Below are 57,671 nucleotides of genomic sequence, written 5' to 3'. Positions count from 1 at the left end.
CGTGCGGCGGCTCGCGCCGGAGCGGGACCCGGCGAGCACCCCGGTGTGCCAGGTGATGATGAACGTCCTCGACGAGCAGGCGGCCGCGACCCTCGGCGACCTGGCCGTGACGGTGCTGCCGCAACCGGTCGCCACCGCGCTCTACGACCTGAACCTGGACCTCGCCGAAACCGGTGACGGTTACACGGGCAGGCTCGTGTTCCGCACCGGCCTGTTCGACCGGGACACGGTCGAACGCTGGGCCCGCTGGTACGGCTCCCTCGTGGACCGCCTCACCGCCGATCCCGGCGCCGCACTGTCCACACTGGACATCCTGAACGACGCGGAACGTGCCGCGCTGCTCACCTGGGGAACCGGGAAACCGTCGCCCGCCACCCGGACCGTGGTCACCGACGTGCTCGCCCAGCAGCACGGCGCGATGGCGACGTCATCGCCTACCGGCCGGCTGTCCTACGCGGACCTGGCAGCCTGGTCGGCACAGGGCGCCCGCGCTCTGCTCGCCGCGGGTGTCGCCACCGGCGAGGTGGTCGGCGTATGCCTGCCCCGCGACGAATACCTGCCCGCCGGGCTGCTCGCGGTGTGGCGGGCGGGTGGCGCGTATCTCCCGCTGGACCCCGGCCAGCCCGCGGACCGGATCGCGGCGCTCGCCGCCGACGCCGGGATCCGCGTCGTCGCCGCCCGCGGCCAAGCGCTGGACGCGGCCCGCGCCGCGCTGCCGAACCTGACCATCGTCGACCTCGACGTTCCCGTCACGAACACTCTCCCGCTGCGGGAGCCGGGCCAGGACGACCTCGCCTACGTCCTCTACACCTCCGGTTCGACGGGCAGGCCGAAGGGCGTCGCGGTCACGCACCGGAACCTCGCCGCGCTGGTCCACGCCTTCCGTGAGGTCACCGGCGTCCGGCCGTCCGACACGTGGCTCGCGGTCGCACCGCTCGCGTTCGACACGGCCACCGGCGAGATCTGGACGACGCTGACCGCGGGCGCGCACTGCGCGATCGCCGACCGGGACTGTGCCGTCGACGGGCACGCGCTGGTCCGGCGGCTCGTCTCGACCGGCGCGACCCGGTTCAACCCGACACCGACCACCTTGCGGATGCTCGTCGCCGCCGGACTTCCCGATCTGCCGGGACTGCACGTGCTCTCCGGCGGTGAAGCCCTCGACGTCGCACTGGCGCGGCAGGTCGCCGCGCGGGTCGCGAGCCTGCGCAACTGCTACGGCCCCACGGAGACCACCATCACCGCGACCACCCACCTGGTGACCGTCACCGATCTGGCGGCCGACCGGCCGATACCGATCGGCGGACCGCTCGGCGGCACCCTGCTCACGGTGGTCGACCCGTTCGGCCAGACCGCGCTTCCCGGCGCGGTCGGCGAGTTGTCCATCGGCGGCGCCGGTGTGACACCGGGCTACCGGGACCGCCCGGAGCGGACCGCGGCCGCCTTCGGCACCGATCCGTTGCACGGGGTCCGTTCCTACCGCACCGGCGACCTGGTCCGCTGGCGCGCCGACGGCGCGCTGGAGTTCCACGGCCGCGCCGACCACCAGGTGAAGATCCGCGGCAACCGGGTCGAACTCGGCGAGGTGGAGCACGTGCTGCGCACGGTCGACGGAGTGACCGGCGCGGTGGTCGTGGTGCGTACCGGGGAGGGCGAACCGCATCTCGTCGGCTACCTCACTCCGTCCACTGTGGACACGGACGCGGTGGCGGCCGTGCTGCGCGACCGGTTACCCGACTACGCGGTGCCTCACCGCTGGGTACCGCTCGACGTGTTCCCCGCCACCGCGACCGGAAAGGTGGACCGCGCCGCGCTGCCCGCTCCGGCGGCGGCGCAGCCGGACAGCGAGCCGGAATCCGCGGTCGAGGAACTCGTCGCGGTGATCTGGGCCGAGGCGCTCGGCCGGGAGCGGGTCGGCGCGCTGGACGATTTCTTCGGTCTCGGCGGACATTCGCTCGCCGCGACCAAGGTCGTCGGCCGTCTCGGCGAGGCACTCGGTTTCCCCGTCCCGGTGCGGTGCCTGTTCGACCGGCCGGTGCTGCGGGACTTCGCGGCGGAACTGGAACGGATCGCGATGACCGCCCTGGCGGACGAAGGCACCATCGACGTCCCGGCGAAGAGCACGGCATGACCGATTCACTGATCACTCCCGCGCAACGACGTATGCGCGAACTGCTCGCCAGCCGCGCCGCCGCCGCCTTGCGTGGCGGCGGGCCCGCCGCGGAGCCGGCCATCCCCCGGCTCCCTCGCGACGGGTCACCGGTGCCGCTGTCGTCCGCGCAGGCCAGATTGTGGTTCCTGGCCCGTTTCGAACCCGGCGGCCACGCCTACAATCTGCCGCTCGTACTCGAACTGACCGGACCGGCCGACGAGACCGCGCTCCTCGCCGCGGTCCGTGACGTCGCCGACCGCCACGACGTGCTCCGCGGCGTATACCGGGAAATCGACGGCGAGCCGATGCGATGCGCGGGCCCCGGCGTCCCGGTGTCCACTGTGGACATTACGGCGGACGAGCTCGACGCCGCCGTGGCCGCCGAGGCCATCCGTCCGTTCGCGCTCGGTGACCTGCCGCCGATGCGGGCGGTGTTGTTCCGCGTCACCGCCGACCGGCGTGTGCTGGCGTTGACGTTCCACCACATCGCGATGGACGCCCCGTCGGCGGCGGTCGTGCTCGACGACCTCGCCGTCTGCTACGCGGCCCGCCTCGGGGTCCGCGACGTACCGCCGCCACCGGCACTCCAATACGCGGATCTGGTGGCGTGGAACGGTTCCGGACCGGACACCGCCGAGGCCGACCTGGACTGGTGGCACGAGCGGCTCGCCGGGCTGCCCCCGGTGCTGGAGCTGCCGACCGACCGGCCCCGGCCGGCCGTGGCCGGGGACGAGGGCGCCGAGGTCGCCCTCGAGGTGCCCGCCGTGCTCACCGCGCGGCTGCGGGAGATCGCCCGCACCACCGGCGCCACGCCGTTCATGGTGTTCCTGGCGTGCTGGCAGACACTGCTCGGCAGGCTGGCCGGGACGACTGACGTGCCGGTCGGGGTGCCCGAGTCCGGGCGGCGTCACCCGGACGCCGAACGGGTAGTCGGCTGCTTCGTCGACACGCTGGTGCTCCGCACCGACCTCGCCGGGGCGACCACCGGCCGCGAGCTGCTCACCGCCGCCCGGGACACGGTGCTCGACGCGTTCGCGCATACGGGCGTGGCGTTCGAGCGGATCGTGGAGCGGGTCGCGCCCCGGCGCGGGCTCGACGCGTCGCCGATCTTCCAGGTCATGCTCAACGTGCTCGACGAACCGTCGCGGGCGCCCGAACTCCCCAGCCTGACTACCCGGGTCACCGAACCGCCGGTGCGCGGCGTCAAGTTCGACCTCAGCCTCGCGCTGTCCCGGTCCGGTGACGGCTATTCGGGCGGGCTCGCCTACCGCACCGACCTGTTCGACCGGGGTACCGCGGAACGGATCGCCCGCTGGTTCGTCACGCTCGTCGACGGGATCACCGCGGACCTCGACCGGCCGGTGGCCGAGGTCCCCGTCGAGGTCGTCACCTCCCCGGCGCTGGCGGGGCCGGCACCGGAGCGGACCGGACTCCGCCCCGTGCACACCCTGATCGAGGCCGCCGCCGACCGCTTCCCGGACCGGATCGCCGTCGTCGGCGCGACCGGCTCGCTCACCTACCGGCAGCTCGACGAGCGCGCCAACCGGATCGCGCACCGGCTGCGGGCGCTCGGCGTGCGCGCCGACGAGCCGGTCGGGCTGCTGCTCGAACAGGGCACGGACGTGGCGTGCGCGGTGCTGGGCATCATGAAGTCCGGCGGCGCGTACCTGCCGATGGACACCACCTATCCCCAGGCGCGGGTGGCGACCATCCTCGCCACCGCGGGAGCGCGGATCCTGCTCGCCGAACCCGGTCTCGCCGTCGCCGTTCCCGAGGTCACCGTGCTGACCGTCGACGACGCGGTCGCGGGTCAGCCCGGGACCCGGCCGGACATCCCGGTCGCGGGGCACGACCTGATCCACGTGATCTTCACGTCCGGTTCGACCGGTGCGCCGAAGGGGGTCGCGGTCGAGCACCGCAACGTCGCGCACTACCTGTCGGGCATGCTGCCCCGCCTCGGCGACGTGGCGGGCGCGTCGTTCGCGGTCGTCTCCACCCCGGCGGCCGACTTCGGCCTCACCTGCGTGTACGGCGCGCTGACCACCGGCGGCACCGTCCACCTGGTCGAGCGGGATACCGCGATGGACCCGGAATCCTTCGCCGGATACCTGGCGGAGCACCCGGTCGACGTGCTCAAATGCGTGCCCAGTCACCTGGAACTCCTTGCCCGGCACGGGGATCTGGCCGCCGTGCTGCCGGATCGGCTGCTGATCCTCGCCGGTGAGGCGTGCCCGTGGTCACTCGTCGAACGTGTCGAGGCGGCCCGCCCCGGCCTGCGGGTGCAGAGCCACTACGGGCACACCGAGAGCACGATGATCTCGATGACGTGCGACGTGGCGACCGTCCCGCCGCACGAGCGCACCGGATACGTCCCGCTCGGCACGCCGCTGCCCGGGGTCGTCGGTCATCTCGTCGACGCGCGCGGCGCGGTCGTGCCCGACGGTATGACCGGCGAACTGGTGATCGGCGGGCCGCAGATCACCCGCGGCTATCTCGGCGACGACACGCAGACCGCGGCCCGGTTCGTGCCCGACCCGCTGGGCACCGGCGTGCGCTGCTTCCGCAGCGGCGACCTGTTGCGGGTCCGTGCCGACGGCACCGTGCAGTTCCTCGGCCGTGCCGACGACCAGGTGAAGGTGCGCGGCCACCGGGTGGAACTGGGCGAGGTCACCGCCGCCCTCCGCGACATCGACGGTGTCGCCGAGGCCGTGGTGCTGCCGGTCGGCTCCGGCATCGACCGGCGCCTGGCCGGTTGGCTGGTCGGGCCCGGGCTCGATGTGACGGCCGTGCGCCGGACGCTTCGGGAACGCCTGCCGGACTACCTGGTGCCCGCCTCGCTCACGGTCCTGGATCGCTTACCGCTCAACGCGAACGGCAAGATCGACCGGGCGGCACTGCCCGACGCGGCCGAGCGCGCACCCGCCGCCCGGCGACCGGTGGCGACCCCGGCCGAACGGCTCGTGGCGCGGATCTGGCGCGACGTGCTCGGGATCGACGGCCTCTCCGCCGACGACGATTTCTTCGCCGCGGGAGGGCATTCCTTCGCCGCGGTGCGTGTCGCGGGGCGCCTCGGTGAGGCGCTGCGCCGCGACGTCGCCGTGCGCACGGTGTTCGAGCATCCGGTGCTGGCCGACCTCGCCGCCGTGCTGGCCGCCGATCCGGACGGCGTTTCCGGCGGCGCGCCCATCCCCGTGCGGCCGGACCCCGAAGCACCCGCTCCGCTGTCGTCCGCGCAAGCGCGGCTGTGGTTCCTCGAACTACTAGGCCCCGGCTCGGCCTATCACGCCGATCTCGTGCTGCGGCTGCGCGGGCCGCTGGACGCGGCGGCGATGGCGCTCGCGGTGCGGGACGTCGCCGCCCGGCACACCGTCCTGCGCACCGTCATCGAGGAGCGGGACGGCACCCCGGTGGCCGTGCCGGTGCCCGCCGACCGCGTTCCGGTGTCCATTGTGGACATCGCGGCCGACGAGGTGGACGCGGCGTACCGGGCGGAACTGGCCCGGCCGTTCGCGCTCGACCGGGAGCCGCCGCTGCGGGCCTCGCTGTTCCGGATCGACGGCGACGAGCACGTCCTCGCACTCACCGTGCACCACATCGCGACCGACAACTGGTCGCGCGGCGTCATCGGGACGGACCTCGCCGACGCGTACGCCGCCCGGCTCGCGGGATCGGCACCGGACGCGGCCCTGCCCGTCCAGTACGCGGATTACGCCGCCTGGCTGGCCGCCCGTGCGCGCGACGAGGACCTGGACTGGTGGTGCGACCGCCTTTCCGGGCTGCCGCCGCTGCTCACCTTGCCGACCGACCGGCCCCGTCCGGTGGTGGCCGAATGGTCCGGCGGGCACGTCCGGTTCGCGCTGCCCGCCGCGCTCACCGCACGCGTGCGGCAGGTCGCGGCCGAGACCGGCGTGACACCGTTCATGGTGTTGCTGGCCTGCTGGCAGGAACTGCTCGGCCGCCGTGCCGGGACCGACGACGTCGCGGTCGGCGTGCCGGAGTCCGGACGGCATCACCCGGACGTCGAGTCGACGGTGGGCTGTTTCGTCAACACGCTCGTACTGCGCACGGATCTCGGCGGCGACCCGACCGTGCGGGAGTTGCTCGGCCGGTCCCGCGAGACCGTGCTCGGCGCGTTCGCGCACGCCGAGACACCGCTCGAACGGATCATCGAGCGGCTGCGGCCGGAACGATCCGTGGGCGCGACGCCTATCTTCCAGGTGTTGCTGAACGTCCTCGACCAGCCCGCGACGCCGCCCGCCATCCCGGGTGTCGAGGTGACGGCCGTCCGCGACGCGGGCGAGCAGGTGAAGTTCGACCTCAGCCTGGTGCTGGTCAACGACGGCGACACCTATCTCGGCGGCCTCGCCTACCGGGCCGACCTGTTCGACGCCGGTACCGCCGAAGAGATCGTCGCCGATTTCCAGGCACTTCTGACCGGATTGCTGTCCAATGTGGACCAGCGGGTCGCCGCGGTCGGTCCGGCCCGCGCCGGGTCCCACCCGGTCACCGCGCCCAATCCCGTGCCGGTGACGGGTTCGCGTGCGCCGGAAACGCCGACGGAGCACCGCGTCGCACAGGTGTGGGCACAGGTGCTCGACGTGTCCGAGGTCCGCGCCGACGACGATTTCTTCGCGCTCGGCGGCCATTCGTTCACCGCGGTCCGCGCGGTCCGGCTGATCGACGAGCGGCTCCGGGTCATCGACCTGTTCCTGCATCCGACCGTCCGCGAACTGGCCGCCCATCTCGACGCCGGACGGGAGACCGACGACGGGCGCCTGCTGCACCGGCTCTCCCCCACCCGCACGGGCACACCGGACGTGACGCTCGTCTGCGTGCCCTACGGCGGCGGCTCGGCCGCGGTGTTCCAGCCTTTGGCCACCGAACTCGCCGCCGCCGCACCGGAGATCGACCTGCTCGCCGTCGAACTGCCCGGCCACGACGTGGCGCGGCCCGACGAGGCGTTCCGCACCGTCGACGAGGTCGTGGACCTGCTGGCCGAGGAGATCGGCCGGACCGTCACGGGTCCGGTCGCGGTGTACGGGCACTGCGTCGGCTCGGCGGTGGCCACCGCGCTCGCCGCGCGGCTCGAAGCCGACGGCCGCGCCGTCGCCGGGGTGATCGTCGCCGGCAGTTTCCCCGCCGCACGCCTGCCGGGGAGGCTTTCGGCCTGGCTCCAACGCCGGTTCCCGCGCGAACGCTGGGTGGCGGACCGGCTCTACCGGGACACCCTGCGGGCCACCGGCGGTTTGCCGGACGACATGGACGAGGCCGCGAGCGCGGCGATGCTGCACGCCCTGCGGCACGACGCCGGGCAGGCGCAGGCCTGGTTCGGCCGCGCGCTCGACCCGGACGCCGGGCAACGGACCCGGCTCGCGGCGCCGATCCTGTGCGTGGCCGGGTCGAGCGACCCGGCGACCGAGCTGTACCAGGAGCGGTACCGGGAGTGGGGCGTGTTCGCCGGCCGCGTCGAACTGGCCGTGCTGCCCAAGGCCGGGCACTACTTCCTGCGCCACCAGGCCGCCGAGGTCGCCGCACTGCTGCGGGACCGGCTGTCCCGCTGGGCCGCCGGTGACCTGCCGCCCGCAGTCGACGACGTCCCGGTCGCCGCGGCCGCGACCCGGCGCGGGCTGCGCGCGTTCTACACCGTGGCGGGTGGCCAAGCCGTTTCGATGATCGGCAACGAACTGAGCGCGTTCGCCCTCGGCGTGTGGGCGTACCAGCTCAGCGGGCGCGTCATCGACCTCGCGCTGGTCGTGTTGCTCGCCCGCGTGCCGAGCATGCTGCTGACGCCGGTCGGCGGCGCGCTCGCCGACCGGGTGGACCGCAGGCGGATCATGCTGTGCTGCGACCTGACGAGCGGCGCGGCGATGGCCGTGCTCGCCGTGCTGGTCGCCTTGGGACGGCTGGATCTCTCGGCGGTGTGCCTGATAGTCGGGGTCATGTCGGTGGCGTCGGCGTTCCACCGGCCCGCCTACCTGGCGGCGATCGCCCAGCTGGTGCCGAAACCGTATCTGCCGCAGGCCAACGCGCTCGCCGACATGGGCGCCGGGCTCGGCACCGTACTCGGGCCCGTGCTCGGCGGTGTCCTCATGGGACTGTCCGGGCTGACCGGGGTCGTCGTGGTCGACGTCGCCACGTTCGCGATCGGCGTGACCACCCTGGTGCTGGTGCGGTTCCCGGATCGGATGTCCTTCACCCGGGTCGAACCGTTCACTCGGGCGGTCGCCGGCGGCTGGAAGTTCGTGCTGCGCCGCAGACCGCTACTGGTGATGATCGGTTATTTCGCGGTGGTCAACTACTTCACCGCCGTGATGTGGGTGGGGCTCACCCCGCTGGTCCTGTCGATCGGCTCGACGGGCGAACTGGGTGTGGTCAGTGCCGTCGGAGGGATCGGCGCGGCGGTCGGCGCGCTCGTCGTGATCACCTGGGGCGGCACCACGCGCCGGGCCACCGGCATGATCGCGTTCGTCATCGGCTCCGGGCTCGGGGTGGCGCTGATGGGTGCGTGGCCTTCGGTGCTCGTGGTCGCGATCGGCCTGTTCGTGCGGCTGGCGTGCATGAGCATCGGCAACGCGCACTGGCTGTCGATCATCCAGACGAAGGTCGGCCAGCATCTGCAGGGCCGGGTGCTCGCGATCAACGTCATGCTGGCCACCGCCATGCAACCGCTCGGGTTCCTGACCGCGGGACCGCTCGCCGATCTGCTCGGCGGTTTCGCCGCGCTGATGGTGGTCTCCGGTGCCGTACTGGTGGTGTGGGGCGTGCTCGGCCTGCGGTACCGGCCGCTGCACGACATCGAAGAACTGCTGCCGGACGCGGCACCGCCCGCGGAGATCGACGCCGACCTCGACCGCGTGCAGGCACTCGCCGACCGGGATCTGGTGCGGTGACCCGGTTTTCGAACAACCTCGATCAAGGTCGTCGCTCAAGATCATTGTCCGGTTCCCGCACCGCCGTTAACGTCTGACGTAGCCGAATCACCGGCTGATGGAAAATATCCGATCGAGCGCGAATTCGAGAAAGAGACGCATTTTGAAGAAATGGACGACACGGGTCACGACCGGCCTCGTGGTCGCGGGAATGGCGCTCGCCATGCAGAGCGCGCCGGCCATGGCCGAGGAGGCCGATGACAGTGGGGTCGGGGTCGAGGTCGAACTGACCGAAGAGGTCCCGGCGGGCGACGTCACCGCCGCCTGCGGCGGGTGGCGTGGCGATTTCGCGGGCTACGGCAAGTGGCGGGTGTCCAAATCGGACTGCGCTTGGATCTCCTTGGACTCGAAGAAGAATCCGCAGCACCGCCGCTACAAGTGGCAGATCCCGCCGGGCAGCAACACCCGGGTCTGCGTCCAGGCGCAGGGCCACTACTACAGCACTTCCAAGAAGAAGATGGTCGCGAAGTGGACCACGGCGGGATGCGGCACGAGCGGCACCGTTCTCGTGCGCTGGTCGGGTATCCCGAAGAAGAGCGGCGGCTACTACGGCCACTCCGGCTACCCCAAGGTGCGGGCCAAGGTCCAGCCGGGCTTCGGCGGTGCCGCGTACAGCTGGCTGTGAGCCGGCTCGCGCCGGAGGCGTGGTGAAGGCTCCCTTTGCCGCATCAGACGCGGCGAAGGGAGCCTTCGGCCCACTCGTAACCATCAAACGGCTAGCGCAGGCCGATCTCGGTGAGCAGCGCCTGCGCCATCCGCCTGTGTTCGTCGGCCGTGCCGATGTCACCGGTGACGGCCGCGCCGCGCTCGATCCCCTGGTGCGCCTGCGCCTGCTCATAGCGGTCGCCCAGTTTCTCGGCGACCGCGAGCGCTTCGCGGTGCCTGGCGATCGAGCCCGCGGCGTCCCCCTTGCCACCGAGCGCGATGCCGATTCCGTTGAGCGCCTTGACTTCGAACTCGCCCAAGCTGTTCTGGCGCGCCAGATCCAGTGCCTCGCTCAGCTGCGTCAAGGCGTCGTCGTGCTCGCCCAGCCGCGCGAGCAGCACGCCGATGTGGAGCAACGCCTCGGTCTCCGGGAACCGGTAGCCGAACTCGCGTGCGGTGACGAGCGCCCGCCGGTAGTGGCCGAGCGCCTCGGCGGAGTGCCCCTGCTGCTCGCGCACCGTGCCGAGGTTGCCGTAGGTCAGGCATTCCCCGACCCGGTCCCCGACCTCCAGCATGATCGCCAGTGCCTCGTCGAGGTACGCCGCGGCCTTGTCCCAGTCACCGACGCGCATCGCGCTGTTCCCCAGGTTTCCCAGCGCGCGACCCTCGCTGGTGCGGTTGCCGGTCGCCCGGTGCACGAGCAGCGCCTGCCGGTAGCAGTCCTCGGCCGCCGCGAAATCACTGAGCCGGTCGAACGCGTTGCCGAGGTTGTTCAGTGCCCGCGCCCAGCTGGCCCGGTCCCCTCCCGCCTCGTACCGCTTGAGCGCCTGCTTGAGCTGATCGATGCTCTCCTGGTAGCGGTTGGAACGCAGGTAGACCGCACCTAGGCTCATATGCGCGCTCGCCTGGACCAGCGGATCGGCGGCGCGGATCGCGATACCGTGCACGATCTCCGCGTCGGCGAAGCGCAGCGCGTTGTACAGGTACCGGTTGAGGATCGGCGACATCAGGGCCGCGTCCTCGTGTCGGCCCTGTTCCTCGGCCAGCGCGGTGATGCCCACCAGGTTGTGCCGTTCGGCATCCAGCCACGCCGTCGCCGCCGCGAGGTCGGCGAAGTCCGGCGCCGGAACGTCCGAAGTGGACACTTCGGGTCTGCGGTCGCGTTCATGCGGGGCGTACAGGTCCATGGCGCGGCAGGCGGTGTGCCGGTAGTAGTCGAACAAGCGCCCGAGTGCGGCCTGCCGCGCGGAAGCGGCGTCCACGTCCCGCGCCAGCCCCGCCGCGTAGAGACGGACCACGTCGTGCAGGCCGAACCGACCGTGGCCGCGCCGCTGCACCAGGCTGCCGGCGACGAGTTCGCCCAGAAGTTCCTCCGCCGTGCGCAGGCCGGCCCCGGCGAGCGCGGCCGCCGCGCGCGTGTCGACGTCGCGGCCGGGATGGATCGCGAGGAGCCGCAGCAGCAGCGCGGCCTCGGCGGGCAGGTCCGCATAGGACAGACCGATGGCGTTCTCCAGCTCGTCCTCGACCCGCAGGCTGTCCCGGCGTTCCGCGAGCCGGGCGGCGTGGTCTCGCAACGTCCAGTCGCGCCGGTTCCGGATGCGGCCGGCCACCACCGTCAACGCGAGCGGCAGATGACCGACCAGTTCGGTGATCCGCGCGGCGGCCTCGGTGTCCTCGGCGACCTCGGCCGCGCCGATCAGCCTGCGCAACACGTCGAGCGACTCGGTCCCCGGAAGCGCCTCCAGGTGCACGGACCGCGCACCGGCCAAACCGGTCAAGCGCCGTCTGCTGGTGATCAGCACGACGCCGCCCGGCCGGTCCGGCAGCAGTGGGCGCACCTGGTCGGCGTCCGCCGCGTTGTCCAGCACCACGACCGGGTGCCGGTCCGCGAGCAGCCGCCGGTAGGTCGCCTGCCTGCCCGCCGGGCCGAGACGGTGGATCTCCCCGCCCGGCACCCCGAGCCGCCGCAGGAACTCGTCCAGCACCGCGAGCGGGTCGGCGGGCGCGCGGTCGGCGTCGTAGCCACGCAGATCCGCCCACAACCGGGCCGTGACGCCGTCACGGTCCGCCAGCCGGTGCGCGGCACGGACGGCGAGGCTGGTCTTGCCGACACCGGCCATACCGTCGATCACCACCGGCGACCACCGCTCGCCGTCCCCGGGACCGGTGATCTCGGCCAGCTCGGCGTGCCTGCCGACGAACTCCGTGCCGTCGGCGGGCAGCTCCTCCGAGACGGTCACCCACGACGAGTCGGCGGTGAGCCCAGCGATCACCTGGCACACCTGCCGCCACCGGGCCACCACCGCTTCGTCGGCGGTGAGCGCACGCACGATGTCCGCGACCAGGTCCGCGTCGACCCGCCGCCGACCCGGCCGCAGGCAGCGGTAGACCGTGTTGAACACCGGCAGATCGGGGTTCCCCACCGCCCGCCGTCCACGCACGACACGCCGGTGCAGCTCCCGATAGGACACGCCGTGGCGGCTCCTCAGCGTGTTCAGCCGGGCCGCCAGCTCGTCGAACGAACCGGCGCCCAGCGGCTCCGGCGGCGCTCCGCCTTCGTCCGTCCGGTCGGGATTCACGATCGGGAAGGGTAGTCCGGATGGCCGATCCGCACTGTCCAAACGGGAGAGTTCACCGGCCGCCGAGTTCGCCGATCCGGCCCATCGGCCGTTGCTCTCGACTAAGGTCGACCGGCATTCGGTTCACGTGTCCAGGGGGTTCCCGTGACGGAGGAGCAGCCGCCGAGCCCGGTCGGAGCCCGGTCGTACGACGAGCTCTCCCAGCGGCTGAGGCAGGCGCTGGCCTGGGCGGGGTTGACCCACCGGGAGCTGCACCGGCGGGTGCGGCGCCTGCGCACGGCCCGCGGGACGGCCGACCTGCCCGCCTACAACACCGTGTACCGCTGCCTGCTGCCCGGACGCAAACGGCTGGACGTCGAACTGGTCGTCGACATCGCGGCCGTACTGCTCGGCATGGACGTCGCCGCGGAATGGCGGCAGGCGCACCGGGTGATCACCGGGGACGCCACCGAGGCGGCCGTGATCAGCGTGGCCGATCACCTTCCCTCCGGGGTCGGCGGATTCGTCGGCAGGCAGGCGCAACTGCGCCGGGTGCTGGCGGCAGAGCCGGACGACGCCGGGGTGTGGGCGATCTCCGGAATGGCCGGGGTCGGCAAGACCCGGTTCGCCGGCGAGGCCGCGCGGCTGCTGGCCGAACGGGGCCGGTTCGCCGACGTGCGGCTGGTGGTGAACCTGCGCGGCTTCGACGCGGACCGGCCCGCCGCCGACCCGGCCGCGGTGCTCGAAGGCTTCCTGCGCCGGCTCGGGGCGTCCGGCAGCGAGATCGGCTGTCTCAGCCTCGCCGACCGGAGCGCGCTGTTCCGCCGTCTGCTGGAGGGACGGCGCGCGCTGATCCTGCTGGACAACGCCGCGTCGGTCGACCAGGTGCTGCCGCTGCTGCCCGGCCTCCCGACCTGCCTGGTGCTGGTCACCAGCAGACGCCGCCTGGTCGAGCTGACCGCGGCCCGGCACGTGGCGCTCGACGTGTTCACGCCGGAGGAGTCGGTCGAGTTGCTCCGCGACGGAATCGGCGACGAACGCGTCGACGCGGAGCGGGGCGAAGCGGCCGACATCATCGAGCTGGTCGGCCGGTTGCCGCTGGCCCTCGCGCTGGTGACCCGGCGGCTGGCCGCCTCGGACGAGTGGACGATGGCCGACCACCGCGACCGCCTCGCCGATCTGCGGACCATGCTGCGGCTGGACGACGGGGTCGAGGTCGCGTTGCGCACGTCGTACGACGAACTGGCCGAGCCGGACCGGGTGCTGCTCGGCCTGCTCGCGATGTACCCGGGACGCGATTTCGACGACCACGCGGCGGCGGCGCTGGCCGGCGTCGAGATCGGCGTCGTCCGCGATCGGCTCGACGGTCTGGTCTCGGCCAACATGGTCACCGCCCGCGGGTCCCGGTTCGAACTGCACGACCTGGTGCGGGTCTTCGCCGAGAAACGCGTCCGCGAAAGCGTCCAGGCCCGGGTGCGCCGGGCCGCGGTCGGCAGACTGCTCGACTTCCAGCTGGCCACCGCCCGCGCCGCGCTCGTCACCTGTTACTCGCACGAGACGGACCGGTGGCGGGACCTGCCCACCCCCGCGGCGCAGGCCCTCGTGTTCGACGGAGCGGACGAGGCGATGGCATGGCTGGACACCGAACGGGTCAACCTGGTCGTCTCGTCCGGCTGGGCGCTGAGCGAGGGCCGCGACGAGCACGTGACCCGGCTCGCGTGCGTGATGACGAGCTATTTCGAGGCCCGCGTGCGCGTGAGTGACGCACTCGCCCTGTTCGGCAACGCCGCCCGGGTCGCCTCCGGTGTCACCCGAGGGCACGTGCTCAACGGGCTGGCCATGACCCATTGGCAGCGGGGGGACGCCGCCGGATCGCTCGCCGTCCTGCAGGACGCGATCTCCGAATTCGACGCCGCCGGTGAATCCGATTACGTCTTCAATCTGTCGGGGAACGTGGGCCTGTTGCTGGCCGGTCTCGGTGATTACCGGGCCGCGCTCCCCTGTTTCCGGCGGGCACTGGAATTCGCCGTCGCGAAGAACAACGAATCGTTCCGGGCCCGGCAGTTGTGCAACATCGGTGTCGCCGAGATGCACCTGGGAGATCATTCCGCCGCCGTCGACCACCTGTCCCAGGCCCTCGACGCGACCAGGGCGAGCGGTGACCGCCTCTGTGAATGCCGGACGCTCGACGGCCTCGGTACCACGTTCTGGCGCATGGGAAAGGACACCGAGGCCTGGGCCTGTTACGAGCAGGCGCTCGCCGTGGCGAGGCAGACGCACAACCGGGCCGACGAGGGCAAGGTGCTCAACCATCTCGGTGTCCTGCTCGTCGCCGCCGGGCGATTCGACGAGGCGTTGGCGCATCACCGGCAGGCCATCGATCTGGCGAGGGAGATCGGCAGCCGGGAAGGCGTGCTGACCGCGAGCACCGACATGGCGGCCACCCTGCTCACCGCCGGGCGATCGGCCGAAGCCGTCCGCTGCCTGCGGAAGGCGATCGAGTCCGCGACCGCGGCGGACAGCCGTTACGAACTGGCGAGAGCCCAAAGCGGACTCGCCGACGCGCTGTTCGCCGACGGTGATCCGGTCGCCGCGCGGCGGCACCGGCGGACCGCGCACGCCGCGTACACCGAGATGGGGGTGCCGGAGGCGAGACCGATCAGTTTTCCGCACCGCGACCGTCTGTACGGGTGAGATCGACTCACCGGAGGCTGACGTGCGGAAACTGAGCTTTGGCATGAACGTGACCCTGGACGGCTACATCGCCGCGCCCGGCGGCGACCTCGGCTGGAGCGGGGGCGACGGACCGGACTCGTCGCCGGGCGACGAGCTGTTCCAGTGGTGGTCCGACCGGGTCGCGGCGACGGGCCTGGCGCTGTACGGGCGCAAGCTGTGGGAGGAGATGAGTTCCCACTGGCCGACCGCCGACCGGCAGCCCGGCGCGACACCGGCCGTGATCGAGTATGCCCAGCGCTGGCGGGACATGCCGAAGGTGGTGTTCTCCTCGAAGACCGCCGCCGTCGGCTGGAACGCCCGCCTGGTCACCGGCGACGCGGTCACCGAGATCACCCGGCTCAAGGCAGAGGACGCCGGCCCGATGGACATCGCCGGCGCGACACTCGCCGGGTCGGCCATGCGGGCCGGGCTGATCGACGAATACGTGCTGGTCACCGTGCCGGTCCTGGTGGGCGGCGGCACGCCGTTCTTCACCGCGCTGGACAGCTGGGTGAACCTGACCCTGGTGGAGACGCGGACGTTTCCCGGCGGCGTGCTGCTGACCCGGTACGAGACGAGGCGCTGAGGGAGACCTGGGCCAGGCCCGATGTGTTGCGGATGTCAAGGGGTGTGGGTGAGGTCTGTGATGAGTGCTCGGTGGATTTCGCGGGCTATGTAGCGTTTGAGGCAGCGGATGATGTGTCGTTTGGGTAGGCCGTGGGTGGTGCGTCGTTCGACCTAGGCGCGGGTGCGCGGTGTGAGTGTCCTTATGGGTATCGACCCCCGCCGGGCAGATCTTTCCTAAGACAACCCCCACCAGAGCGCCAGCGGCTTTCCGGGCCAGACCCCACCAAACCTCCATCCACACACATCATCACTGTGGCTTTCGCAACGCGCGAGTACCCGCGGGGCACCACGGCAGCCGCCCGCGACCAGGGGCGCGACTAGAGTGCGCGGTGATGAGACGCAAGCTCCGCCCGCCGCTCCCGCCCCGCCACGGGCTCGATCCCGCGAGGCTCAAGATGCCCGCCGAGGGGCCGTGGACGACGTTGCGCGAGCACCTCGTCGAGCGGCTCCCCCGCGTCGCGCCCGAACGGATCGAGGAGATGCTCCGCGAAGAGCGCATCGTCGGGCTGGACGGGCCGCTGGGCGTCGATTCGCCGTTCGTGCCGGACTCGTTCATCTGGTTCCATCGCGACCTGCCCGACGAGGTCGACGTGCCGTTCGAGGTTTTGGTCGTGCACCGGGACGAGCATTTCCTCATCGCCGACAAACCGCATTTCCTCGCGACGATCCCACGCGGACGGCACATCCTGCAGACCGCGCTGGTCCGGCTGCGCCGCGAGCTCGACCTCCCGCGGCTCACCCCCGCGCACCGGCTCGACCGGGTCACCGCGGGCCTCATCCTGTTCGTGATGACCCCCGAGGTCCGCGGCAAATACCAGACGATGTTCCGAGATCGCTTGGTACACAAGGAATACGAGGCGGTCGCGCGCCACGATCCGGCGGTCGCGATGCCGCGCGAGATCCGCAGCCGCATTGTCAAGGAGCGCGGGGTCATCGCCGCGCAAGAGGTCGAAGGGCCGCCCAACGCCGAGACCCGCGTCGAGCTGATCGAGCATCGCGACGGCCTCGGCCGCTACCGCCTGATCCCCGCGACCGGCCGCACCCATCAGCTCAGGCTGCACATGAGCGGCCTCGGGTTGCCGATCCTCGGCGACGACTTCTACCCGAAGCTGACCGAAACCCCGCTCGACGACTTCACCGAACCCTTGCAACTGCTGGCGAAAGTCCTCGAGTTCACCGATCCGGTCACCGGGGAACGCCGCCGGTTCGAGAGCAGGCGGACGCTTCAGGCATGGACGGACCTCGACGCGTGGCGCCGCGGCCCGAGCCTCGTGAGTGGCAAGGACGGTTAGAACCGTCTTCGCCACTCACGAGGCGGCGGCTCACTTCCGCCAGAACTTGATCCCGCTCCAGGTCACCTTGACCGGCCCGGCGCCACTGGCCGTCCGGTAGGCGCCGAACTTGTCGTAGTAGCTCCCGCCGCTGCTGCTCACGGTCTGCTTCAGCGAACCGTTGATGTACACCTTGTGCGTGCTCCCGACCTGGTGCACGGTGTTGACCCGCACCGACGTCCCGACGGTCGCGCCGCTCCCCAGGGTGTCCCCGCCGTGCACGGCGTAGAGCCGCCCGCCGCGTTCGACCGCGAGCATGAAGTACGGACCGGCGGTCGGCGCGTCGCGGAAGGTCTGCTTCAGGCTGATCCGGCTGCCCGCCATGCTGGTGATCCGGAACGAACCCTCGAACTGCCGGGTCCCGCCGGTGTAGGTCACGTAGCGTCGTTCCGCCCGTTGGTCCCCGCTTCCGGTGGAGCAGGTCAGCTCGAAGTTCAGCCCGTCGACCTGGCCGCATCCGCGTTCCTGCACGTTGAACGACGGACTCTCCGCCGTCCACGGGCCCGTTCCGACCTGGGCGTTCGCCGGTATCGCCGACGCGATCAGGCCGAGGACGGCCGTCGCGACCACCCCGGCGGTCCGAAGTCGTCTCCGCATCCTGCCTCCTGCACACTCAGGGCGGCGGTGATGGTCCAGACCAGGACCAGGCTGCGACTGTACGAGCACGAACCGTCGTCGGACAAGACGTTGACGCCCCGGCGTCCCGCTGATTGGGTAACGACGATGATCCTCTCCTTGACGGTCCTCGAAGGACTGGCGGCCGGGACGATCGACCTCGCCTTCCGGCGCTGGTCGAAACAGAACGTCCACCCCGGTGACGTCCTGCGCCTGGAGGCCGGGGTGATCGAGGTCGTCTCGGTCGAGATCGTCGACCCGGACGGCATCACCGAGGCCGAGGCCCGCCGATCGGGCGCGGAGTCCGCGAACGCCGTCCGCGCGACACTCCGTGGCCCTGCGGACGCCCCTGTGTACCGGATCCGGCTGCGCTACCTCGGCCCCGATCCCCGGCACGCGCTCAGCGCGGACGCCGGACTGTCCGAAAAGGACGTCGAAGCCATCGGCAAGCGCTTGTCCAAGATGGACAGACACCGCCCGTGGACGCACGAGACCTTGCGGCTTATCGCCGAGCACCCCGGCCGCCGCGCGCAGGAGCTCGCCGACCTCCTCGGCCGCGAGAAGGAACCGTTGAAGGTCGACATCCGCAAGCTGAAGAACCTCGGCCTGACGCTCAGCCTCGAGGTCGGCTACCGGATCTCCCCGCGCGGCGAGGCCTACCTGCGCCTCAGCGAGGATCCCGGTAGAAGGCGCTGAGTTCCGGCACGAGCCGCTCGGGTGCGACGCTGTGGAACTCCCCGTCCAGCTCGACCTGCCGCGCTCCCGGGACCGTCTTCGCCGCGGCGAGAGCGGCGGCCTTCAACCAGTCGGTGCTGCCGTTGCTGTTCACCACGAGCACGGGTGTCGCGATCGACGCCAGTTCGCCCGGCACCTTGGAATCCCTCATCACGAAGGCGTCGTAAACGAGCGTGGGCGCGAACGATCGCAACTCCGCCCACATCGGCGTCGCCTTGGCCGCGGCGACGGCCTCCGCCGGCGTGCCGACCGCGGACATCGTGAACAGCGCGACGGCGTCGTCCCAGCGGTCCGCCGCGACCAGCTCGCGCATCTCGCCGGCGTACCCCTCGGGGACTTCTTCCGTCTCGCCGCGATAAGGCGGCTCGAAGACGGACAGCCGCTCCATCGGCACGCCCGCCGCGGCCGCCAGGAGCGCCAGCGCGCCGCCGGAGGAGATGCCGTGCACGATCACCGGCTCACCGAGCGCGGCGACGACCGCGGCCAGGTCCTCGATCTCACGCTCGGCCGAGTACGGCGCGGTGTCGCCGCTGTCGCCCCGGCCCCGGCGGTCGTAGGTCACCACGGAGAACTCGGCCGTCAGCTCCGCGACCAGCGGTTCGTCACCGTGCCGATCGTTGCCCGCGCCCGCGACGACGACCAGCGCCGGGCCCTCGCCGCGCCGTTCGAACGCGATCGGCGTCCCGTCCGCGGACGTCACTGTGTGGATCATGCCGACCATCGTGCCCGACCGCACCGACAGAAGCAGGTCATTTACCCACTCGAACACCCGTTCGACAAATGATCGGAACCGGGGTAGGTTCGGATGTCATGACTCCCGCCCTTCAAGCCTCGCTGTTCGACGAGTGCGCGGCGCTCGGGCTCGGCTCGCTCGACGGGCTCCGGCGCACCGAGCTGACCCGCGGCGCCTGGATCGACGTGCTGCCCGGCTGGCTCACCGGCGCCGACGAGCTGTTCACCCGGCTCGCCGAAGACGTGCCGTGGCACGCCGAACGACGGCAGATGTACGACCGTGTCGTCGCCGTTCCCCGGCTGCTGAGCTACTACCGCGAGGGCATTCCGCTCCCCCACCCGATCCTCACGGAGGCACGGGAGGCGCTTTCGGCGCACTACGCGGAAGAGCTCGGCGAGCCGTTCGTGACCTCCGGTCTGTGCTTCTACCGGGACGGTCGCGACAGTGTCGCCTGGCACGGCGACGACACCGGCCGCTCCCGCACCGAGGACACCATGGTCGCGATCGTCTCGGTCGGCGCCGCCCGGCAGCTGGCGCTGCGCCCGCGTGGCGGAGGCGAGACGGTCCGCCACGCCCTCGGCCACGGCGACCTGATCGTCATGGGCGGCAGCTGCCAGCGCACCTGGGAACACGCCGTCCCCAAGACCGCCAAACCGGTCGGGCCGAGGATCAGCATCCAGTTCCGCCCGAGAGGAGTCGCCTGAGGATCAGTCCAGCAGCACGGGCAGCGCGTCGACACCGTAGACGATGGAGACCTTCCGGAAGCCGACCTCTTCCGGCTCGACCGCCAGCCGCATCTCCGGGAACCGGCGGATCAGCGCGGGATACGCGGTGCGCAGTTCCATCCTGGCCAGCTCGGCACCGATGCAGCGGTGGATGCCCCAGCCGAAGGCGAGATGCGACGTCGGCTCGCGGGTCGCGTCGAACTTCTCCATGTCCTCGCCGAGGACGCCGTCGCGGTTCGCGACGCTGAGCGACACCAGCACGATGTCGCCCTTCGCGATCCGGACGCCGGCGATCTCCATGTCCTCCTTGGCGAACCGCGGGAAGGCCATCTGCACCACGGTCAGGTACCGCAGGAGTTCTTCGACGAACTTGTGGACGGCCTCGTCGTCGCCCCGGACGGTCTCGAACAGCTCGCGATCCTTGAGCAGCACGAGCGCGCCGAGCGCGAGCATGCTCGCCGTGGTCTCCAGTCCGCCGGTGAGCACGCCGTCGGCGAGGCCCGCCAGTTCGCGGTCGTCGATCTCGTCGCCGTGCTCCTTGATGAGCATGCCGAGCAAGCCGTCGCCCGGCTTCTCACGCTGCTTCTTGACGATCTCGTCCAGATAGGACAGTGACTCGGTCATCGCGCCGAGTGACGCCCCCGCGCCGCCGAAGAGGTCGAACCGCGCGGTGCTCAGCCGCTGGAAGTCGTCGCGATCCTCGTACGGGACGCCCAGCAGCTCACAGATCGTCAGCGACGGGATCGGCAGCGCGAAGGCTTCCCACAGATCGACGGGGCCGTCCGCCTTCTCCATCGCGTCGAGCTGCTCGGCGACGATCTCGTCGATCCGCGGCGTCAGGCGCGAGAGCCGCCGCATGGTGAACTCCGGCGTGAGCAGCCGCCGCAGCCGGGTGTGCACCGGCGGATCGGCGAAGCCGAGCCCACCCGGGTTCTGGTCTTCGGTCACGCCGGCGTTCCCGACCAGGTTCGTGAAGTCGCTGCTGAACTCGCCGACCTTGCCCAGCACGGCCTTGGCCTCGTCGTAGCCGGTGACCAGCCAGCCGTTCATCCCGAACGGCAGGTCGAGCTTGCTGATCGGCTCCGCGGCGCGGATCCGGCCCAGCTCGGCCACCGGGTCGAGACCGTCGCGCTTGAGCGGCAGCAGCGCGTTGTCCGGGATGATCGACATCTTGGACAGGTCGAAACCGTTCTTCTGCTGACGCGCGAGGTAACGGCGGCCGATCCAAGCCAGCACGCGCGAGCGAATGCTCCCCATACTCTGCACCCTACTCCAGCCCGCGATCACCTGACCTGGCACAACAGGCCGCCTTCGCCCTTCGGGGCAGGAATTTCGACGGCTGTTCACCCGCCGTCCCACTCGATTACTCACGTCCAGAAAGTCGCTTTTTTCCCCGCCGAAGGTTCCCGGAGACCGGGAGACGTCGGTCACCCTCGGTCACCGCGGACCACGGGTAACGCCTGACAGCGGGCGCGCGTCGTGAGATTGTCGGACCCTACTGGGAGGATTCGGACATGTCAGCCGCGCTCATCGGACGTGACCATCCCGCGGGGGTGCTCCGCGCGGAGATCGCCCGCGCCGCCGAAAGCCACGGCGGGCTGGTGCTGGTCACCGGGGAAGCCGGAATCGGCAAGACCACGCTCGTCACGGGCGCCGCCGAAGAAGCGAAACGGCTCGGCGCCCTCGTGCTCAACGGGTCCTGCTGGGACTCCGCGAGCGCTCCGGGCTACTGGCCGTGGACGCAGGTGGTCCGCGGGCTGCGGCGCGCGGTCGGCGAGCGCTGCTGGGCCGCGATGGCCGACAGCGCGCTGGACGTCCTGCTCGGCGAGGCGCGCGGCGACGGCGCGGCGGACGGGTTCCGCTTGTACGACGCGGTGACGAGCGTGCTGGTGGCCGCTTCCCAGGACCAGCCGGTCGTCGTGGTGCTCGACGATCTGCACTGGGCCGATGCCGCGTCGCTGCGGCTGCTGGAGTTCGCCGCCCAGCACACCTGGTTCGAACGGCTGCTGCTGATCGGCACGTACCGGGATGTCGAGGTCGAAGCGACCGATCATCCGCTTCGCTCGCTCATGCTGCCGTTGCTCGCGAAGGCCACTTCGGTCACTCTCACCGGCCTCGAACCGGACGAGGTCGGCACGCTCATGGCCAGGACGGCGGGTGCGGAGCCCGACGACGCGCTGGTCGCCGAGGTCCATCGCCGCACCGGCGGGAATCCGTTCTTCGTCGAGCAGACGGCGCGGCTGTGGCACAGCGGCGGTTCCGCCGAGACCATCGCGCCCGGCGTGGCCGACGCCCTGCAGAGGCGGCTTTCCCTGCTCCCCCAGCCGGTCCTCGACCTGCTGACCACCGCGTCCGTACTCGGCAGGGAGTTCCACCGCCGTCTGCTCGCGGGGGTGGCGTCGGCGCCCGTGCCGCAGGTGGACCGGCTGCTCGACCAGGCCGTCGCGGCGCGGCTGGTCGTGGTGCACGGGCAGGGCCGGTTCGCCTTCGCCCACGACCTCGTCCGCGAGACGCTGTACGCGAGCCTGTCCGAACCGGAGCGCCGCAAGCACCACGCCGCGGTCGTCGCGGCCGCCCGCGAGACGCCGTCGTCGCCGGACCGGCTCTTCCCCGCGGACATGGCCCGGCACGCGCTGCTCGCGGGCCGGGAACTCGATCCGGACGAGGCCGTCGACCTGCTGCTCGCCGCCGCGATCGACGCCACCGGCCGGATGGCGATCGAGGAGACGACCGCGCACTACCGGCGGGCGATGGAGATCGTCGAAGACCGGCGGCGGCAGGCGGTCATCGCGCTCGAACTGGGCGCGCACCTGACCCGCCACCAGGAAACGGAGGAGGGCAGGCAGGTCCTCGACGACGTCGCGGCGCTCATCCGTGAACTCGACGACGACGATCTCCTCGCCCGGCTCGCGTTGACCCTGATCCGCGCCGACCACAAAGGCCTGCGGGTCGACGAGACGGTCAAGGTGCTCACCGAAGCGCACGGACGGCTGTGCGGCCGCGAGCCCGGCCGGGACGTCACCGTCGAAGAGATGACGCAGGAACTGACCGCGCACATCATGATCACCGCCCGCGACGATCAGGACGATTCCGCCCTGTTGTTCGGTTTGTGGGCCCGGCACGACGCGATCTGGGGGCCCGGCAGCGCCGCGGAACGCGAGCGGCTCACCGACGAACTGGTCCTCGTCGGCCGCCGCACCTCGAACCCGGAATTGGAGCACTACGCGGCGTCGTTCAAGTGGGTGGCGCTGCTCGAACAGGGCGATCCCCGGTATTTCGAGCAATACCAGGAGTTCCTCGCTCTGGCGGCCACCGGGAGGGCGCCGAGTTCGCAGCTGGCGTCCCGGATCGACCAGAGCATCATCGCCACGCTCCAGGGCCGGTTCTCCGAAGCCGAGGCGTTGATCCAGCAGGTGGTGTCGTGCCACGCAGGAGACGAGCATCCCCATTTCGGTGACCTGAACCAGTTACAGCAGTGGGCCCGGTGGTGCCTGGAGGGACGGTTCGACGAGCTCGCCGGGTTGCACCGCGAAATCTCCCGCGGCGGGTACGCCTACGGCCGGATGCTGGAGGCGATCACCGCGGCCCAGCGCGAGGACGTCGGGGAAGCCGTCCGGCTCACCGATCTCGCCGCCGACGTGAAGCCGTATCCGCGTGACCTGGAAGCGTTGTGGTTGCGCTGTCAGGCGCATACGGCGGCGGTCTCACGCGATCCCGAACGCTGTGAAGCGGCCCGCGCGCTCCTCGCGCCGTACAGCGGGGAGTGGCTGGTTTCCCTCTACGGCTGCGAGATCTCCGGCCCGGTCGACCTCTGGCTCGGCAGGCTCGATCTCGCGCAGGAACGGTGGAACGAGGCGGTGGACCGGCTGCACGGTGCCGTGCTCTCCGCGGATCGCCTCCGGGCGACGGTCTGGGCGACCGAAGCCAAGTCCTGGCTGGGGATCGCCCTCCTCGGCCGCAACCTCGACGGTGACGCGACGGCCGCGGCGACCCTGCTGTCCGAAGTGGACAGAGAAGCCACCGCGCTCGGTATGCGACAGGTCGTGGCCAGGGTGACGCGGGCACGCGAGGGCGCGCGGACCCCGGCGGCGCCGATGGCCGAGTTCCGCCGCGACGAAGCCGTGTGGACCTTGCACTTCGACGGCGTCACGGCCCACCTTCCCGACTCGAAAGGCCTGCGGGATCTGCATTTCCTGCTCGGCAGGCCGGGTTCGGAGGTGACGGCCGTCCGCTTGCTCGATCCGGAGGGAGGCGAGGTGGTCGTCGCCGCGAAGAGTCTCGGCGGGGACGCCGTTCTCGACGACGAGGCGAAGGCCCGGTACCGCGCGCGGCTGGACGAACTCGACGAACTGATCGACACCGCGACCGGGCTGGGCCAGGACGCGCGCGCCGCGGCGCTGGACCGGGAACGGGACGCCCTGCTCGCCGAACTGAGGTCCGCGGCAGGGCTCGGCGGCCGCACCCGGCGGCTCGGCGACGAGGCCGAACGCGCCCGCAAGACGGTGACCGCCCGCATCCGGGACACGCTGCGCAAACTCGACGAGCAGCATCCGGCGCTGGCCGCGCATCTGCGCGCGTCGGTCACCACCGGTTCGTCGTGCCGTTACGCACCCGAGGAAAAAGTCCCCTGGCGGCTGTGAGCCGCCAGGGGACCTACCCCCGGTTTCACTTGCGGTTGTAGAGCCGCATCGTCAAGGTGCCGAAGATCGCGAGGATGACCGCGCCGGCGATCAGCACCCAGCTGATCTCGCCGCCGTTCCAGTTGCCGTCCATCATCGAGCGGACCGCCGCGACCACGTGAGTCACCGGGTTCACGTCGACGAAGGCCTGCAACCAGCCCGGCATCGTCTCCGGATTGACGTAGATGTTGCTGAGGAAGGTCAGCGGGAACAGCACCATCATGCTGACGCCCATCACCGACTTCTCGCTGCGCAGCAGCAGCCCGAACATCGTCCAGATCCACGAGAACGCGAACGAGAACGCCAGCAGCAGGAGGATCGCCGCGGCCACGCCCCCGACTCCCCCGGCGGGGCGGAAGCCCATGATCAGCCCGACGCCGAGGATCACCAGCGAGGCGATGAGGTAGCGCAGCATGTCGCCGAGCAGGTAGCCGACCATCGCCGACGGCCGCCAGATCGGCAGCGTGCGGAACCGGTCGAAGACACCCTTTTCGATGTCGGTGTTGACCGAGATCCCGGTGTACATGGTGATCATCAGGATGCTGCTCGCCATGATGCCCGGCAGCAGATACTGCAGGTACTGCGTCGGCGAATCGGACAGCGCGCCGCCGAACAGGTAGGTGAACATCAGCGTCATCATGATCGGGAACGCCGTGACGTCGAACAGCTGCTCGGGCACGTGCTTGATCTTCAGCATCGCGCGCCACCCGAAGGTGACCGATGTCGACAGCGCGCTGGGGCGCTGCGGGCGGTTCTTCGAGAGCAGGACGGCGGCGAGGTCCTCCGCCTTCGGTGCCGCGAGAACGGGTTCGTTGTCTTTGACTGCCGTGGTGCTCAAGCTGTCCCCTCCTTTGTCTTGCGCGCGTCCGCGATCGGGTCGCCAGGGCGCACGGATGAAATGAGTGTTCTGTCCGAGTGGCCAGGCGCCCTGCCGCCCCGATAGCGGGGCATGGCCGGCGCGCGCTCTTCGGTCACCGAAGATTCGAATAGCGGCTTGAACTCCGTGCTCAAGCTGCACTCTCCTCGGAAACGCTGGTGCGGTCGGTGAGGGCCAGGAAGACCTCGTCGAGGCTCGGCTGGCCGAGGGAGAAGGTGTCGACGACGATGCCGGCGCGGGCGAGTTCGGCCAGTGCGCGCGCGGCGTGCTCGGCGGCACCCTGTTCGGTGCTTTCGCCGGTGAGCCGCGCGGTGAGCGCGACCGGGTCCGGCTCCAGGAGCACCTGCGCCTCCAGGTGGCTGACGAGCAGCGCCTCGGCCGCGGGCCGCTGGTCGGCGTCGCGCAGGCGGACGTGGACGGCACCCGCCCCGACCGACGCCTTCAGCTGGCCCTTGGTGCCTTCGGCGATCACCTTGCCGCGGTCGATGACCGCGATCCGCGAAGCCAGCTGGTCGGCCTCGTCGAGGTACTGCGTGGTCAGCAGGACGGTGGTGCCGTGCTTCACGATCGCGCGCACGATGTCCCAGACCTGGTTGCGGCTGCGGGGATCGAGACCGGTCGTCGGTTCGTCGAGGAAGAGGACGTCCGGGGTGTTGAGGATGCTCGCGGCGATGTCGATCCGCCGCCGCATCCCGCCGGAGTAGTTCTTCACCTGCCGTCCCGCGGCCTCGGTGAGGCCGAACGCCGCCAGCAGCTCCGCCGCCCGTGCGCGGGCGGCCGGTTTGCGGTGCCCGGTCAGCCTGCCGATCAGCACCAGGTTCTCGGTGCCGGTCAGGTCTTCGTCGACCGAGGCGTACTGCCCGGTCAGGCTCACCATGGACCGGACCGCGTCGGCGTCGCGGACGACGTCTTTGCCGAAGATGCGCGCTTCACCGCCGTCGGGGCGGAGCAGGGTCGCGAGCATCTTCACCGCGGTGGTCTTGCCGGCGCCGTTCGGCCCGAGGACGCCGTACACGGTGCCGGCGGGGACCTTCAGGTCGATCCCGTCGACCGCCCGGTTCTCGCCGAACACCTTGACCAGCCCCGAGGCTTCGATGGCCAGTTCACTCATTTTCCGTTTCCTTTCAGAAGCTTTCAGCAGACGTAGGGACGGGCGGCGCGCGCGTCGCGCAGGGCGAGGCCCCACCAGGCGAGTGCGTCGAGCAAGGTGGTCACGGCCTGCACCTGCCCGTCGGAGTCGAGGGTGCCGTCGAGGAGGTTGAAGGCCACGGTGTCGCGCATGGTCACCGTGTGCAGCTCGGTGAAGATCGTGCGCAGTTGCTCCACGGCGTAGAGCCCCTGGGAGCGATAGCCGTAGGAGACGAAGCCGACCGGTTTCGCGCGCCACTCGTCGTAGGCGCAGTCGATCGCCTGTTTGAGCGACGCCGGGAAACTTCGGTTGTACTCGGGGGTGACGACGACGAACGCCTCCGCCTCGTCGACCAGCCGCGCGAACCGCTTCATGTCGGGCGTCGGATGCTCCGGCAGCCCGGCGGGCAGGTCGAAGTCGACCAGGTCGAGCACGTCGGTGACGAGGTCTTCCCGGTGTTCCGCCCGGCCGGTGAACCATTTGCCGACGGAGTCCCCCACCCGCCCTTCGCGGGTACTGCCGACGATCACCGCGACCCGCAGCGGACTGACGTCCATGACCGACCTCCTCTCGCCTCACCCCTCAGGCGCGAGAAAGCCGCCGGACCTTCGCTAGATCGGATCTAGCGGGGGTCCGGCGGCTTCGGTCGGTGATCTCGCTACGCGTCCAGCGCGATCGCGATCGCGCCCAGCAGGGACGCGTCCTGGTCGAATTTCGCCGACACCAGTTCCGGCGGGAACGGCACGGCCCCCGCCAGCCGCTCGCGCAGCGCGGGCAGCAGGATGTCGGCCGAGCGCACCAGTCCCCCGCCGACGGCGATGCGCTGCGGATCGAGCGCGATGGCGAGGTTCGCGACGTGCATCGACAGTTCGTCGAGCGCCGCGCCGACGAGTTCCTTCGCCTGCGCGTTCTCCCTGGCCAGGCCGAACAGCTCGCCCGCGGTTACCGGGCGGCCGAGCAGCACACTCGCCCGGCCGCCCAGCCCACGCCCACCGACGGCTTCCTCCAGCGGCGCCGCTCCGCTGGCGAACCCGTCGGTGTCCTGCGGCGAGAGGAGGTTGTACCCGATCTCTCCCGCAGCGCCGTTGGCGCCGGTCAGCAGCCGGCCGCCGACCAGGACCGCCGCGGCGATCCCGGTCCCCAGCGAGAGGAACACCGCCGGATCGGTGTCCGCCAGCGCCCCCCATCGCCATTCCGCGAGCGCCGCCGCCTTGGCGTCGGTGCCCACTTCGATCGGAACGCCGTCGAACTCGGCCGCGACGAGTTCGCGCAGCCGCAGTTCCTCCCAGCCCGGCACGTTCGGCGCGAGCAGGATCCGGTCTTCCAGCACGATGCCCGGGCTGACGACGCCGATCGCGACGAGCCGGTCGGCGGCGCCTTCGTCGGCGAGCAGTTTCCGCGCCGCGGCGAGCGCCCGGCTCACCACCTGCTCCGCGCCCGCTTGCGCGTCGGTGTCGAGCCTGCGGGTGACCAGCAGGCTCCCGGCTCTGTCCGCCAGCCCGATGGCGACCTTCGTCCCGCCGAAGTCGATCCCCAGGATCAGTTCTTCCCCCGTCACTTCCCGTTCCCCTCTGTCGCCCCCGCGAACGATTCCTGAATCCCCTTGGGCCCGAACGGCCACACGCGTTCCGCCTTCGCGTAGGCGAGGAACGCGGCCACGCCCAGCACGATCCAGCCCACCGAAAGCCCGATCGAGAGCCAGGTCGCGGAGAAGTAGATGTAGACCCAGCCGAGCAGCGCGATGATCGTCGGGATCGGGTAGAGCCATTGGCGGTAGGGCCGCTCCAGCTCCGGCCGTCGCCGCCGCAGCACGACGATCGCCGCGACCTGCGCGAGCGACTGGATGAGCACCAGCACCGTCACCGCCGCGTTGATCACCGCGGTCAGGGTGAACAGCGAGCCGATCGCGGCGATGGCGCCCATCGTCAGCACACCGGCGGTCGGCAGGTTCAGTTTCGGGTGCAGTCTGGCGAAAACCGGCAGGAACACCTTGTCGCGTGCGGCCTCGAACGGGACCCGCGATCCGCCGAGCAGGCCCGCGAACACCGAACCGATCGCGGCGATCACGATGAACACGGTGATGACCTTGGCCGCGCCCGTGCCCCACGCCTGTTCGAGCACGGTGGAGGCGACCGATGTGGCGTTCTTCAGCTCTTCCAGCGGGATCGAGCCGAGGACACCGAGCTGTAACAGGAAGTACAGGCTCATGATGCCGAGGATCGACAGGATGATCGAGCGCGGCAGCGTCCGGCCCGGATCACGCACCTCGCCGCCGAGGTAGGCGCTGGTGTTGTAGCCGAGGTAGTCGTAGATGGCGATGATCAGGCCCGCGCCGAGCCCGGCCCAGAACGCGCCGCCGTCGAGCGAGAACGCGCCCGGCGTGAAGGCGAACGCTTGCGCGCCGTCGAAATGCGTGAAGGCCGCGACGATCACCGAGAGCGCGGCGAACAGCATGATCCCGAACAGGACGGTGGTCAGCTTCCCGATCTCGCCGATCTTGCGGAACAACGCCAGCACGATCAGGGCGATGATGCCGAGACCGATCACCTTGCCGAGCGTCGTCGTCCCACCGTCGTCGGCGACCCCGGGCACCAGGTAGCCGAGGTACTGGACCAGGCCGATGATGCCGGTGGACATGATCAGCGGGATGAACAGCACCGCACTCCAGGCGAAGAGGAACGGCATGAGCCTGCCGGTGCGGGCACCGAACGCCTCGCGCAGGTAGACGTAGGTTCCCCCGGCGCCGGGGAGGGCGGCGCCGAGTTCGGCCCAGATGAGGCCGTCGGCCAGCGCGATGACCGCGCCGATGAGCCAGCCGAACATGGCCTGCGGGCCGCCGAGGGTCACCACCATCGCGGGGATGGTTACGAACGGGCCGATCCCGCACATCTGGGTCATGTTGATGGCGGTCGCCTGGAGCGGCCCGATCTTCCGCTCGAGCCCCGGCCGCGGGGATGAACTCAAAACGCGCCTCCCTGTTAGTTAGTAAAGTTTCTTAACATAATTTCGGGCGTGTCGGAAGGCCACGCGGCGAAGTTGTCGCGCACCGGTCCACCCGGAATTGCCCGAAGGGGCGGAATCCCGGGGAATACGCCCGAACGGACCAAGCCGGGACGTATCAGGGGCCGCTCGTTCCGCGTCCTTACCCAGAAGGGCGTCTTCCCCAAGGACGGTGAGGTCCATGAAACGGCTGTTCAGCGCGGCGATGGCGATCGCCGCTCTCGGGTTCGCGACGGCCTGCGGCGGGACGTCCACGCCCCGCGACACGGCACCGGGCGATCTGACGACCGACAGCGGGATCACCACAGAGACGGCCCCGACGGCGTCTTCCGACACGACCCCGACGAAGGACTCCCCTCCGCCCGGACGCGTGCCCGGCAGCCCGATCAGATACAACAGCGACCTGCTCGGCACCGACCCCGAGACCGCCAAAGGCGCGATCGAGCAGAACCTCGAGCGTCTCTGCAAGAGCACCCGGCGGTGCGGGGTAACGGTCGAGGTCGTGGGCGAGGGTGCCTGCATCCGCAGCATCGGGCCGAATCCGGTGTATCCCGGCAAGACGATCAAGATCCACGCCAGGACCTGCGAAACCGAAACCACGGAGGAAAGCTCGGCGCCGCCGAAGTCGGAAAGCACGCCGCCGAGCGAAACCACGGGCGGATGAGCACCCGGCGGCCACTACGCCGGGGTCTGCGCGCCCCCACTCCACCGGAGCCCGAACCCGAAGCGGGCCCGTCGCACGCGCTCAGGCTGGCCGGAGCCGTGCTGGCCAACACGACCCTGCTCACCGCGTTGCTCTACTACTTCGGGCTCGTCTACACGCAGACGTACTTCATCTACTTCCGCGTGCACTACACCCTGCTCGGGCAGACCCCGGACGAGATCTTCGGGCGGGGCGTCGACGGGGTGCTCCCGCCCTTGACCGCCGTCGCCGGCGCCGCGTTGCTCTTCCTCGTCCTGACGCGGTTCCTGAAGATCCGCCTCGGCGAGGGCCCGTGGGCCCGGCTGCTGCGGATCTGCTCCCCCGTCGCGGGCGTTCTCGGCCTCGCGCTGCTCGCCCTCACGACCGCGATCGCCCTCGACCCGGAACCTTTCCGCGAACGGCCCGGCGCGCCGGGGGCCGGCTTCGCGATCGGGGTCTTGATGGTGCTCTTCTCCTGGCGTCACTGGACCTCGCGCAGAACGGGGAGCACCCGGTCGAGCGTCGCCGAACTGGTGACCGGCTACGCCCTGGTGAGCATCGGCCTCTTCTGGGCGGTCGGCGAATATTCGGCGGCCGTCGGCACGAGCCGTGCCTACGAGGCCTCCGTGGTGATCGCGACCAGACCGGCCGCGACCCTGTACAGCGCGGAAAGCCTCAACCTCACCGCGAGCGGGGTCCAGCAGGTGAAGTGCGCCGATCCGGGATCGGCCTACAAATACCGGTACACCGGGCTGAAGCTGCTGCTGCAGTCCAGCGGCCAGTACGTCTTCCTCCCGGCGAACTGGCGGGCCTCGACCGGCGTCGCGTTCGTGATCCCGAAAACCGACAAGCTCCGCCTCGAATTCGGCCCGCCCCGCTCGGGACCGCCCCCCGGCTGCTGACGTGCGTCAGCCCAGGTGGCGCACCAGCCACTCGGCGACCGTGTCGTCCACCAGTTTCGCGATCGGCAGCTGCGGCGCGGGCTCGATGCCCGGATCTTCGGCCAGCGGATGGGCGAGACCGGGCACCTTGACCAGGCGGACGTCGTCGGCCACGGAGTACCGGGCACGCACCGCGTCGACGAGTTCGTCGGCGTCCGCGCGGAACGTCGGGAAATCCTCTTCTCCGCTGACGACCAGCAGCGGAACCTGCGTATCCCTGGCCGAGATTTCACCCGATCGTGCGACGAAGTCGAGCTGATCCGCCGCTTGGTTCGCTTCGTCCGTCCACGAATAGGGCTTCTCCAGCATGGTTTCCACCACGCCGACCAGCGACCGCGCCCGGACGGCGGGGTTGACCAGCGCGGCGGCCCGCACCGGGATCTCCCGCGTGGCAAGGATCGTGAGCGCCACCGCCCCGCCGAGGGAACCGCCGACGACGGCCATCCGCGCGGTGTCGAACCCGAAGCGTTCCCGCAGCTCAGCCAGTGCGGCGGGGAATTCCAGCGCCGCCTGGCGGACGAACGGGTCGGCATAGGCGAGCACCGAGTCCCGGACGGCCCGCTCCACCACCGCGTCCATGCTGCCGTCGACCATTCTCGCGCCGCACAACGGCATTCCGAGATATACCCGCCACGCCGGCACCCCCGCCAGCGGCAAGGCGGCCGCGAACGCCGCGTCGGAGCGGGGCGCGTCGATCATGTGCCAGGCGACGACCACCGGCGCGGGTCCGCTGACCTCGGCAGATGGCGGCAAGACGGTGAACGGCACTCCCGCTGCCGTGCCCGTGACCGGTTCTCCCACCGCGATCCTTCCTCGTGTGCTGTCGATCTCCACGATATCCAGGACGCGCCGGAGGCGGACCTCGTTCCGCCACAAGCGAAACAGTATGCCTGCGACGTCACCCCGACGCGCCGCGGAGGTGGTTGCGACCCGGCGGCGGTGGCCGAATAGTGTTGCGGCCCGGCCCTTTGGAGGTGAACCGCCCGTGCCCGACGTCGACTATTACGAGGTGCTCGGCGTGGGCAAGGCCGCCTCGGTCAACGAGATCAAGACCGCGTACCGGCGGCTGGCGAAGTCGCATCACCCGGACACCGGCGGGTCCGCCCTCACGTTCCAGCTGGTCCGCGAGGCCTACGACACGCTCAGCGATCCGATGCGGCGCGCGGGCTACGACGCGGGCGGGCGCTCGGTGCGCGCCCCGATCCGGCCGCGGCCGCGGCGCCGCTTCGGCGAAGAACCGGGCTACGAGCCAGAGCCGGTCGTCATCGATCCGGACGACCTCGAATGGTGGGAGTTCGCCGCGCAGGACGAGCGCGTGCGCCACGGCCGCCGTCGGGGCCCCGGGCACACCCCCGTGGTGGCGGCGGTCGGCGGGATGGTGCTGGTCCTGCTACCGGTGCTGACCGGCGTCGGGTTCTCGGCCCCCACGCTGATCGTCTGGCTGCTCCTGACCGCCGGAACCGCCCTGCTGGTGCAACGGCTCGCGCGCGGCTATCTGGCCGCTTCCCGCGCCAAGAACCGGTTCGCCGCCGAATTCGGCGGGAAACGCGTGTTCGGCACCCCCGGCGTCGAGACCGACGAACTCGCCGAGCGCCTCACCGCCGACATGCTCGAGCGCTACCTGACCCGGCTGCCCGGCGCGCGGATCTTCCACGGGCTTTCGTGGCCGGACTCGGTGTTCGCCGACGTCGACCACGCGGTGCTGTGCGGGAAGCGGCTCGTGCTCATCGAATCGAAGCTGTGGCTGCCGGGTCACTACGAGACCGATGACGACGACCGCCTGCTGCGCAACGGCCGGGCCTTCCGCGGTGGCGGGAGCAGGCTGACCGAAAGCCTCGCCGAGTTCCGGCGGGTCCTGCCCGGCGTCACGCTGCGCGGGGCGATGGTCGTGTACCCGAGCCGGACCGGTGAGATCACCACGGATCTCGACGATCCCTCGCCCGCGCCGCCGATGACGCCGGAGCAGTTCCTGCACGAGATCGGCGGCTGGCTGGCTGCGGAGCCGTCCACTGTGGACGCCGCGACCATGCGGGTGGTGCGGGACCGGGTGGTCGGCACCGTCTGATGTTCCAGGCGGCTCAGGATGTCGGCCGGATGGGCGCGGCCGGCGGAGCGACGTTGCGAAAGCCACTTTCGCAACGTTGAAGGTTGCGGAAGTGGCTTTCGCGACACCCCATAACGGAGCGGTGTCGCGAACGCGGCTCCGGATCCTCTCTCATGCAATGAACGGTCCTTTCCTTGCGAATTTCGCAAGGAAAGGACCGTTCCTAGCACGCCGGTGCCGGCACCGAACGTACGTGAAGCGAGGAAACTACCGGACCGAGCGCTCCTTCTTGGCCCGCGCCGACCGGGTGCAGACCTCACCGACGTCGACCGTCTGGCCGCGGTCGATGTACACGTCCGTCAGCCCGACGAGCTTGCCCTTCGGCGACGTACAGGTCAGCTGGTACGCCTCCTTCGGACCGTAGGTCGGCGGGATCGGCGACTGGAACGACACACCGCCGGTCCAATCGTCCACAGTGGACGGGTTCGCCTGCGAGTAGTTGACCAGCACGGCCCGGTATTCCCCGGCGGGCGGGTCGTACAGGATCGCGTGCTCTTCCGTGGTCGAACCGTTCGCCGACGACGACACCATGTTGCCCGCGGCGTCGAAGACGTACAGGTCCCAGTCAGTGTCCTGGCTGGCCCACTTGACGTCGACACTGAACTTCCCGTTGTCGACCTTGGGGAGCCCGTCCACGCGGAAGGTGAAGCTCTCCGAGGTCGGGTCCGTCGGGTAGTTCTGGTTGATCGCCGGGACCCCGGCCGGGTTCACGGCCTGGATCGCGGGCTGCGCCGGGCCCTGCGGCTCGCGGCCGTAGCGGCCCGCGACGTAGGGGCGGGTCGACGGGTTGATCGACCACGCGAACCGGCCACCGGTCGACGACAGCGACGAGTTCAGTTCGTCGGTCACGTAGATCGGCGGCTTCGTCGAGCCGTCCGGCTGCACCACCGGGGAGGTCGGCGTCTGGAAGGTCTTGTGCAGCTTCAGCTGGTAGCCCTTCGGCGCCGTGCCGATCAGCGTCGAGTGCGCCGCCGGGTCGGCGGTGTTGGCCAGCATGTCGATGAACGCGGCCCGGTTTCCGCCCTTGCCCGCGCCCGCGGCGGGGGCGACACCGGTGTACTCGGCGACGACGCCCTCGGCGAACGGCGGGTGGAACTCGTTCGGGCCGACCTCGAAGGTGAAGCCCCAGCCGCCGGTGGCCCAGTACGACCAGTCCTCGGTCGAGCCGGTCGTATCGTAGAGCGCCCACGACGGCTGGCTGGTGTATCCGTTGCGCGAGGCCATCTTGTCGCCGAGCGCCTTGTACGCCGGCTCGTCGAGCGGCGGGCGGACGGCGGCGACACCCGGGACACGCAGCACCAGGTTCGAGAAGGTGTGCAGCGTGATCAGGTTGGTCACCTGGCGGTTCGACACGATCGAGCGGACGTTCTGCGTCTCGGGCTCGGAGAACGGGCCCGCGCCGCGGAACGTGTCGCTGCGCCACACGGTCGACGCGCCGGCGCCGCCCCAGAAGCCCGCGTAGTTGCGGTTCGGGTCGGTGCCGCGTTCACGGCCGCCGGGGTTGGCCTTGCAGACGCCCGTCGCGAACTCCTTGGGCGAGTCGTTGACGTTGCAGTTCTTGCGCTTCATCTCGTAGTCGAACCGCGAGAAGTCGCCCCTGGGCTCGGCTTCACGGGAGATTTCGAAGCCGTCGGGGTTGACGATCGGCACGATGATGTTGCGCGTCCGGCCGACCAGGCCGCGGATCGCGGCGTTGTTGCCGGTGTAGCCCTTGACCAGTTCGTGGGCCCATTCCATGGCGTGCTCGCCCGCCGGCCACTCACGGGCGTGGTGCACGCCCATGGTGAAGTTGACGGGTTTGCCGTCGGCGATGTTCTTGACGTCGGTCGCGATCTCGAGGCCGAGGACGTCGCGGCCTTCCCAGGTCGGCTGCGGCAGCGTGAACGCCGTGACCAGGCCGGGGTTCTTGCGGGCCAGTTCCTTGACCTCGAACTGGTAGTCGTAGAGGTGCCGGTAGCTCGTGCGCCCGGACGGCAGGGTGGAGCCCGGCGTCTTCGCGGCGTACTCGCGGTCGGTCTTGGCGTTCTGGATCGACCGCGCCGAAAGGTCGCCGTCGACCACCTTCGCCTTGAAGCCGTTGTCCGCCAGCGTCTTGCGGTCGGCGTCGTTGGCGAGGACGACCTGCACACCGGTGGCGTCGGCCTTCTCCGTGACGTCCAGCCCGAGCCGGAGGAGCTTGTCCTTGTCCTGCTTGCCGGGTGTCTCGACCCGGACCAGTTCGGCGCGCTGCGGCGCGGGCGCGGCGCCGGTCGGGGTCCCCTGCGGCGTGAGCGAGAGGAAGTCGACCCCCAGTACCGCGTCGCGCGTCCGGCCGTCGTACCGGCAGGTCTGCACGACCAGTTTCTGGTCCTTCTTCACGAAGCCTTCGGCGAGCTCGTGGCTGCGCAACGCGGCGGACGCGGCGACCACGGCGCCGGTGGTCTTGTCGAAGACCGCGAGGTCCCAGTCGCCCTCGGTGCCAGCGCGCGGCGCCAGGCGCGCCTGCAGCAGACCGTCTACTGTGGACGTGAACTCACGCCGATCGGTGCCGGACGTACCCGGCTTCTGCAGCGCGGCGAAACAGGAACGCGGCACGGCCTTGTCGGCTCGCACCACGTTGTCCGCGGCCCCCGCCGTCGTGGCCGACGGAAGTGCCACGAAGGCCCCGGCGAGTACCAGGGTCGCCGCGGTCCATCCCGCTCTTCGCCGGTTTGGTGAATACCCCACAGACTGACCTCCTTGGACAGTCCGGTGACCGGGTGAGGTCACCGGTAGCGAGACCCTAGACCCGCGACCCCGCCGGAGGGACCCGCCACAAGTCGCCTACACCTCTTTCGGCCCAACGATCTCACCGTCCGTGCCGGAACGATCACCGCCACGCGCGCCGTACAATCGGACTTTCCTGTCGATTCCGACAGGTCGGGCTAAGAAAACCTTCAGGATGGGCGGTTACCTTTCAACCATGACGACGCCCCAGGTCACCGCCAGGTCACCGCTGGCCCTGCTGGCCGCCGTGGTCTCCGTCGCCGGCGGAGCGCTGCTGATCCTGTTGCTGCAGGTCCTCCCCGCCACCAGCGACATCAGCCCGGTCCGCCGCACCATCAGCGAGTACGCGCTCAGCGAGAACAAGTGGATCTTCGACGTCGCGGTGCTGCTGGTCGCGTTCGGCTCGGCGATCGGCTTCGGCGCGCTGATCCGCCGCAAACACCTTCCCGCCCTGTCCGCGGCATCGGTCTTCTGCGCGCTCTGGACGGTGAGCCTGGTGGTGATCGTGGCGTTCCCCAAGAACAACTGGGCGATCGGGCCGAGCACCGGCGGCACGGTGCACCGGATCGCGAGCGTCGTCGCCTTCGTCTGCCTCCCGCTGGCCGTGTGGTTCGCGGCGAAAGCCGTCTTCCCCTCCTCCCCCGCGCGCCGCGCCGTGACCCGGGTGCTCGCGGTCGCGGCCCTGGCCTGGTTCGGCGTGATCCTCGGGGCGATCGTGGTCTCGATGAACGGCGGCGAGCCCTGGTGGCGGGCGATCCCGCTCGGGCTGGTCGAACGCGCGATGGCGCTGACCGGGCTGATCGCGCTGGCGTCACTGCTCATCCCCGCGCGCGTGGTCACCGCACCGGTGACCGAGCAGGCCGAAGCCCTGGAGATCGCGTCCTGACCGCCGAACGCCTCGCCCGCGCGTGGGACGAAGCCGCCGAAGGTTACGAGGCGTACTACGTCCCCCGCTTCGCGCCTTGGGTCTCCGAAGCGGTGCGGGCCCTCCCCTCGGACCTGCCCGACGGCCCCGTCTTCGTTCCTTGTTGCGGCACCTTCCCGGAGCTCGACTTGCTCACCGGGCACCTGCCCGGCCGCGAGGTCGTCGGCATCGATCTGTCCGCGGGGATGGCCGCGAGGGCCAGGAATCGCGCCTCGGGCAACGCGCTCGTCCGCGTCGTCGAGGGCGACGCCTCGGAACTCGACGCGGGCTCGGCCGCCGCGATCGTCTCGGTCTTCGGCCTCCAGCAACTGCCCGAACCCGACACCGCACTCCGGTCCTGGGCCGAAGCGTTACGCCCTGGCGGAGTGCTTTCGGTCGTCTACTGGCCGCACAGCACCGAAGCGGGCGGGGCCTTCACGGTGCTGTCCGACGTGCTCCGGGAGCACGTCCCGGCAGGCGACCGCTCGTGGGAAGAACGGCTCGTCCCCGCACTGGCGGGCGCCACGATCGAACGGGACGAGCCCTTGTCGTTCCCGATGGTCCACCCCGACGCGGACACGTTCTTCACCGCGCACACCCGTTCGGGGCCGATGCGGCCGCTGGCGGACGCGCGCGGTGAAGAGTTCATCGCCGTGCTGCGCGAGGAATTCCTTCGAAGGGCGCCGGAAGGGCAATGGCGGCACCGTCCGTCTGCCCGGCATATCGTGGCGCGGGCGTGAGCTCGGCGACGTCGTCGTCGGCGTCCTTGCGCAACCTCGCGGTGCACACCGAAAGATGCACCACGTTGGCACGCTTGTGGTGGCGGTACACGTGGACGTCGGTGGCGAAGCACGCCGCGGCCAGCAGCGCCCGCCGCTGCTCGATGCGCTCGTAGCCCACCCCCGCCGGGCAGAACACGGTCACCTCGATCTCGTCGCCGCGCGGCTTGGTCCACAGGATCACCGGCAGCTTGCCGTCGAGGGTGCACACCCGGGCGCGGGCGAATCCGGTCCGCAGCCGGTGCTGCACGACGACCGAGCGCAGCCGGTCGCGGAGGAATCGCCGCGCCGATTTCCAGTAGAACAGCCAATTCGCGACGCCGAACAGCACGACCGCGCCCCAGATCGGGCCGGCCGCCTGGAAAAGCGAGAACAGCGCGTACGGGAGGACGAGAAGTACGCCGATCTCGTAGCGCCAGTGGTAGAGGGCGGTGATCGGGTTGGGCCTCCTGACCACCGTGATCTCCCTGGCCAGCTCGGCGATCGCCTGGGGTTCCTGCCAACGGCTCATGACCTTCCTCCTGTCCGTCCGGCGGTTTTCTCGGCGACCGCGGCCGCCGCGGGAATGGAGCGGACGACACCGGCACCGGCGCAGTCCGGGCAAACGGCGTCCTCGTAGGGCCACCACCCCGTGCCTCCGCACGGTTCGCACGCGTGCACGGTGTCCCAGCGGGGATCGCGGTAGACGCGGCGCCTGCTGTCCGGCACCCGGGTCACCTGCCAGCCACGAGCGGCGGCTCTCGCGTCCTCGCCGGACGCGAAAAGCCATTCGTGGAAGCGTTCGAGAAGTCGATCGAACCAAGATCGGGGCGCTGCCGTGTGGTTCTCGTGGTGGGACATGAGGTTCACCCCCGATGCGGCGAAGCACTGATTCGGGTCGGCACACACGACGCCTACTCCGGCATTCGTGTGACCCTCAGGCGACGCGAACCGAAACGGATGCACAGCGTCATATTCAGATGGCTGACAGCATCCGCTCTCCGGTCGTGCCCTGTTCGGCCCCTGCTTCACGGCCGGGTGGATCGCGTACCCTCGGACCAGGTAGAACAGGCCCGGACGCGGCCACCTGCTTCTCGTGACAAGACATTGACCAACGCGCCAGCGCGGTCCGATTCGCTTGCTGTACTCTCCCCGTTGTGTGCACGTTCAGTCACCGCCCTACTTTGCCTACTAGAGGTAGGTAAGCCTGTGTCTAGTGCCTACATGAAGCCTACATCGGCCGGACGGCGGCCGGTAAGCCCCGATGCGGAAACCGTTACCGCGTCGGGTGTCGGCCGTGAGCTGCGGCGGCTGCGCAAGGCCGCGGGCGAGACCCAGGCGGAAACGGCCCGGATCATCGGGGTGACCAGGGCGAACCTGACCCAGTGGGAGACCGGCAAATATCTGCCGTCGACACACAACGCCCGCCAGCTCGACGACCACTTCCGCGCCGCGAACGCGCTGTTCACCCTGGTCGAGACGGCCCGTTCGCCGCAGGAGCACGCCCCGACCGTCATCAGCGACGCCGGCGTCGTCGACACTTCGCGGTCACTGCTGCAGGTGTTCCACACCGTCGGCGCCAAACTCGCCGAGCGCCTGATCCGCGACGAGCACGGGAAACCGCTGGGATGGCGGCACAACCTGCAGAAGAGCACCGGGGCGAAGGCACTCAGCACCGCCTACGGGATCAACACCATGCTGGTGGTAGGCGATCCCTACATCGACCTACATACGCTCGCCGAAGATCTCTACCGGCTCCAGTCGGCGCACGGCTGGCGGGGCCGCGCGGGCGGCAGGCGACCGGAGACCACCGCGTCGGTGGTGGACGCGCTTTTCCGCACCAGCACCATGTCCGCCGACGACGGACTGAAGCAACTCGAAGGGTCGCTCCTGATCGGGGAGGAGATCGACCCCTACAGCCGGACCCGTCCGTACCTGTTGTCCGCCGTGCTGCACACGGCGGTCCGGCTGCGGCCGGACGCCCCGCTGACCGACCGGCTGATCGACGCCCTCCTGGCGGCCCGGCTCGACTTCGACGGCTCACTCCTGTGGCCGGAGAAGAACGAGGCCGGGCTCGTCGCCCCGGAGGCGTCGGTCGTGCACACCGCGCGGTCGGTCGTCGCCCTGCGGGACGTCCTGCGCAGCCGTGAAGATCGCAACGACGTCCGTGAGGCGGCCGACGAAGCCACACAATGGCTCATCGACCGGTCGCATTCGGACGACGGCGTGGCAGAGGATCTAGAGAGGCCTCGCCCCGACGGTGAAGGAACGACCCGGATCATCATCCGGCACTTCACCTCCGCCTGGGTCGTCCAAGCGCTCGCCACCGCCCCCTTCCTGCCACTCCCCCGGCTCAACCGGGCGCTCGGAACCCTTTGGGAGCGCTACGACGCCGACCAGGGGCTGTGGGCGTGGGAGAGCGGAGATCTACCCATTTGGCAGACCTTGGACGCAGTCACCGCGCTCCGCGCGGCCGCCTTCGCCGCCGCGGCGCCCCCGCTCAGCCCACCAGGAACTCCAGGTACAACTCCATGATCGACACCCCGCCATCGACCCTCGCCGCCGTTCCGGCGGACGGTGACGCCGACCTCCCCTGGCTGCGCGCGGTCGCGCACCGGGTCCAGGACTCCCCCGGCGTCTTCCTCGCGTGGCTCGAAGAAATCCTCGGTGACGAAGAAGCCGTCCGCGCCGCGGCGAAGCGTTCCTACTGGCATCCCAACGGATTCGCCAAAATGGTGCTCCACACCTCGCCCGATTTCCGGATCCGGCTCCACGTCTGGCCGGAATCCACGGAACCGTCCCGCGGCGAGTCCAATCCGCACAGCCACCGGTGGGAATTCGCCTCGACCATCGTCGCGGGAGAAGGCCTGCACATGGTCGAGTTCCACGAAACGGCCGACGGCGGGAAGCCGTACGACCGGTACCGCTACGGCGCAGACCCGGCGAACCCGGCCGCGTTGCTCGCGGACGGCGAAGCCCGGCTCGAAGTGGAGAAAACCCCGCACGTCCGGCTCGGCGACGTCTACTCGTGCGACACCGCCGTCGTGCACACCGTCCGGCCCATCGCGGCGGGATTGACCGCGACGGTGGTGATCCAGGGGCCGCATCGCACCAGCACCACCGTCGTCTACTGCGAACCCGGCGAGTCCGACGACCAGCCCAACGGCGAACTCACCGAGACCGATTTCCGGGTCCTGGTCGGCGCCGTCGCGGATGCGGTGGCCTCATGCCGCTGAGCTGGCCCGCGCCACGCCGCGGCATCCTGACCGACCGGGCCATCAGGCGCGCGCACCGCAGCGGGGAGCTCACGATCACCCCGTTCGAGCCTGCCCTCGTCCGCCCCGCCGCGATCAGCCTCCGGCTCGGGCACGAGGCGTTCGCGCTGGAGTCGACCGGGACGGTGGACATCGCCGACCGAAGCACCTATCCGGAGCTCCTGCCGAAGGAACTCGACGCCGAAGGACGGCTGTGCGTCGAGCCCGGCGAAGTCGTCCTCGCGCCGACGCTGGAGAAGATCGGGCTTTCGGAGAGGCTCGCCGGGCTCGTCGACGGCACGAGCGACTACGCGCGGCTCGGCATCAGCGTCGTCCTTTGTGGACAGGTCAGCCCCGGTTTCGGCAACGAAAAAGGCGCCGTGCTGACCTTGGAGATCGTGAACCATCTGCGGCATCCGGTGCTCCTGCACCCGGGAGCGCGAATCTGCAACCTGATGCTGTTCGCCTCCACCGGAAGTGAGCAGCCCTATGGCACGCTGCCGCACAACTATTCCAGCGACCACAACGTGGCCCCGTCCCGATTGGCGGATCATGTCGGCCGTAACTGAACTCTCGCCGGTCGGCGACGACGTCCGGCTCGGCGACCTCGGCGAGCACGCGATCCTGGAGCACATCCTGCGGCCGCGTTACGGCGGTGTCCGCGGGTTCGGTGACGACTGCGCCGTCCTCGACGCCGAAGACGGGCTTCGCGGTGATCTGGTCGCCACGACCGACAGCTGTCCCACGCCGCTGGTCACCATCCTGGGTGAGACGGATCCGTATCACGCCGGATGGCTGCTGGCGACGATCAACCTGTCCGATCTGGCGGCGGCCGGGGCCACGCCACTCGGCCTGGTCGTCAACTACACCCTGCCGAAGACGACCACGGCGGGTGAATTCCGGCGGCTTCTCGACGGCGTGGACGACTGCACGAAGAAGCACGGGACCAAGGTCGTCGGCGGCGACCTCCGGGACGGCCCGGTCCGGCAGCTCACCGCCACCGCGATCGGCCGCTGCGTCCCAGACGGCAGGCTCGGGCGGCTCGGCGCCGAGGCCGGCGACCGTCTGCTGCTGGTCGGTTCGCCCGGCTACCTGTGGTCGTACGCGTTGCTCGTCGAACAGCAGGCGCGGCTCTCCGATTCGGTCGTCGCCGAGATCCGCGAGCGTGCCTGTAAGCCGATGGCGCAGGTGGCCGCCGGGAACGCGCTCGCCACGGCGGGGCTGGCTCGCGCCGCGATGGACGTTTCGGACGGTCTTTTCCCGACCGTGCGGACCCTCTGCGGGGCCAACGGCCTCGGCGCGCGGATCACGACGGCCATCCAGCTGGACGAGCCGCTCGCCGACGTCTGCGCGCAGTCGGGGCTCGGCCGGTTCGAGCTCGCGCAGGCTTGGGGCGACTGGACACTCGTGGTCGCCGTGCGGCCGGAGGACGTCGGCCTCGCCAAGAAGACCCTCGACGGCGAAGGCGTGGCGGCGCAGGAGATCGGCGTGCTCGTTCCCCGTGAGGAAGGCATTTCGCTGGACGACGGCGAGCCTTGGGAAGGGATCGCGCAGGAACGCTTCTCGCCCAGTTCGTGGCATGGTGGCGAGCTGCCGCGACTGATCACCGAGGTGCTGGGCAAACGGGCGAGCTGACCCGCGCCTCGTGAGTGGCGTTTCGGGTTAGAACCCGAAACGCCACTCACGAGCCGGGCACTCACCGCAGCCAGTAAGCGTTCATGGCCGTCTGAGTCACCGAGGAGACGACCCGCGCGGAACCGAACGGCGGCACGGCCACAGTGCAGGTGGGAGCGCCAGACATCGGGACGATCAGCTCGTCGGGAGTGGCCGTGCGGGCACCCGTGATTACGATCACAGCGAGACTCCTGGCCTGACATCTCTACAAACCGACCGCTCAGTACGGCAGACTCGACGGCACTTCCACTCGACGACGAGGAGAACACCCGTGACCGAACACCCCTCCCGTGTAGCGATCGTCACCGGCGCCGGCCGCGGCATCGGGGCGGCCGTGGCCAAGCGGCTCGCTTCCGACGGATTCGCCGTCGGCCTGCTGGACCTCGACGAGGCCGGTGTCAAGCAAGGGGCGGAAGCGATCGTCGCCGAGGGCGGCAAGGCCGTCGGTGTCGCGCTGGACGTCAACGACGCCGCGCAGGTCGAAGCCGCGGTGACCCGGGTGGCCGAGGAACTCGGCGCGCCGACCGTGCTGATCAACAACGCCGGCATCACCCGCGACAACCTGCTGTTCAAGATGACCGAACAGGACTGGGACTCGGTGCTGGGCGTGCACCTCAAGGGCTCGTTCCTGATGACCCGCGAGGTGCAGAAGTACCAGACGCAGGAGAAGTGGGGCCGCATCGTCAACCTGTCCAGCACCTCGGCGCTCGGCAACCGCGGCCAGGTCAACTACTCCGCCGCCAAGGCCGGCATGCAGGGCTTCACCAAGACCCTCGCGATCGAGCTGGGCAAGTTCAACGTCACCGCGAACGCCATCGCCCCCGGGTTCATCGCCACCGACATGACCGCGGCGACCGCCGAGCGGCTCGGCATGTCGTTCGAGGACTTCAAGGCGGCGGCCGCCTCGCAGATCCCGGTGCAGCGCGTCGGCACCCCCGAAGACATCGCCAACCTCACGTCGTTCCTGGTGAGTGATGGCGCCGGATTCATCTCCGGCCAGGTCATCTACGTCGCCGGCGGACCGAAGGACTGAGCCATGCGCGAATTCGCCTCCCTGCAGGAGTTCGAGAACGCCGTCGGCGAGCACTTCGGCTACAGCGACTGGCTGACGCTCACCCAGGACCGGGTGAACCTGTTCGCCGACGCCACCGACGACCACCAGTGGATCCACGTCGACGTCGAGAAGGCCGCCGAAGGCCCGTTCGGCGGCCCGATCGCCCATGGCTTCCTGACGCTGTCGCTCATTTCGGGCTTCGTCGGCAAGCTCTACCGGGTCAACGGGCTCAAGATGGGCATCAACTACGGCCTGAACAAGGTCCGGTTCCCCCAGCCGGTCAAGGTCGGCGCGAAGATCCGGGCGGGTGCCGAACTGGTCGAGGTCACCGACGTCGCCGGCGGCAAGCAGGCCGTGGTGCGGTGGACGATCGAGATCGACGGCGAGCCCAAACCGGCGTGCGTCGCGGAAATGGTCGTCCGGCTGATCGCCTGAGAGAGTGACCTCCGGCACCTCGCCGGACCAGCCCTACCTGACATACCGACTGGTCGGTACTGTTACCGGAAAGCGAGACGCTGGAGGCACCATGAACCAGTCCGACCTGCCGGGCCTCGACCTGGCCAGGCTCAAGGCCCATCTGGACGAGCACCGGCCGGGGCTCGTCCAGGGCGACCTGAGCGGCCAGGTCGTGGAAGGGGGCCGGTCGAACCTCACCTACATCGTGGGTGACGGCCGGTCCCGCTGGGTGGTCCGCCGCCCGCCGCTGGGCCACGTCCTGCCGACCGCGCACGACATGGGCCGCGAGTACCGGGTGATCACCGGCCTGCACGGCACGCCCGTCCCGGTGCCGGAAACCGTGCTGCTGTGCGAAGACACCGACGTCATCGGCTCGCGGTTCTACGTGATGGAGTTCGTGGAGGGCACGCCCTTCCGCTCGGACACCGAGCTGGCCGCGCTGGGCCCCGCCCGCACCAAGGCGATCGCGGACGAGCTGGTGGACACCCTGGTCGCCCTGCACGCCGTCGAACCGGAATCGGTGGGACTGGGCGATTTCGGCCGCCCCGAGGGCTTCCTCGAACGCCAGTTGCGGCGCTGGAAGAAGCAGCTCGACGGCAACCGCAGCCGCGAGCTGCCGGGCGTCGACGAACTGCACGACCGGCTGGCCTCGTCGGTGCCGGAATCGGGGAAGCCGTCGATCGTCCACGGCGACTACCGGCTGGACAACGTGCTGGTGAACGCCGACGACCGGATCACCGCGGTGCTGGACTGGGAGATGTCCACCCTCGGCGACCCGCTGACCGACCTCGCGCTCCTGGTGGCCTACGCCGAACGCGACAAGGTCTCCTTGCAGTTCGTGTCCAACGCCAGTTCGGCGCCGGGTTACCCGCGCAACGACGAGGTCATCGCGCGGTACGCCGAGCGCTCCGGCCGCGATGTCTCCCGGCTCAACTGGTACGTGAGCTTCGCGTTCTTCAAGCTCGCGGTGATCCTGGAAGGCATCCACCTCCGCTACAGCAAGGGGCAGACCGTCGGCGCCGGATTCGACGGCATCGGCTCGGGCGTCGTCCCGTTGATCGCGCACGGCAATGAGACTCTCAAGGAAGAGGGATAGAGATGGACTTCGCCTTCGACGCGAAAACCGAGGAGCTGCGGGGAAAGCTCCTCGAGTTCATGGATTCGCACATCTACCCGGCCGAGGCCGTCTTCGAGCGGCAGCTGGCCGAGCGCGACAGCGAGTGGTCGCAGCCGCCGATCGTCGAAGAACTCAAGGCCGAGGCCCGCAAACGCGGGCTGTGGAACTTCTTCCTCCCCGGTGACCACGGCGCGGGCCTGACGAACCTGCAGTACGCGCCGCTGGCCGAGATCACCGGCCGCAGCCTCCGGCTCGCGCCGACCGCGGTGAACTGCGCGGCACCGGACACCGGGAACATGGAAGTGCTCACCATGTTCGGCACCGACCAGCAGAAGAAGCAGTGGCTGCAACCGTTGCTGGACGGTGAGATCCGGTCCGCGTTCGCGATGACCGAACCCGACGTCGCCTCTTCCGACGCGCGCAACATCGCCACCAGCATCCGGCGTGACGGCGACGAGTACGTCATCAACGGCCGCAAGTGGTACATCTCCGGCGCGATGAACCCGAACTGCAAGATCTTCATCGTGATGGGCAAGACCGATCCGGACGCGCCCGCGCACAAGCAGCAGAGCATGATCCTGGTCCCCCGCGACACCCCCGGCATGACCGTGAAACGCGGTATGCACGTGTTCGGCTACACCGACGGGGACCACGGCGGCCACGCCGAAGTGCTCTTCGAGGACGTCCGCGTGCCGGCGGAGAACCTCATCGCCGGCGAGGGCGACGGGTTCGCCATCGCGCAGGCACGCCTCGGGCCGGGGCGGATCCACCACTGCATGCGCGCCATCGGCATGGCCGAACGCGCGCTGGAACTGATGTGCCGCCGGGCGCTCTCGCGCGAGACGTTCGGCAAGCCGATCGCCGAACAGGGCGTGGTGCAGGACTGGATCGCCGAAGCACGGGTCAAGATCGAGCAGCAGCGGCTGCTGGTGCTCAAGACCGCCTGGCTGATGGACACCGTCGGCAACCAGGGCGCGCACACCGAGATCCAGGCGATCAAGATCTCCACGCCGATCACCGTCGAGTGGATCCTCGACAAGGCCGTGCAGCTGTTCGGCGCGGGCGGGGTCAGCCAGGACTTCCCGGTCGCCGAGATGTGGGCGCAGGTGCGGACGCTGCGCCTGGCCGACGGCCCGGACGAGGTGCACAAGCGCTCGCTGGCGCACCGTGAGCTGAAGAAGTACCGCGGGGAGGCATCGAAGTGACCACTGTGGACGATCTCAAGCGGCGCGTGGCCGAGCTGCTGGCCACGTATCCGCCGGAAAGCACGCCGCGCCAGGACTTCCTCGACGCGCGGTTCGACGCCGGGCTGGCCTGGATCCACTTCCCCGAAGGCCTGGGCGGCCTGAACGCGCCTCGCTCCCTGCAGTCCGTTGTCGACAAAGAGCTCGCCGCGGCGGGCGCGCCGGACAACGACAAACGGCGGATCGGGATCGGCCTCGGCATGGCCGCGCCGACGATCCTCGCCTTCGGCACGCCCGAACAGCACCAGCGCTTCCTCCGTCCACTGTGGACCGAACGCGAGGTGTGGTGCCAGCTGTTCAGTGAGCCCGGCGCCGGCTCCGACCTGGCCGCGCTGGGCACCCGCGCGGTCCGCGACGGCGACGACTGGGTGGTCACCGGCCAGAAGGTCTGGACATCGGGCGCGCACAAGTCGCAGTGGGCCATCCTGGTCACCCGCACCGATCCCGACGTGCCGAAACACCGTGGTATGACGTACTTCCTGTGCGACATGACCGCGCCGGGCGTCGAAATCCGGCCGCTGCGGCAGATCACCGGGGAGGCCGAATTCAACGAGGTCTTCCTCAGCGAGGTCCGTATTCCCGACGCGCACCGCCTCGGCGCGGTCGGCGAGGGCTGGAAGGTCGCGCAGACCACGCTGATGAACGAACGGGTCGCGATCGGGGGAACCGAGTTCCCGCGTGACGGCGGCATGGTCGGCGTCGTCGCGGAAGTCTGGCGGGAGCGCCCGGAGCTGCGCACGTCCGAACTGCACGACAGGCTGCTGAAGCTGTGGGTGGAAGGCGAAAGCCTGCGCCTGGTGAGTTCGCGGCTGCGGCAGCAGCTCGCCGCGGGCGCGCCGGGGCCGGAGGGGTCCGCGGTCAAGGTCGCGTTCTCCGAGCTGAACCAGGCCGCGTCCGGGCTGGAGATCGAGCTGCTCGGCGAAGACGGTCTGCGCTACGACGACTGGACGATGCGCCGTCCCGACGGCGTGAACTTCCTCGGCCGCGAAGCCGGCTATCGCTATCTGCGCGCGAAGGGGAACTCCATCGAGGGCGGCACCTCGGAGGTCCTGCGCAACATCATCGCCGAACGCGTGCTGGGGCTGCCGTCCGAGCCGCGGATCGACAAGGACGTCGCCTGGAAGGACCTGCCCCGATGAGCGACCTGCTGTACTCCGAGGTCGAAGAGGACCTTCGCGCCAGCGTCCGCGACCTGTTCAAGGACCGCGCGGAACCGGCGGCCCTGATCGCCAGGACCGAGACGGCGGAACCGTACGACCTGAAGCTGTGGCGCACGCTCGCCGCCGACCTCGGCACGGCGGGTCTCGCCGTCCCGGAGGCGCTGGGCGGGCACGGCGCTTCGGCGCGGGAAGTCGCCGTCGTGATGGAGGAACTCGGGCGCAGTGTCGCCCCGGTCCCCTATCTCGGCAGCGCCGTCCTGGCGACGTCGGCCCTGCTGGCGACCGACACGGCGCAGGCGGAAGTGTCCGAACGGCTCGGGAAACTGGCCGCGGGCACACTCATCGGCGCTCTGGCCGTGCCGCTGTCGACCGCACCCGGCGCCGAGTTCCCCTCGGCGGTCACCGCGGCGGCCGACGGCACGCTCAGCGGCGAAGTCCGCAGCGTCGTCGACGCCTCGGTGGCCGAACTGCTCGTCGTCCCGGCGGTGGGACCGGATGGTCCCGGCCTGTACACGGTCGACGCGGCGTCGGCCGGCGTGACGGTCACCGAGGCGATCTCCCTCGACCTCACCCGGCGCATCGCCGACGTGACCTTGGAGAACGTGGCCGCGAAACGCGTAGCCGACGCCTCGGCGGCGGCGTCCGCGCTGGACACGGCACTCGTCACCGCGGCGGGGCTGCTCGCCTCGGAACAGCTCGGGATCGCCGAGTGGGCGCTCACCGAAACGGTGCGCTATCTCAAGGAGCGCTACCAATTCGGCCGTCAGGTCGGCTCCTTCCAGTCGCTGAAGCACCGGCTGGCGAACCTGTACACGGATCTGGTCAACGCCAGGGCGACCGCGCGATACGCCGCCGACTGCCTGGCCTCCGGTGACGACATCGCGATCGCGGTCGCGGTGGCGCAGGCCCGCAACTCCCCCATCGCCGTCCACGCGGCCGAAGAGGCGATCCAGCTGCACGGCGGGATCGGCATGACCTGGGAGCACCCCGCGCATCTGTACCTGAAGCGTGCGAAGAGCGACGAGATCGCCTTGGGCACTCCTGGGCGGCATCGCGCGGCTCTCGCGCCGCTGATCGACCTGCCCGCCTGAGCCACCCGGCGGGGTCCGTCCGAAAGTGCCGGACCCCGCCGAGCGGCTCTACTCGGGTCGCAGCGCGGCCAGCAGGAGATCGGCGAAGTGGTCGCCGATCTGGCGGGCCGAGAGCGCGCCGCCACGCCGGTACCACGAACCGAGGTGGTGCACCGAGCCGAAGAAGAAGTCGACGATCACGTCGGCCGGTTTGTCCCCGCGGAATTCGCCGGACTCCTGGCCTTCCTCGATCAGCGTGCGGAACCGCTCGTGGTACTTGCGGCGTTCCGCGCGGACGGCCTTCTGCTTCTCCACGCTGAGCTGATGCATGGACTGCATGAAGATCGTGTTGTCGTCGAGGTTGTCGATCGTGCTGACGATGACGTCGGAGGCGGCGGAACGCAGCCGCTCCCGCAGCGGCGCCTCGCTCGAGGCCACCTTTTCGAGTTGCTCGGTCTGCGAGCGCAGCACCCGGGCGTAGATCTCGTAGAGAAGGTCGTCCTTGGAGCCGAAGTAGTGGTACATCGCGCCCTTGGTGACCCCGGCCGCCTCGACGATCTCCTGCACGGAGGTGCGGTCGAAACCCTTCTTGGCGAAGAGCTTCGTGGCGTGCGACAGCAGCCGGCGCGGGACGGCGGCCTGGTCTTCGCCGCCTGCCTCGGCCTTCCGGGTGGTCGCTCGTGTCATGACCGGCTCCTTCTCGTGCGGACACTCAGCATACCGGCCGGTTTGTCGACGCACGGGGAACGGGGACTCGAGGCCGGCCAAGGCCACCGGATCACACGCACCGTTCCCTCACGCACGCATAACCGCCGTGGGGAGCCGGAAGCTCTCCGTGGCACGGTCGAGTGGGGAAGATTTGGGACGTTGAACGTCCCAAATCTTCCCCGCTCGAATCACCTGTCTGGTACGAGGTCGGCTGCTCGGCGCGCCTGGTCTCGACGATGTAGGAATCGAAACGTCGAGTGTCCCGATTCCTACATCGTCGAGGAGTCGATCAAGGGCACCGGAACAAAGGGGTCAATACGCGCCGCCGTGCTCGAAGAACCGGCGGGGATTCGTCACCAGCATCGTCGTTATGTCCTTTTCGGAAACCCCCGACTCCCGCAAAGCGGGCAGCACGTCCCGGGTGATGTGGAGGAAATGCCAGTTCGGCGCCACGGCGGCCATCTTGTCCTGCTCGAACCAGTCGATGAAACACGAGGCGTCGTGGGAGAGGACCATTCTTTCGGCGTAACCGCGCTCGCACATCGCCGCGACCGTGGCCACCCGGTCGTCGAACGACAGCAGCGGGTCGAGCCCGAACCGGTCCATGCCCAGCAGCGACCCCTTGTCGGCGATCTCGGTGAGGTAATCGAGGTCGGTGGTGTCGCCGCTGTGGCCGATGAGGACCCTGCTCAAGTCGACGCCTTCGGAAGCGAACACGGCCTGCTGTTCGAGGCCGCGGCGGGTGGGCGCGTGGGTGTGGGTCATGATCGGCGCGCCGGTCTCCCGGTGCGCCTTCGCGACCGCGCGCAGGACGCGTTCGACGCCGGGGGTGACCCCGGGCTCGTCGGTCGCGCACTTCAGCAGGGCCGCCTTCACCCCGGTGCCGGCGATCCCGTCGACGATGTCGCCGGTGAAGAGGCCGACCAGCGGGTCCTCGCCGTCGTCGAAGATGAGCCCCGGTCCGCGATGGTGGAGGTAGTGCGGGACGTCGTTGTAGGTGTAGAGCCCGGTCGCGACGATGATCCGCAGGTCGGTTTCGGCCGCGACCCGCTGAACGCGCGGGATGTAGCGGCCGAGCCCGATGACGGTGGGGTCGACGATGGTGTCGATCCCGGCGGCCTTGAGTTCGTCGAGCCGCCGGATCGCGTCGGCGACGTGTTCGTCTTCGCGGAACCCGTCGTGCTCGGGGTGGTTCGCCATGAATTCGGGACTGAGAACGAACAGGTGCTCGTGCATGAGCACCCGCCCCAGCTCGCCGGTGTCGACGGGCCCTCGGACGGTTTCGACCTGTGCCATGCCGGTCAGCCCCTCTCCCGGAGTTCGCGGCGGAGGATCTTGCCGCTCACCGTCTTCGGCAGTTCGTCGAGCACCTCGATCACGCGCGGGTATTTGTACGCGGCGAGGCGTTCCTTGCAGTACGCGACGAGATCCTGGGGATCGGGCGTGGCGCCCGGTGCCGGGCTGATGTAGGCCTTCACGGTCTCGCCGCGGTACTCGTCCGGAACGCCGACGACGGCCGCTTCACGCACCGCCGGATGCGTGTACAGGACGTCCTCGACCTCACGCGGCCAGACCTTGAACCCGGAGGCGTTGATCATGTCCTTCTTGCGGTCGACGACGTAGACCCAGCCGCTCGGCTCCATGAAGCCGATGTCGCCGGTCAGGAGCCTGCCGCCGGGCAGCGCGGCTTCGGTCGCCTCGGGCCGGTTCCAGTAGCCGGGGATCACCATCGGACCTTCGACGGCGATCTCACCCGCCGTCCCGAACGGCAGTTCCTCGCCGTTCTCTCCGAGGATGCGCACGATCGTCCCCGGCACCGGCAGGCCGATCGAGATCGTGCCCGAGGCTTCGTCGATGGGCGCTTCGAGACTGCTCGGGACGACGATGCAGCCCGCGGTCGTCTCGGTGAGCCCGTAGCCGTTGTGGATGTAGTGGCCGAACCGTTCGCGGAACGTGCCGACGACGGCGGGCGGCAGCGCGGCACCACCGGAGTACAGCAACTCGAAGGAGTCGAAATGTTCGCGGCCGACGCCGGGGTGGGCCATCAGCGCCATGTACGCCGTCGACGGGCCCACCGTGTAAACGGGCTTGTGCTCCAGGAAGGCGTCGAGCACCACGCCGGGCTCGAACCGGTACGCGAGCGCGAGCGTGCCGCCGATGTCGATCGCGGAGGCGATCTCGCAGACCATGCCGGTGATGTGGAACAGCGGGGCGAGGCCGAACAGGGTGGCGCCCTTGCCCAGACCGCTGAACGTGCTCAGCACGGCCGCGTTCGCGCCGAGGTTGCCGTGGGTGTTCATCGCCCCCTTCGGCGTCCCGCTGGTGCCCGACGTGTAGCTGATCAGCGCGACGTCGTCGGGGCCGAGGCGGGGATCTGGGGGCGGATCTCCCGCCGCCCGCGCCACCGTCAGCAGATCGGCGGCGCCGGGGGTCGGCTCCCGCACGATCCCGCCGAACACCCGCGCATCGTCGCGGCCCTGCAGGTCCAGTTCGCTGGTGGTCAGCGCGATGGTCACGCCGCTGCCGGGCACGAGCGGGCCGATCCGGCGGTTCCAGCCGCTCTGCGAGCAGACGACCGCGCGCACCCCCGCGTCCTCGAAGACGTGCCGGAGTTCCCGCTCGCGGTACATCGGGTTGACCGGGACGACGATCCCGCCCGCCTTCCACGCGCCGAGCAATGCCAGCACGAACTGCGGGATGTTCTGCAGGACCAGGGCGAGCCGGTCGCCCGGGGCGAAACCGGAGGCCAGCAGATGACGCGCGACACCGTCGGAAAGCTCGTCGACCTCGCGATAGCTCATCGTGGCGTCGAAGTAGGCGATCGCCGTGGCCTGCGGAGAGCGCTGCACCGCCCGCCGGAAGGACGCGGGGACCGTGGTGGCTTTCGGTGTCTCCGCCGCCTTCATACGATCTTCGTAGGCGGCCAGCCACGGCTTCGCTTCGTACCGGCTCATGCAGGTTTCCTCCCTGACAAGTCTCGACGATCCTGTAAGCATCCGCTTAGTATGTCGATGACGCAAGGAGGTCGACGTGACCGATCAGCTCCCACCGTCCGAAGTGGACACTGCGGATACGGTCCGGTACGCCGTGGACGGCGCCGTCGCCACGATCACCTTCGACAAACCCGAACGTGGCAACGCGCTGGACCAGCCGATGCAGATCCGCTACGGCCGGTTGCTGGGCGAGGCGTCGGCCGATCCCGGGGTCCGTGCCGTCGTCGTCACCGGCGGCGGGCGCTCCTTCTGCCCCGGCGCGGACCTGGGGCTGCTGGAGAACATCTCCGCCGACGGCACGGGCACGCCGGAACGGGAAGGCTTCCGCGATGTCCTCGCCGCCGCGTATGCCGATGTGCCGGTGGTCGCGGCGATCAACGGCGGCTGCGCCGGGCTCGGTTTCGTGATCGCCTGCGCCGCCGACGTCCGGTTCGCCGCGGCGGGCGCGAAGTTCACCACCGCGTTCGCGCGGCGGGGCCTCGTCGCCGAATACGGTGTGGCGAAACTGCTGCCCGAACTCGTCGGCCGCGGGCGGGCGCTCGACCTGCTGCTCTCCGGGCGGACCTTCACCGCCGAACAGGCGTACGAGTACGGCTTGGTGCAGGAAGTCGTGCCGCCGGAAGAGCTTTCGGCCCGGGCGATGGCCTACGCCATCGAACTCGCGACGTACAGCGCGCCACGCTCCATGGCGCTCATGAAGCGGCAAGTCCTTCGCGAAGCCGGGCTCTCCCTGGAGGATTCCGCCCGGGAAGCCACCGCCCTGATGCTCGAATCCTTCGGCCACCCGGAACTTCCCGAAGGCCTGGCCAGCTGGAACGAACGCCGCCCGCCGGATTTCCCGCCGTACCAAGGCGATTAGGCCACCCCGGACGCGTGTCCGGGGCGACCCGACCGGATCGGACGGTCTCGCGGGTGGTCACGCCAACGTCCCGCCTTGCGGGACATCGGGCCCGGTGAGCCCGGTCCCAGCTCCTGGGAACGGTTGCGTTCACGCACCTCCCAGCGGTGCACTGGCGGTACGCCGAACCGGAAGGGTCACCATGTCGGTCACCGACGAACTCCTGGCCAACAACGCCGGCTACGCCGCGCGCTTCTCCGGACCACTCCCCTTGCCACCCGCCAAACACGTCGCCGTGCTCGCTTGTATGGACGCCCGCCTCAACGTCTACGGCGCCCTCGGCCTCCAGGAGGGCGAAGCGCATGTCATCCGCAACGCGGGCGGCGTCGTCACCGAGGACGAGATCCGTTCCCTCGCGATCAGCCAGCGGCTGCTCGGCACACGGGAGATCATCCTCATCCACCACACCGACTGCGGAATGCTGACCTTCACCGACGACGACTTCAAGAAGTCCATCCAGGAGGAGGTCGGCGTCAAACCGGCGTGGGCCGCCGAAGCCTTCGGCGACGTCGACGAGGACGTCCGTCAGTCGATCTCCCGTATCCGGAACAGCCCGTTCATCCCCGAAAAGGACTCCGTCCGGGGTTTCGTCTTCGACGTCGCCACCGGGAAGCTGAACGAGGTCATTCCCCGGTGACCTGCTCCACCTTGCGCTGCAGCTTGTTCATCCCGCCGAGCCAGCGGTCGGTCTGCGTGGCCCGCGCGGCGTAGTAGTCCGCGACCTCGGGATGCGGCAACACCAGGAACCGGTCCTCGGCGATGGCCTCGAACAACGCGTCCGCGACCTGTTCCGGCTGGATCGCCGACGCGCCCATCAGCAGTTCGCCCGCGGGGCCGGTGTTCTCCAGCATCGCCGTCCGCACGCCCTGCGGGCAGATGGCCTGCACGGTGAGCCCGCGGTGCCGGTACGTCGCCGACAGCCATTCGGAGAACGCGAGCGCCCCGTGTTTGGTCACCGAGTACGACGCCGATCCGAGGCTGGTCAGCAATCCCGCCGCCGACACCGTCGAAATGAAGTGCCCGCGCCCGCGGTCGAGCCACGGTGGTAGGAGCAGCCGCGCCGCGCGCACGTGCGCCATGACGTTGACGTCCCAGATCCGCGCCCAGTCCTCCTCGGGCGCGTCGACGCCGCCCATCGGCGCGATCCCGGCGTTGGCACAGAAGACGTCGATCTCGCCGAGGGTTTCGCGGGCCGCGGCGATCAGCGACGCGACGCCCGCTTCGCTCGCGGCGTCACCGGCGACGGCGGTGCCGCCGATCTCCTTCGCGACCTCGGCAGCGGCGTCCCCGTTCAGGTCGCCGACGACCACGCGCGCGCCCTCGGCGGCGAACCGGCGGGCGAGTACGGCACCGATCCCGCCGCCCCCGCCGGTGACGACGACACCGGAGCCGGTGAAGGACGGCGTCACAGGCCACCGGCCAGTGTCACGCCGCCGTCGAGGACCATCGTCTGCCCGGTGATCCAGCCCGCCTCTTCGGAAAGCAGGAACGACACGGCGCTCGCGATGTCCGCCGGGACACCGAGGCGCTTCATCGGGTACGGCTCCGAGACCTCTTCCTCTCGGCCTTCGTACAGCGCGGTCGCGAACTTGGTCTTGACCACGGCCGGCGCGACGGCGTTCACGCGGATCTTCGGGCCCAGCTCGAAACCGAGTTCCTTGGTGAGCCGGATCAGCGCGGCCTTGCTGACGCCGTACATCCCGATCCCGGGCGACGCGCCGAGCCCGGCGATGGAAGCGACGTTCACCACCGCGCCGCCGTGCTCCCCCATCCACGCGTCCCGCGCCCGGCGGGTCCACGAAAGCGGGGCGAGCACGTTGACGGCGAAGATCTTCGCGGCGGCACCGGGGTCGACGTCCAGGGTCGGCCCGAACACCGGGTTGATGCCGGTGTTGTTGACCAGCATGTCGAGCCGTCCGAAGGTCTCGATGGTCTTGGCGACGGCCTCGGCCTGGTGTTCGTCGTCGTCGGCCTTGCCCGGCACGGCGATGGCGACCGCCTCGCCGCCCAATTCGGCCACCGCCTCGGCGAGCGGCTCCGGCTTGCGCGCGGTGATGCACACCTTCGCGCCGCGCTCGACGAGGTCCTTGGCGATTCCGAGACCGATGCCCCGGCTGGCCCCGGTGACGATCGCGACGCGATCCTTGAAGGAGTGGTTCACTCTGTCGATCTCCTCTGTGTTCACTAGCGAGCGCATTCACTAAGCGAGCGCTCACTTACAATGGGAAGGTCCGGAGACGCTGTCAAGCCCACACTCCGGTTCGAGCGTCTGGGAGGATCTGCGGATGACCATGTCGCTGTCGGCCGAACTGTGGCCCGACGTCCAGCCGGAGACGGCACGGCGGCTGATGCTGGCCGGGGTCGAATCCTTCGCGCGGCGCGGCTATCACGCGACCACCACCAGGGACATCGCCTCGGCGGCGGGGATGAGCCCCGCGGCGCTGTACGTGCACTTCCCGTCCAAGGCCGCGCTGCTGTTCGCGATTTCGAAGTACGGCCACGAGCAGACGCTGTCCCTGGTCGAGAGCGTCGTGGCGCGGGAGACCGATCCGGTCGAGCGGATCCGGCTGCTGGTGGAGGACTTCGTGGCCTGGCACGCCCGGCGACACACCGTGGCCCGCGTGGTGCAGTACGAACTGCAGGCACTGCCCGACGAGGAGTTCGAGATCGTCGCGAAACTGCGCCGCCGCATCGAGCAGGTCGTGCGCGAGGTCATCACCGAAGGCGCCCAAGCGGGCGTGTTCACCGTCGGCGACCCGCACACCGCGGCCCGCGCCGTGCTCTCGCTCGGCGTCGATGTCTCCCGCTGGTACAGCGAGCGGGCCCGCCAGACCCCCAAGAAGCTGGGCCAGGAGTACAGCGAGCTGGTGCTGCGCATGCTCGGCACGAAACTCTCCTGACCAGTAGTGATCGACCTTCCCGGGCGATACCGCCACCAGAGTGACATACCAACTGGTCGGTATCCAGAATTACCCGTTGAGACGTTGACCACATACTAAGCGGTTGTTAACTTGCCCGGACTGCATCGCCGCAGCAGCGCCGAGCGAAGGGCATCCAGATGGCCGACACCGCACCGAACGCCGCCGAACCGACGATCACCGTCTCCCAGCGCAGGAGGGCCGCGACCGCGGCGGCACTCGCCTCATCGGTCGAGTGGTACGACTACTTCGTCTTCGGGATCGCCGCCGCCCTGGTGTTCGGGAAGACCTTCTTCCCCACCACCAACGCCGCGGCCGGCGTCCTCGCCTCGTTCGCCACGTTCGCGGTCGGCTTCCTCGCCAGGCCGCTCGGCGGGATCATCGCGGGCAGCCTCGGCGACAAACGCGGCCGGAAACCGGTGCTGGTACTGGCGATCGCGCTGATGGGCGCGGCGACCACGCTGATCGGCCTGCTGCCGACCTACGACTCGATCGGCATCGCCGCGCCGATCCTGCTGGTGCTGCTCCGGCTCGTGCAGGGGGTCGCCGTCGGCGCCCAGTGGGGTGGCGCGATGCTGCTCGCCACCGAGTACGCACCGCCCGGGAAACGCGGTCTCTACGGCAGTCTCGTCCAGCTCGGCGTCCCGATCGGGGTCGTGCTGGCGAACACGGTGTTCCTGATCGCCGCGCAGGTCGCGCCGCCGTCCGACTTCCTCGTATGGGCGTGGCGGATCCCGTTCCTGGTCGGCGTCCTCGTACTCGGGCTGGCCTGGTACATGCACGTCAAGATCGACGAGACGCCCGAATACCGCCGCGCGGAGGCGAAACTCGCCGCCGAGGAACGCGGCCGGGCCAAGTCGCCGCTGCGTGACGTCCTGCGCCACCACAAGGGCACGGTGCTGCTGGCCGGCGGCTCGTTCATGGTCAACACAGCCACCTTCTACATCCTGCTGAACGGCGTCCTCGACTACGCCACCCGTCATCTGGGCATGTCGCGGACCACCGTGCTCGTCGCGACGCTGCTGATCAGCACGCTGCAGCTGGCGATCATCCCGCTGGCGGCGAAACTGTCCGACCGGATCGGCAGGCTCAAGATCTACACCTTCGGCGCGGCGGGGGTCGCGCTCTGGGCGATCCCGATGTTCCTGCTGATCGACACGGCGTCGCTGCCGCTGTTCGTGGTCGCCTCGTTCGTGGGCTCGCTGTTCCTCGGCATCATGTACGGCCCGCAGGCGGCGCTGTTCGCCGAACTGTTCACCGCCGAGATGCGCTACACCGGCGCCTCGCTCGGCTACCAGATCAGCGCGGTCGTCGGCGGCGGGCTCGCGCCGTTCATCATGGTGCTGCTACTGGAATCCACCGGCACCTCGATGTCGGTTTCGCTCTACATCATCGTGCTGGCCCTGATCTCGCTCGGTTCGATCGGCCTGCTCGCCAAACGCGCGCGGTCCACTTCGGACTCAGACGACCGCGCGCGCGAAGCGGTCGGCGACCAGTCGTAGCCGCTCCTTGACCTCGTCCGGGGCCTCCTCGACGACGAA

48 protein-coding genes (2 of these 48 cut by a window edge) are annotated in these 57,671 nt (G+C 70.1%); 28 read left to right on the top strand and 20 right to left on the bottom strand.

Annotation, left to right across the window (positions count from 1 at the left end; translation table 11 throughout):
- The 3 genes from AORI_RS55590 to AORI_RS55580 form a co-directional block, all read left to right on the top strand.
- Positions 1–2,131 carry the 3' end of a non-ribosomal peptide synthetase gene (locus AORI_RS55590; RefSeq protein WP_016333275.1) on the top strand. 5,777 nt of this gene lie to the left of the window's left edge, so only the last 2,131 of its 7,908 coding nucleotides appear in the window; the start codon falls outside the window, past its left edge; its stop codon occupies positions 2,129–2,131.
- On the top strand, positions 2,128–9,042 hold the full coding sequence (locus tag AORI_RS55585; RefSeq protein ID WP_016333274.1) for a non-ribosomal peptide synthetase/MFS transporter: 6,915 nt from the start codon (positions 2,128–2,130) through the stop codon (positions 9,040–9,042). Before AORI_RS55590 ends, AORI_RS55585 begins: the two co-directional genes overlap by 4 nt.
- A 142-nt stretch (positions 9,043–9,184) precedes the next feature.
- A complete protein-coding gene (locus AORI_RS55580) occupies positions 9,185–9,706 on the top strand; it encodes a hypothetical protein (protein WP_016333273.1) in 522 nt (173 codons plus the stop codon).
- Between the two features lie 91 nt (positions 9,707–9,797).
- Here AORI_RS55580 and AORI_RS55575 read toward each other — a convergent pair whose 3' ends face one another.
- Entirely contained in the window at positions 9,798–12,305 is a 2,508-nt protein-coding gene (locus tag AORI_RS55575; protein WP_016333272.1) for a tetratricopeptide repeat protein, read from the bottom strand.
- A gap of 144 nt (positions 12,306–12,449) precedes the next feature.
- On the opposite strand from AORI_RS55575, the gene AORI_RS55570 reads away from it, so the two are divergent.
- From AORI_RS55570 to AORI_RS55560, 3 genes are all read left to right on the top strand, one after another.
- Entirely contained in the window at positions 12,450–14,978 is a 2,529-nt protein-coding gene (locus AORI_RS55570) for an ATP-binding protein (protein ID WP_016333271.1), read from the top strand.
- 22 nt (positions 14,979–15,000) lie between these two features.
- A complete protein-coding gene (locus tag AORI_RS55565; protein ID WP_046199780.1) occupies positions 15,001–15,585 on the top strand; it encodes a dihydrofolate reductase family protein in 585 nt (194 codons plus the stop codon).
- Between the two features lie 373 nt (positions 15,586–15,958).
- Positions 15,959–16,918, top strand: a complete 960-nt coding sequence (locus tag AORI_RS55560; protein ID WP_016333269.1) for a pseudouridine synthase — start codon at positions 15,959–15,961, stop codon at positions 16,916–16,918.
- 30 nt (positions 16,919–16,948) lie between these two features.
- Here AORI_RS55560 and AORI_RS55555 read toward each other — a convergent pair whose 3' ends face one another.
- Positions 16,949–17,554: a LamG domain-containing protein gene (locus AORI_RS55555; protein ID WP_016333268.1), complete on the bottom strand. Its 606-nt coding sequence runs from the start codon at positions 17,552–17,554 to the stop codon at positions 16,949–16,951.
- A 30-nt stretch (positions 17,555–17,584) separates the two neighbouring features.
- On the opposite strand from AORI_RS55555, the gene AORI_RS55550 reads away from it, so the two are divergent.
- Positions 17,585–18,268, top strand: coding sequence for a hypothetical protein (locus AORI_RS55550; protein ID WP_228688353.1), 684 nt, complete (start codon positions 17,585–17,587; stop codon positions 18,266–18,268).
- On the opposite strand, the gene AORI_RS55545 is transcribed toward AORI_RS55550, so the two are convergent.
- Positions 18,240–19,019 (bottom strand): alpha/beta fold hydrolase, encoded by a 780-nt coding sequence (locus AORI_RS55545; RefSeq protein WP_043848744.1) that lies wholly within the window; start codon positions 19,017–19,019, stop codon positions 18,240–18,242. The two genes, AORI_RS55550 and AORI_RS55545, sit on opposite strands and share 29 nt — an antisense overlap.
- A gap of 98 nt (positions 19,020–19,117) precedes the next feature.
- On the opposite strand from AORI_RS55545, the gene AORI_RS55540 reads away from it, so the two are divergent.
- Positions 19,118–19,744: an alpha-ketoglutarate-dependent dioxygenase AlkB gene (locus AORI_RS55540; protein ID WP_016333265.1), complete on the top strand. Its 627-nt coding sequence runs from the start codon at positions 19,118–19,120 to the stop codon at positions 19,742–19,744.
- A gap of 3 nt (positions 19,745–19,747) precedes the next feature.
- Here AORI_RS55540 and AORI_RS55535 read toward each other — a convergent pair whose 3' ends face one another.
- On the bottom strand, positions 19,748–21,022 hold the full coding sequence (locus AORI_RS55535; protein WP_043848034.1) for a cytochrome P450: 1,275 nt from the start codon (positions 21,020–21,022) through the stop codon (positions 19,748–19,750).
- Positions 21,023–21,279: 257 nt separating this feature from the next.
- On the opposite strand from AORI_RS55535, the gene AORI_RS55530 reads away from it, so the two are divergent.
- Complete coding sequence (locus tag AORI_RS55530) at positions 21,280–24,405, top strand: ATP-binding protein (protein ID WP_016333263.1); 3,126 nt, start codon at positions 21,280–21,282, stop codon at positions 24,403–24,405.
- 25 nt (positions 24,406–24,430) lie between these two features.
- Here AORI_RS55530 and AORI_RS55525 read toward each other — a convergent pair whose 3' ends face one another.
- The 5 genes from AORI_RS55525 to AORI_RS55505 form a co-directional block, all read right to left on the bottom strand.
- Positions 24,431–25,282, bottom strand: a complete 852-nt coding sequence (locus AORI_RS55525; protein ID WP_016333262.1) for an ABC transporter permease — start codon at positions 25,280–25,282, stop codon at positions 24,431–24,433.
- 169 nt (positions 25,283–25,451) lie between these two features.
- Positions 25,452–26,432, bottom strand: coding sequence for a daunorubicin resistance protein DrrA family ABC transporter ATP-binding protein (locus AORI_RS55520; protein ID WP_016333261.1), 981 nt, complete (start codon positions 26,430–26,432; stop codon positions 25,452–25,454).
- A gap of 23 nt (positions 26,433–26,455) precedes the next feature.
- On the bottom strand, positions 26,456–27,007 hold the full coding sequence (locus AORI_RS55515) for an NADPH-dependent FMN reductase (protein ID WP_016333260.1): 552 nt from the start codon (positions 27,005–27,007) through the stop codon (positions 26,456–26,458).
- Positions 27,008–27,108: 101 nt separating this feature from the next.
- Positions 27,109–28,008, bottom strand: coding sequence for an ROK family protein (locus tag AORI_RS55510; RefSeq protein WP_016333259.1), 900 nt, complete (start codon positions 28,006–28,008; stop codon positions 27,109–27,111).
- Positions 28,005–29,414, bottom strand: coding sequence for an APC family permease (locus AORI_RS55505; RefSeq protein ID WP_016333258.1), 1,410 nt, complete (start codon positions 29,412–29,414; stop codon positions 28,005–28,007). Before AORI_RS55505 ends, AORI_RS55510 begins: the two co-directional genes overlap by 4 nt.
- Positions 29,415–29,631: 217 nt before the next feature.
- Here AORI_RS55505 and AORI_RS55500 point away from each other — a divergent pair, with 217 nt between their 5' ends.
- Both AORI_RS55500 and AORI_RS55495 read left to right on the top strand, forming a co-directional pair.
- Positions 29,632–30,114: a hypothetical protein gene (locus tag AORI_RS55500; RefSeq protein WP_016333257.1), complete on the top strand. Its 483-nt coding sequence runs from the start codon at positions 29,632–29,634 to the stop codon at positions 30,112–30,114.
- Positions 30,111–31,034: a hypothetical protein gene (locus AORI_RS55495; protein WP_043848033.1), complete on the top strand. Its 924-nt coding sequence runs from the start codon at positions 30,111–30,113 to the stop codon at positions 31,032–31,034. Before AORI_RS55500 ends, AORI_RS55495 begins: the two co-directional genes overlap by 4 nt.
- A gap of 6 nt (positions 31,035–31,040) precedes the next feature.
- Here AORI_RS55495 and AORI_RS55490 read toward each other — a convergent pair whose 3' ends face one another.
- The gene (locus tag AORI_RS55490; RefSeq protein WP_228688352.1) at positions 31,041–31,874 is read right to left on the bottom strand and encodes an alpha/beta hydrolase family protein; all 834 of its coding nucleotides are present in this window, start codon (positions 31,872–31,874) and stop codon (positions 31,041–31,043) included.
- 184 nt (positions 31,875–32,058) lie between these two features.
- On the opposite strand from AORI_RS55490, the gene AORI_RS55485 reads away from it, so the two are divergent.
- Positions 32,059–33,138: a J domain-containing protein gene (locus AORI_RS55485; protein WP_016333254.1), complete on the top strand. Its 1,080-nt coding sequence runs from the start codon at positions 32,059–32,061 to the stop codon at positions 33,136–33,138.
- A 246-nt stretch (positions 33,139–33,384) separates the two neighbouring features.
- Here AORI_RS55485 and AORI_RS55480 read toward each other — a convergent pair whose 3' ends face one another.
- Positions 33,385–35,883: a M14 family zinc carboxypeptidase gene (locus AORI_RS55480; RefSeq protein WP_016333253.1), complete on the bottom strand. Its 2,499-nt coding sequence runs from the start codon at positions 35,881–35,883 to the stop codon at positions 33,385–33,387.
- Positions 35,884–36,118: 235 nt separating this feature from the next.
- Here AORI_RS55480 and AORI_RS55475 point away from each other — a divergent pair, with 235 nt between their 5' ends.
- Together AORI_RS55475 and AORI_RS82850 are read left to right on the top strand one after the other, a co-directional pair.
- A complete protein-coding gene (locus AORI_RS55475; RefSeq protein WP_043848032.1) occupies positions 36,119–36,808 on the top strand; it encodes a DUF998 domain-containing protein in 690 nt (229 codons plus the stop codon).
- Between the two features lie 92 nt (positions 36,809–36,900).
- Complete coding sequence (locus AORI_RS82850) at positions 36,901–37,566, top strand: class I SAM-dependent methyltransferase (protein ID WP_200870969.1); 666 nt, start codon at positions 36,901–36,903, stop codon at positions 37,564–37,566.
- On the opposite strand, the gene AORI_RS55460 is transcribed toward AORI_RS82850, so the two are convergent.
- On the bottom strand, positions 37,472–38,116 hold the full coding sequence (locus tag AORI_RS55460) for a hypothetical protein (protein ID WP_016333249.1): 645 nt from the start codon (positions 38,114–38,116) through the stop codon (positions 37,472–37,474). The two genes, AORI_RS82850 and AORI_RS55460, sit on opposite strands and share 95 nt — an antisense overlap.
- Positions 38,113–38,445 carry a hypothetical protein gene (locus tag AORI_RS82845; protein ID WP_076153599.1) on the bottom strand — a complete coding sequence of 111 codons (333 nt, stop codon included), beginning with the start codon at positions 38,443–38,445 and terminating at the stop codon, positions 38,113–38,115. The genes AORI_RS55460 and AORI_RS82845 overlap by 4 nt, the downstream gene beginning before the upstream one ends.
- 363 nt (positions 38,446–38,808) lie before the next feature.
- Here AORI_RS82845 and AORI_RS55455 point away from each other — a divergent pair, with 363 nt between their 5' ends.
- From AORI_RS55455 to AORI_RS55440, 4 genes are read left to right on the top strand one after another with little or no spacing between them, the layout of a single operon-like run.
- Positions 38,809–40,119, top strand: a complete 1,311-nt coding sequence (locus tag AORI_RS55455) for a helix-turn-helix transcriptional regulator (protein WP_016333247.1) — start codon at positions 38,809–38,811, stop codon at positions 40,117–40,119.
- The gene (locus tag AORI_RS55450) at positions 40,116–40,820 is read left to right on the top strand and encodes a hypothetical protein (protein ID WP_016333246.1); all 705 of its coding nucleotides are present in this window, start codon (positions 40,116–40,118) and stop codon (positions 40,818–40,820) included. The genes AORI_RS55455 and AORI_RS55450 overlap by 4 nt, the downstream gene beginning before the upstream one ends.
- The gene (dcd, locus tag AORI_RS55445; protein WP_016333245.1) at positions 40,811–41,407 is read left to right on the top strand and encodes a dCTP deaminase; all 597 of its coding nucleotides are present in this window, start codon (positions 40,811–40,813) and stop codon (positions 41,405–41,407) included. Before AORI_RS55450 ends, dcd begins: the two co-directional genes overlap by 10 nt.
- A complete protein-coding gene (locus AORI_RS55440; protein ID WP_016333244.1) occupies positions 41,391–42,473 on the top strand; it encodes a thiamine-phosphate kinase in 1,083 nt (360 codons plus the stop codon). The genes dcd and AORI_RS55440 overlap by 17 nt, the downstream gene beginning before the upstream one ends.
- 61 nt (positions 42,474–42,534) lie before the next feature.
- Here the strand turns inward: AORI_RS55440 and AORI_RS83650 are convergent, their stop codons facing one another.
- On the bottom strand, positions 42,535–42,693 hold the full coding sequence (locus tag AORI_RS83650) for a hypothetical protein (RefSeq protein WP_158509124.1): 159 nt from the start codon (positions 42,691–42,693) through the stop codon (positions 42,535–42,537).
- A 90-nt stretch (positions 42,694–42,783) separates the two neighbouring features.
- Between AORI_RS83650 and fabG the strand changes: the two genes are divergently transcribed.
- The 6 genes from fabG (at position 42,784) to AORI_RS55410 (ending at position 48,634) form a co-directional block, all read left to right on the top strand.
- Entirely contained in the window at positions 42,784–43,545 is a 762-nt protein-coding gene (gene fabG / locus AORI_RS55435; RefSeq protein ID WP_016333243.1) for a 3-oxoacyl-ACP reductase FabG, read from the top strand.
- 3 nt (positions 43,546–43,548) lie between these two features.
- The gene (locus AORI_RS55430) at positions 43,549–44,001 is read left to right on the top strand and encodes a MaoC family dehydratase (RefSeq protein WP_016333242.1); all 453 of its coding nucleotides are present in this window, start codon (positions 43,549–43,551) and stop codon (positions 43,999–44,001) included.
- A gap of 91 nt (positions 44,002–44,092) precedes the next feature.
- Positions 44,093–45,118, top strand: a complete 1,026-nt coding sequence (locus AORI_RS55425) for a phosphotransferase family protein (protein ID WP_016333241.1) — start codon at positions 44,093–44,095, stop codon at positions 45,116–45,118.
- Positions 45,119–45,120: 2 nt separating this feature from the next.
- A complete protein-coding gene (locus AORI_RS55420; protein ID WP_016333240.1) occupies positions 45,121–46,344 on the top strand; it encodes an acyl-CoA dehydrogenase family protein in 1,224 nt (407 codons plus the stop codon).
- A complete protein-coding gene (locus AORI_RS55415) occupies positions 46,341–47,522 on the top strand; it encodes an acyl-CoA dehydrogenase family protein (protein WP_016333239.1) in 1,182 nt (393 codons plus the stop codon). The genes AORI_RS55420 and AORI_RS55415 overlap by 4 nt, the downstream gene beginning before the upstream one ends.
- Complete coding sequence (locus AORI_RS55410) at positions 47,519–48,634, top strand: acyl-CoA dehydrogenase family protein (RefSeq protein ID WP_016333238.1); 1,116 nt, start codon at positions 47,519–47,521, stop codon at positions 48,632–48,634. The genes AORI_RS55415 and AORI_RS55410 overlap by 4 nt, the downstream gene beginning before the upstream one ends.
- Positions 48,635–48,682: 48 nt before the next feature.
- Here AORI_RS55410 and AORI_RS55405 read toward each other — a convergent pair whose 3' ends face one another.
- From AORI_RS55405 to AORI_RS55395, 3 genes are all read right to left on the bottom strand, one after another.
- Positions 48,683–49,300 carry a TetR/AcrR family transcriptional regulator gene (locus AORI_RS55405; RefSeq protein WP_016333237.1) on the bottom strand — a complete coding sequence of 206 codons (618 nt, stop codon included), beginning with the start codon at positions 49,298–49,300 and terminating at the stop codon, positions 48,683–48,685.
- A gap of 333 nt (positions 49,301–49,633) precedes the next feature.
- Positions 49,634–50,617 carry a phosphotriesterase family protein gene (locus AORI_RS55400; RefSeq protein ID WP_016333236.1) on the bottom strand — a complete coding sequence of 328 codons (984 nt, stop codon included), beginning with the start codon at positions 50,615–50,617 and terminating at the stop codon, positions 49,634–49,636.
- A 5-nt stretch (positions 50,618–50,622) separates the two neighbouring features.
- Positions 50,623–52,275: an AMP-binding protein gene (locus AORI_RS55395; protein ID WP_016333235.1), complete on the bottom strand. Its 1,653-nt coding sequence runs from the start codon at positions 52,273–52,275 to the stop codon at positions 50,623–50,625.
- 76 nt (positions 52,276–52,351) lie between these two features.
- Here AORI_RS55395 and AORI_RS55390 point away from each other — a divergent pair, with 76 nt between their 5' ends.
- Positions 52,352–53,173 carry an enoyl-CoA hydratase-related protein gene (locus AORI_RS55390; RefSeq protein WP_016333234.1) on the top strand — a complete coding sequence of 274 codons (822 nt, stop codon included), beginning with the start codon at positions 52,352–52,354 and terminating at the stop codon, positions 53,171–53,173.
- Between the two features lie 181 nt (positions 53,174–53,354).
- Positions 53,355–53,849 carry a beta-class carbonic anhydrase gene (locus AORI_RS55385; protein ID WP_016333233.1) on the top strand — a complete coding sequence of 165 codons (495 nt, stop codon included), beginning with the start codon at positions 53,355–53,357 and terminating at the stop codon, positions 53,847–53,849.
- On the opposite strand, the gene AORI_RS55380 is transcribed toward AORI_RS55385, so the two are convergent.
- A complete protein-coding gene (locus tag AORI_RS55380) occupies positions 53,836–54,621 on the bottom strand; it encodes an SDR family oxidoreductase (RefSeq protein WP_016333232.1) in 786 nt (261 codons plus the stop codon). The genes AORI_RS55385 and AORI_RS55380 overlap by 14 nt on opposite strands.
- A complete protein-coding gene (locus tag AORI_RS55375; protein WP_046199779.1) occupies positions 54,618–55,409 on the bottom strand; it encodes an SDR family oxidoreductase in 792 nt (263 codons plus the stop codon). Before AORI_RS55375 ends, AORI_RS55380 begins: the two co-directional genes overlap by 4 nt.
- 88 nt (positions 55,410–55,497) lie before the next feature.
- On the opposite strand from AORI_RS55375, the gene AORI_RS55370 reads away from it, so the two are divergent.
- Complete coding sequence (locus AORI_RS55370; RefSeq protein WP_016333230.1) at positions 55,498–56,112, top strand: TetR/AcrR family transcriptional regulator; 615 nt, start codon at positions 55,498–55,500, stop codon at positions 56,110–56,112.
- Between the two features lie 158 nt (positions 56,113–56,270).
- Entirely contained in the window at positions 56,271–57,632 is a 1,362-nt protein-coding gene (locus AORI_RS55365) for an MFS transporter (RefSeq protein WP_016333229.1), read from the top strand.
- On the opposite strand, the gene AORI_RS55360 is transcribed toward AORI_RS55365, so the two are convergent.
- A protein-coding gene (locus tag AORI_RS55360) for a helix-turn-helix transcriptional regulator (protein ID WP_016333228.1) crosses the window boundary here: on the bottom strand, positions 57,591–57,671 show its final stretch. 879 nt of this gene lie beyond the right edge of the window; 81 of the gene's 960 nt are visible here — the last part of the coding sequence; its start codon lies beyond the right edge, outside the window — the gene reads right to left on this strand; the stop codon is at positions 57,591–57,593. The genes AORI_RS55365 and AORI_RS55360 overlap by 42 nt on opposite strands.

It is taken from the genome of Amycolatopsis keratiniphila (assembly GCF_000400635.2).
Classification (GTDB): Bacteria; Actinomycetota; Actinomycetes; order Mycobacteriales; family Pseudonocardiaceae; genus Amycolatopsis; species Amycolatopsis keratiniphila.
This window is presented reverse-complemented; position numbering and strand designations above follow the sequence as displayed.

What these genes read in the sequence shown, in the direction of transcription:
- AORI_RS55475 (WP_043848032.1), top strand. Translation starts at nt 36,119, where the DNA reads ATGACGACGCCCCAGGTCACCGCCAGGTCACCGCTGGCCCTGCTGGCC.
- AORI_RS55550 (WP_228688353.1), top strand. Translation starts at nt 17,585, where the DNA reads ATGGTCCAGACCAGGACCAGGCTGCGACTGTACGAGCACGAACCGTCG.
- AORI_RS55530 (WP_016333263.1), top strand. Translation starts at nt 21,280, where the DNA reads ATGTCAGCCGCGCTCATCGGACGTGACCATCCCGCGGGGGTGCTCCGC.
- AORI_RS55440 (WP_016333244.1), top strand. Translation starts at nt 41,391, where the DNA reads ATGTCGGCCGTAACTGAACTCTCGCCGGTCGGCGACGACGTCCGGCTC.
- AORI_RS55425 (WP_016333241.1), top strand. Translation starts at nt 44,093, where the DNA reads ATGAACCAGTCCGACCTGCCGGGCCTCGACCTGGCCAGGCTCAAGGCC.
- AORI_RS55370 (WP_016333230.1), top strand. Translation starts at nt 55,498, where the DNA reads ATGACCATGTCGCTGTCGGCCGAACTGTGGCCCGACGTCCAGCCGGAG.
- AORI_RS55400 (WP_016333236.1), bottom strand. Translation starts at nt 50,617, where the DNA reads ATGGCACAGGTCGAAACCGTCCGAGGGCCCGTCGACACCGGCGAGCTG.
- AORI_RS55585 (WP_016333274.1), top strand. Translation starts at nt 2,128, where the DNA reads ATGACCGATTCACTGATCACTCCCGCGCAACGACGTATGCGCGAACTG.
- AORI_RS55420 (WP_016333240.1), top strand. Translation starts at nt 45,121, where the DNA reads ATGGACTTCGCCTTCGACGCGAAAACCGAGGAGCTGCGGGGAAAGCTC.
- AORI_RS55375 (WP_046199779.1), bottom strand. Translation starts at nt 55,409, where the DNA reads ATGCGCTCGCTAGTGAACACAGAGGAGATCGACAGAGTGAACCACTCC.
- AORI_RS55560 (WP_016333269.1), top strand. Translation starts at nt 15,959, where the DNA reads ATGAGACGCAAGCTCCGCCCGCCGCTCCCGCCCCGCCACGGGCTCGAT.
- AORI_RS55395 (WP_016333235.1), bottom strand. Translation starts at nt 52,275, where the DNA reads ATGAGCCGGTACGAAGCGAAGCCGTGGCTGGCCGCCTACGAAGATCGT.
- AORI_RS55430 (WP_016333242.1), top strand. Translation starts at nt 43,549, where the DNA reads ATGCGCGAATTCGCCTCCCTGCAGGAGTTCGAGAACGCCGTCGGCGAG.
- AORI_RS55460 (WP_016333249.1), bottom strand. Translation starts at nt 38,116, where the DNA reads ATGAGCCGTTGGCAGGAACCCCAGGCGATCGCCGAGCTGGCCAGGGAG.
- AORI_RS55365 (WP_016333229.1), top strand. Translation starts at nt 56,271, where the DNA reads ATGGCCGACACCGCACCGAACGCCGCCGAACCGACGATCACCGTCTCC.
- AORI_RS55450 (WP_016333246.1), top strand. Translation starts at nt 40,116, where the DNA reads ATGATCGACACCCCGCCATCGACCCTCGCCGCCGTTCCGGCGGACGGT.
- AORI_RS55410 (WP_016333238.1), top strand. Translation starts at nt 47,519, where the DNA reads ATGAGCGACCTGCTGTACTCCGAGGTCGAAGAGGACCTTCGCGCCAGC.
- AORI_RS55540 (WP_016333265.1), top strand. Translation starts at nt 19,118, where the DNA reads ATGACTCCCGCCCTTCAAGCCTCGCTGTTCGACGAGTGCGCGGCGCTC.
- AORI_RS55405 (WP_016333237.1), bottom strand. Translation starts at nt 49,300, where the DNA reads ATGACACGAGCGACCACCCGGAAGGCCGAGGCAGGCGGCGAAGACCAG.
- AORI_RS55555 (WP_016333268.1), bottom strand. Translation starts at nt 17,554, where the DNA reads ATGCGGAGACGACTTCGGACCGCCGGGGTGGTCGCGACGGCCGTCCTC.
- AORI_RS55455 (WP_016333247.1), top strand. Translation starts at nt 38,809, where the DNA reads ATGAAGCCTACATCGGCCGGACGGCGGCCGGTAAGCCCCGATGCGGAA.
- dcd (WP_016333245.1), top strand. Translation starts at nt 40,811, where the DNA reads ATGCCGCTGAGCTGGCCCGCGCCACGCCGCGGCATCCTGACCGACCGG.
- AORI_RS55520 (WP_016333261.1), bottom strand. Translation starts at nt 26,432, where the DNA reads ATGAGTGAACTGGCCATCGAAGCCTCGGGGCTGGTCAAGGTGTTCGGC.
- AORI_RS55545 (WP_043848744.1), bottom strand. Translation starts at nt 19,019, where the DNA reads ATGATCCACACAGTGACGTCCGCGGACGGGACGCCGATCGCGTTCGAA.
- AORI_RS55495 (WP_043848033.1), top strand. Translation starts at nt 30,111, where the DNA reads ATGAGCACCCGGCGGCCACTACGCCGGGGTCTGCGCGCCCCCACTCCA.
- AORI_RS55385 (WP_016333233.1), top strand. Translation starts at nt 53,355, where the DNA reads ATGTCGGTCACCGACGAACTCCTGGCCAACAACGCCGGCTACGCCGCG.
- AORI_RS55515 (WP_016333260.1), bottom strand. Translation starts at nt 27,007, where the DNA reads ATGGACGTCAGTCCGCTGCGGGTCGCGGTGATCGTCGGCAGTACCCGC.
- AORI_RS55500 (WP_016333257.1), top strand. Translation starts at nt 29,632, where the DNA reads ATGAAACGGCTGTTCAGCGCGGCGATGGCGATCGCCGCTCTCGGGTTC.
- AORI_RS82845 (WP_076153599.1), bottom strand. Translation starts at nt 38,445, where the DNA reads ATGTCCCACCACGAGAACCACACGGCAGCGCCCCGATCTTGGTTCGAT.
- AORI_RS55535 (WP_043848034.1), bottom strand. Translation starts at nt 21,022, where the DNA reads ATGGGGAGCATTCGCTCGCGCGTGCTGGCTTGGATCGGCCGCCGTTAC.